At 46.5% G+C, this 57671-nt stretch carries 51 protein-coding genes; 32 read left to right on the top strand and 19 right to left on the bottom strand.

Going from position 1 to position 57671, the window contains the following annotated elements:
- The first annotated feature begins 22 nt into the window (after positions 1-22).
- Positions 23-832, top strand: coding sequence for a GAF domain-containing protein (locus QUA47_RS11505; protein ID WP_190655570.1), 810 nt, complete (start codon positions 23-25; stop codon positions 830-832).
- Between the two features lie 307 nt (positions 833-1139).
- Here QUA47_RS11505 and QUA47_RS11500 read toward each other — a convergent pair whose 3' ends face one another.
- A complete protein-coding gene (locus QUA47_RS11500; protein ID WP_333430832.1) occupies positions 1140-2678 on the bottom strand; it encodes a PAS domain S-box protein in 1539 nt (512 codons plus the stop codon).
- Between the two features lie 320 nt (positions 2679-2998).
- On the opposite strand from QUA47_RS11500, the gene QUA47_RS11495 reads away from it, so the two are divergent.
- From QUA47_RS11495 to QUA47_RS11460, 8 genes are all read left to right on the top strand, one after another.
- Positions 2999-3649 (top strand): DUF3386 domain-containing protein, encoded by a 651-nt coding sequence (locus QUA47_RS11495; protein ID WP_190655567.1) that lies wholly within the window; start codon positions 2999-3001, stop codon positions 3647-3649.
- A 279-nt stretch (positions 3650-3928) separates the two neighbouring features.
- Positions 3929-4165 carry a NifU family protein gene (locus QUA47_RS11490; protein WP_006632519.1) on the top strand — a complete coding sequence of 79 codons (237 nt, stop codon included), beginning with the start codon at positions 3929-3931 and terminating at the stop codon, positions 4163-4165.
- A 221-nt stretch (positions 4166-4386) separates the two neighbouring features.
- Positions 4387-6633 (top strand): glycoside hydrolase, encoded by a 2247-nt coding sequence (locus QUA47_RS11485; protein ID WP_333430831.1) that lies wholly within the window; start codon positions 4387-4389, stop codon positions 6631-6633.
- Between the two features lie 365 nt (positions 6634-6998).
- Positions 6999-9566: a PAS domain S-box protein gene (locus QUA47_RS11480; protein WP_333430830.1), complete on the top strand. Its 2568-nt coding sequence runs from the start codon at positions 6999-7001 to the stop codon at positions 9564-9566.
- A 12-nt stretch (positions 9567-9578) separates the two neighbouring features.
- Positions 9579-9755, top strand: coding sequence for a hypothetical protein (locus QUA47_RS11475; protein ID WP_333430829.1), 177 nt, complete (start codon positions 9579-9581; stop codon positions 9753-9755).
- Positions 9756-9926: 171 nt separating this feature from the next.
- Positions 9927-10319 carry a response regulator gene (locus QUA47_RS11470; RefSeq protein ID WP_190655560.1) on the top strand — a complete coding sequence of 131 codons (393 nt, stop codon included), beginning with the start codon at positions 9927-9929 and terminating at the stop codon, positions 10317-10319.
- Between the two features lie 463 nt (positions 10320-10782).
- Positions 10783-11001 carry a hypothetical protein gene (locus QUA47_RS11465; protein WP_333430828.1) on the top strand — a complete coding sequence of 73 codons (219 nt, stop codon included), beginning with the start codon at positions 10783-10785 and terminating at the stop codon, positions 10999-11001.
- Positions 11002-11110: 109 nt separating this feature from the next.
- A complete protein-coding gene (locus QUA47_RS11460; protein WP_333430827.1) occupies positions 11111-11323 on the top strand; it encodes a hypothetical protein in 213 nt (70 codons plus the stop codon).
- A gap of 197 nt (positions 11324-11520) precedes the next feature.
- Here QUA47_RS11460 and QUA47_RS11455 read toward each other — a convergent pair whose 3' ends face one another.
- Entirely contained in the window at positions 11521-11664 is a 144-nt protein-coding gene (locus tag QUA47_RS11455) for a chlorophyll a/b-binding protein (RefSeq protein ID WP_006632525.1), read from the bottom strand.
- Positions 11665-11725: 61 nt separating this feature from the next.
- Here QUA47_RS11455 and QUA47_RS11450 point away from each other — a divergent pair, with 61 nt between their 5' ends.
- The 4 genes from QUA47_RS11450 to QUA47_RS11435 all read left to right on the top strand — a co-directional run bounded on the left by QUA47_RS11450 (position 11726) and on the right by QUA47_RS11435 (position 14816).
- Positions 11726-11899 (top strand): hypothetical protein, encoded by a 174-nt coding sequence (locus tag QUA47_RS11450; RefSeq protein ID WP_333430826.1) that lies wholly within the window; start codon positions 11726-11728, stop codon positions 11897-11899.
- 436 nt (positions 11900-12335) lie between these two features.
- Positions 12336-13115, top strand: coding sequence for an NYN domain-containing protein (locus QUA47_RS11445; protein WP_199292414.1), 780 nt, complete (start codon positions 12336-12338; stop codon positions 13113-13115).
- Positions 13116-13454: 339 nt separating this feature from the next.
- Positions 13455-14168 (top strand): ribonuclease III, encoded by a 714-nt coding sequence (gene rnc, locus QUA47_RS11440; RefSeq protein WP_333430825.1) that lies wholly within the window; start codon positions 13455-13457, stop codon positions 14166-14168.
- Positions 14169-14387: 219 nt separating this feature from the next.
- A complete protein-coding gene (locus tag QUA47_RS11435; protein ID WP_333430824.1) occupies positions 14388-14816 on the top strand; it encodes a DUF1824 family protein in 429 nt (142 codons plus the stop codon).
- Between the two features lie 133 nt (positions 14817-14949).
- Here QUA47_RS11435 and glgA read toward each other — a convergent pair whose 3' ends face one another.
- From glgA to hemC, 4 genes are all read right to left on the bottom strand, one after another.
- A complete protein-coding gene (gene glgA / locus QUA47_RS11430) occupies positions 14950-16377 on the bottom strand; it encodes a glycogen synthase GlgA (RefSeq protein WP_333285754.1) in 1428 nt (475 codons plus the stop codon).
- Between the two features lie 41 nt (positions 16378-16418).
- Positions 16419-16589, bottom strand: coding sequence for a hypothetical protein (locus QUA47_RS11425; protein ID WP_158307965.1), 171 nt, complete (start codon positions 16587-16589; stop codon positions 16419-16421).
- A gap of 350 nt (positions 16590-16939) precedes the next feature.
- Positions 16940-17767 (bottom strand): trypsin-like peptidase domain-containing protein, encoded by an 828-nt coding sequence (locus QUA47_RS11420; protein ID WP_333430823.1) that lies wholly within the window; start codon positions 17765-17767, stop codon positions 16940-16942.
- Between the two features lie 359 nt (positions 17768-18126).
- A complete protein-coding gene (gene hemC / locus QUA47_RS11415) occupies positions 18127-19098 on the bottom strand; it encodes a hydroxymethylbilane synthase (RefSeq protein WP_006632532.1) in 972 nt (323 codons plus the stop codon).
- 426 nt (positions 19099-19524) lie between these two features.
- Between hemC and QUA47_RS11410 the strand changes: the two genes are divergently transcribed.
- Together QUA47_RS11410 and QUA47_RS11405 are read left to right on the top strand one after the other, a co-directional pair.
- A complete protein-coding gene (locus QUA47_RS11410) occupies positions 19525-19980 on the top strand; it encodes a type II toxin-antitoxin system antitoxin SocA domain-containing protein (RefSeq protein ID WP_333430822.1) in 456 nt (151 codons plus the stop codon).
- Positions 19981-20421, top strand: coding sequence for an MAG6450 family protein (locus tag QUA47_RS11405; RefSeq protein WP_333074115.1), 441 nt, complete (start codon positions 19981-19983; stop codon positions 20419-20421).
- A 98-nt stretch (positions 20422-20519) separates the two neighbouring features.
- On the opposite strand, the gene QUA47_RS11400 is transcribed toward QUA47_RS11405, so the two are convergent.
- Together QUA47_RS11400 and QUA47_RS11395 are read right to left on the bottom strand one after the other, a co-directional pair.
- A complete protein-coding gene (locus QUA47_RS11400; RefSeq protein ID WP_333430821.1) occupies positions 20520-21521 on the bottom strand; it encodes a hypothetical protein in 1002 nt (333 codons plus the stop codon).
- Positions 21522-21668: 147 nt separating this feature from the next.
- Positions 21669-22229 carry a hypothetical protein gene (locus QUA47_RS11395; RefSeq protein WP_333430820.1) on the bottom strand — a complete coding sequence of 187 codons (561 nt, stop codon included), beginning with the start codon at positions 22227-22229 and terminating at the stop codon, positions 21669-21671.
- 190 nt (positions 22230-22419) lie between these two features.
- Here QUA47_RS11395 and QUA47_RS11390 point away from each other — a divergent pair, with 190 nt between their 5' ends.
- Both QUA47_RS11390 and QUA47_RS11385 read left to right on the top strand, forming a co-directional pair.
- A complete protein-coding gene (locus tag QUA47_RS11390) occupies positions 22420-23508 on the top strand; it encodes a T4 RnlA family RNA ligase (protein ID WP_333430819.1) in 1089 nt (362 codons plus the stop codon).
- A gap of 138 nt (positions 23509-23646) precedes the next feature.
- Positions 23647-24600, top strand: a complete 954-nt coding sequence (locus QUA47_RS11385; RefSeq protein ID WP_333430818.1) for a phosphatase domain-containing protein — start codon at positions 23647-23649, stop codon at positions 24598-24600.
- A gap of 116 nt (positions 24601-24716) precedes the next feature.
- On the opposite strand, the gene QUA47_RS11380 is transcribed toward QUA47_RS11385, so the two are convergent.
- Together QUA47_RS11380 and QUA47_RS11375 are read right to left on the bottom strand one after the other, a co-directional pair.
- Positions 24717-26252: a mercuric reductase gene (locus tag QUA47_RS11380; RefSeq protein ID WP_333430817.1), complete on the bottom strand. Its 1536-nt coding sequence runs from the start codon at positions 26250-26252 to the stop codon at positions 24717-24719.
- Positions 26253-26268: 16 nt separating this feature from the next.
- Positions 26269-27000: a TVP38/TMEM64 family protein gene (locus QUA47_RS11375; protein ID WP_333430816.1), complete on the bottom strand. Its 732-nt coding sequence runs from the start codon at positions 26998-27000 to the stop codon at positions 26269-26271.
- A gap of 78 nt (positions 27001-27078) precedes the next feature.
- Here QUA47_RS11375 and QUA47_RS11370 point away from each other — a divergent pair, with 78 nt between their 5' ends.
- Both QUA47_RS11370 and QUA47_RS11365 read left to right on the top strand, forming a co-directional pair.
- The gene (locus QUA47_RS11370; protein ID WP_333430815.1) at positions 27079-28107 is read left to right on the top strand and encodes an isochorismatase; all 1029 of its coding nucleotides are present in this window, start codon (positions 27079-27081) and stop codon (positions 28105-28107) included.
- A gap of 169 nt (positions 28108-28276) precedes the next feature.
- Positions 28277-28765, top strand: a complete 489-nt coding sequence (locus QUA47_RS11365) for a hypothetical protein (protein ID WP_333430814.1) — start codon at positions 28277-28279, stop codon at positions 28763-28765.
- Between the two features lie 383 nt (positions 28766-29148).
- On the opposite strand, the gene QUA47_RS11360 is transcribed toward QUA47_RS11365, so the two are convergent.
- Complete coding sequence (locus tag QUA47_RS11360) at positions 29149-30171, bottom strand: cysteine peptidase family C39 domain-containing protein (protein ID WP_333430813.1); 1023 nt, start codon at positions 30169-30171, stop codon at positions 29149-29151.
- A 420-nt stretch (positions 30172-30591) separates the two neighbouring features.
- Here QUA47_RS11360 and QUA47_RS11355 point away from each other — a divergent pair, with 420 nt between their 5' ends.
- Positions 30592-32046, top strand: a complete 1455-nt coding sequence (locus tag QUA47_RS11355; protein WP_333430812.1) for a methyl-accepting chemotaxis protein — start codon at positions 30592-30594, stop codon at positions 32044-32046.
- Between the two features lie 81 nt (positions 32047-32127).
- Here the strand turns inward: QUA47_RS11355 and QUA47_RS11350 are convergent, their stop codons facing one another.
- The gene (locus tag QUA47_RS11350; RefSeq protein ID WP_333430811.1) at positions 32128-32298 is read right to left on the bottom strand and encodes a hypothetical protein; all 171 of its coding nucleotides are present in this window, start codon (positions 32296-32298) and stop codon (positions 32128-32130) included.
- A gap of 429 nt (positions 32299-32727) precedes the next feature.
- On the opposite strand from QUA47_RS11350, the gene QUA47_RS11345 reads away from it, so the two are divergent.
- Positions 32728-35496 carry an HAD-IC family P-type ATPase gene (locus QUA47_RS11345; protein WP_333430810.1) on the top strand — a complete coding sequence of 923 codons (2769 nt, stop codon included), beginning with the start codon at positions 32728-32730 and terminating at the stop codon, positions 35494-35496.
- Positions 35497-35593: 97 nt separating this feature from the next.
- Here the strand turns inward: QUA47_RS11345 and QUA47_RS11340 are convergent, their stop codons facing one another.
- Positions 35594-36871 carry a leucine-rich repeat domain-containing protein gene (locus QUA47_RS11340; RefSeq protein WP_333430809.1) on the bottom strand — a complete coding sequence of 426 codons (1278 nt, stop codon included), beginning with the start codon at positions 36869-36871 and terminating at the stop codon, positions 35594-35596.
- 694 nt (positions 36872-37565) lie between these two features.
- Here QUA47_RS11340 and QUA47_RS11335 point away from each other — a divergent pair.
- The 4 genes from QUA47_RS11335 to QUA47_RS11320 all read left to right on the top strand — a co-directional run bounded on the left by QUA47_RS11335 (position 37566) and on the right by QUA47_RS11320 (position 43168).
- Positions 37566-38960: a CmpA/NrtA family ABC transporter substrate-binding protein gene (locus QUA47_RS11335; RefSeq protein ID WP_333430847.1), complete on the top strand. Its 1395-nt coding sequence runs from the start codon at positions 37566-37568 to the stop codon at positions 38958-38960.
- A 79-nt stretch (positions 38961-39039) separates the two neighbouring features.
- Positions 39040-39882: a nitrate ABC transporter permease gene (gene ntrB / locus QUA47_RS11330; RefSeq protein ID WP_333285718.1), complete on the top strand. Its 843-nt coding sequence runs from the start codon at positions 39040-39042 to the stop codon at positions 39880-39882.
- A 255-nt stretch (positions 39883-40137) separates the two neighbouring features.
- Positions 40138-42138 carry a nitrate ABC transporter ATP-binding protein gene (locus tag QUA47_RS11325; protein WP_333407439.1) on the top strand — a complete coding sequence of 667 codons (2001 nt, stop codon included), beginning with the start codon at positions 40138-40140 and terminating at the stop codon, positions 42136-42138.
- Positions 42139-42322: 184 nt separating this feature from the next.
- Complete coding sequence (locus tag QUA47_RS11320) at positions 42323-43168, top strand: nitrate ABC transporter ATP-binding protein (protein WP_333430808.1); 846 nt, start codon at positions 42323-42325, stop codon at positions 43166-43168.
- A 460-nt stretch (positions 43169-43628) separates the two neighbouring features.
- Here the strand turns inward: QUA47_RS11320 and QUA47_RS11315 are convergent, their stop codons facing one another.
- The 3 genes from QUA47_RS11315 to QUA47_RS11305 form a co-directional block, all read right to left on the bottom strand.
- A complete protein-coding gene (locus QUA47_RS11315; protein ID WP_333430807.1) occupies positions 43629-44993 on the bottom strand; it encodes a DUF6745 domain-containing protein in 1365 nt (454 codons plus the stop codon).
- A 232-nt stretch (positions 44994-45225) separates the two neighbouring features.
- Complete coding sequence (locus QUA47_RS11310; protein ID WP_333430806.1) at positions 45226-46389, bottom strand: DUF6745 domain-containing protein; 1164 nt, start codon at positions 46387-46389, stop codon at positions 45226-45228.
- The gene (locus QUA47_RS11305) at positions 46376-46669 is read right to left on the bottom strand and encodes a hypothetical protein (RefSeq protein ID WP_190733711.1); all 294 of its coding nucleotides are present in this window, start codon (positions 46667-46669) and stop codon (positions 46376-46378) included. The genes QUA47_RS11310 and QUA47_RS11305 overlap by 14 nt, the downstream gene beginning before the upstream one ends.
- A 212-nt stretch (positions 46670-46881) precedes the next feature.
- On the opposite strand from QUA47_RS11305, the gene QUA47_RS30980 reads away from it, so the two are divergent.
- Both QUA47_RS30980 and QUA47_RS11300 read left to right on the top strand, forming a co-directional pair.
- Positions 46882-47058 (top strand): DUF6888 family protein, encoded by a 177-nt coding sequence (locus tag QUA47_RS30980; protein WP_445302505.1) that lies wholly within the window; start codon positions 46882-46884, stop codon positions 47056-47058.
- Positions 47058-47264, top strand: coding sequence for a DUF6887 family protein (locus tag QUA47_RS11300; protein WP_333430805.1), 207 nt, complete (start codon positions 47058-47060; stop codon positions 47262-47264). Before QUA47_RS30980 ends, QUA47_RS11300 begins: the two co-directional genes overlap by 1 nt.
- Positions 47265-47323: 59 nt before the next feature.
- On the opposite strand, the gene QUA47_RS11295 is transcribed toward QUA47_RS11300, so the two are convergent.
- Together QUA47_RS11295 and QUA47_RS11290 are read right to left on the bottom strand one after the other, a co-directional pair.
- The gene (locus tag QUA47_RS11295; protein WP_333430804.1) at positions 47324-47905 is read right to left on the bottom strand and encodes a Uma2 family endonuclease; all 582 of its coding nucleotides are present in this window, start codon (positions 47903-47905) and stop codon (positions 47324-47326) included.
- A 150-nt stretch (positions 47906-48055) separates the two neighbouring features.
- On the bottom strand, positions 48056-50926 hold the full coding sequence (locus tag QUA47_RS11290; protein ID WP_333430803.1) for a diguanylate cyclase: 2871 nt from the start codon (positions 50924-50926) through the stop codon (positions 48056-48058).
- Positions 50927-51434: 508 nt separating this feature from the next.
- On the opposite strand from QUA47_RS11290, the gene QUA47_RS11285 reads away from it, so the two are divergent.
- The 5 genes from QUA47_RS11285 to QUA47_RS11265 all read left to right on the top strand — a co-directional run bounded on the left by QUA47_RS11285 (position 51435) and on the right by QUA47_RS11265 (position 57377).
- Entirely contained in the window at positions 51435-52118 is a 684-nt protein-coding gene (locus QUA47_RS11285) for a class I SAM-dependent methyltransferase (protein ID WP_333285699.1), read from the top strand.
- A gap of 321 nt (positions 52119-52439) precedes the next feature.
- Positions 52440-52985, top strand: coding sequence for an RNA 2'-phosphotransferase (locus QUA47_RS11280; protein ID WP_333285698.1), 546 nt, complete (start codon positions 52440-52442; stop codon positions 52983-52985).
- Between the two features lie 71 nt (positions 52986-53056).
- The gene (locus tag QUA47_RS11275) at positions 53057-54265 is read left to right on the top strand and encodes an AAA family ATPase (RefSeq protein WP_333285696.1); all 1209 of its coding nucleotides are present in this window, start codon (positions 53057-53059) and stop codon (positions 54263-54265) included.
- A 581-nt stretch (positions 54266-54846) separates the two neighbouring features.
- On the top strand, positions 54847-57057 hold the full coding sequence (locus tag QUA47_RS11270) for a PAS domain S-box protein (RefSeq protein WP_333430802.1): 2211 nt from the start codon (positions 54847-54849) through the stop codon (positions 57055-57057).
- A 26-nt stretch (positions 57058-57083) separates the two neighbouring features.
- Positions 57084-57377, top strand: coding sequence for a TIGR03792 family protein (locus QUA47_RS11265; RefSeq protein ID WP_333430801.1), 294 nt, complete (start codon positions 57084-57086; stop codon positions 57375-57377).
- Positions 57378-57388: 11 nt separating this feature from the next.
- Here the strand turns inward: QUA47_RS11265 and QUA47_RS11260 are convergent, their stop codons facing one another.
- Positions 57389-57565: a hypothetical protein gene (locus QUA47_RS11260; protein WP_333430800.1), complete on the bottom strand. Its 177-nt coding sequence runs from the start codon at positions 57563-57565 to the stop codon at positions 57389-57391.
- Positions 57566-57671 lie beyond the last annotated feature (106 nt).

Below are 57671 nucleotides of genomic sequence, written 5' to 3'. Positions count from 1 at the left end.
GTCTATTAGAAAAAGGGTTGCTATGAATCAGCAAATATCAGCTCAATCGCAAAAACTTTTACTCCAAATTGGCAGAAAGATTCGTCGAACCTTGGATCTCGATAGCATCTGGCAGCAAACAGTTAACAGTCTGGGAGAAACACTAGGCGTCAGCCGCTGCATCATTTGTCCCTATGAAAGTTCTAGCCTGCAAGTCAAAGTAGCTGCTGAATACTGCCAAGAACCATTTTTACCCATGCTGGGAATGGAAATCTCCCTCACAGCAGCACCTCATTTCATTCAAGCTCTAGCCACCCTCGAACCGGTGGTAGTAGAGTCCTTTGCAGCCAATGACCCTTTTGGGCCGCAGTCGCTGCTAGTGGTGGCTACCGCTTATCAACAGCAAGCTAACGGCATAATTAGCTTGCATCAGTCCAAGGGCCGATCGTCGCGCAAGGGTAAGACCGATCGACCTTGGACTCAATCCCAGATCGAATTCGCACAAGAACTTGCCGAGCAAGTAGGAAGTGCGATCGCCCTCGCCACCCTCTACCAGGAGCGCAGCAAGCGAGTACAAGGACTATCCCAGCTCAAAAAGCAATTTTTGTTGAAGGCGTCTCACGAGCTCCGCACTCCCCTAAATCACATCATCGGCTATCTACAACTAACCATAGACGATCAAGCTGACGATCCGATAGAGGAGAGAGATTTTATCCAAGAAGCTCACCGTTCGGCTATCCACCTTTCTAAGGTAATTTCCAATATCTTAGATTACATTGAGTTAAGTGAAGCTTGCCAAACTCACGCAGAGTTAGCCACTTTCAGGAGTCAGGAAAAACCTGGGCATCAGTAAACCTTTTAGTGGCGTATTTAACAAGTCTAATATTTACCGCGCCAACAAGTTTTACACTGGAAAAAGCTGACACTTTATCGAGAGATTCCCTCACTAAATTCGGTAGCTGGTTCATCAATTATTTTTAGGGAATTATAGTTTTACACAGTACAGAATAGCAACTACTACACGTACTAGCCCGGTGTATTTATCATGTTATGTCTGCTGGAACGACTTCCCTCAAATACGTTATTTGACCGGAAAGGATATTGCAAGCATAAGATTGCACTTTCGCACTTTTAATGATTTTAACTTGTGCTTGATAGAATTACCCACTGCCCTTTTTTTTCGGAGTTTTTGGAGGGCTGACATAGCGCGCCCAAAAAGGTTCCTCCATATCTTTCATCGCTGCTAGTTTTTGGCGCTCTTCCTCTATGCGCTTGCGTTCTGAAAGATCGGAAAAGATGTTGATACTGCCGACAGTCTGGCCGCCCGGATCTCGCACGCGTGCGGCCCAAAGCCAAACATCGATCGAACTACCGTCTTTTTTCAACAAAGATATTTCCAAACCGTTTTGCGGTTTGCCATTAGACGCAGACTTTAGCAGCGCGTAAAAATCTTGCTTTTGGCCTTCAGGAATATTCGGTAAAGGTTTCCCTAAAACCTCAGCCGCAGTCCAGCCAAAAAGTTGTTCGGCGGCGCGGTTCCAAACAACGGTATTGCCGTCATTGCTGGTACAGTTAATCGCCAGCGGCGCCGATGCTATCTGGGCTTGCAAAACTTGGTTAACGAGTTGCAGTTTCAATTCTACTTGCTTGCGATCGGTAATTTCCTGACAAGCGCCCCACAAACGGACAACCCGTTCAGCAGTTTTGTCCCACACCACTTGCCAGTAGTCCCGCACCCAGCGCACCTCGCCTTTTTGATTAATAATGCGATACTCATTGGCTCCAGTGCGGCTGAAATTACAGCCTTCTAACTGTTTAATTAACATTTCCCTGTCGTCGGGATGAACGAGTTCCGAGTTCCACCAACCAAACGATTCTAATTCTTCAGGAACGATCCCGGTGCAGCGCTCAAAAGCTTCTGTCGCCCACTCGCAGGCGAACTTGCCGTCGGGCAGTCCCTTAAAAGAATAGGCAAAATCCGAAGTAATTTGCGACATAACTCTGTAGTGGAGTTCCGACTCTCGGACTGCAATTTCCGCTTGCTTTCGTTCCCCTATTTCCCGCGAATTAATTATAATTCCCTGCACGCTAGAATCGTAAAGCAAACTGTTACCTATCGACTCCATGTAGATCCAAGAACCGTCAGCGTGGCGTTTCCGATATTCGATTGCCCCCCCAATTCCTGGAGATTCTAACAACTTACCAAAATACGTCTGCCAAGCCAGCAAATCGTCGGGATGGATTAACTCGCCGTGAAATTTGCCAATTCTTTCTTCTGGGTTGTAACCCAAAAGCCGCTGTAGGGCTCCGCTGTGGTATCGAACTCGCCCGTCCGAGCCAACAATGCTAATTAGATCGGGAGAATTACGCAGCATAGTTTGCAGTTTGGCTTCACTTTTAGTTAATGCTTGAGTGTCCCTGCGATGCTGGCTGATTTGTTTTTCCAACTGCTCCCGTAGCTGTCTGATTTGCCCTACTTGCTGGGCTACAGTGCGTTCCAAGAGGCGATTATTTTTTTCAATTTCAACCAGCTTTGCCGCGTTATTTGTGGCGCTTTCAAACAAGCGGCTGCCTGCCATTTCCTGTAGATAATTTGATAAATCTTCCAAAACTTTTGTGAAAATTGCCTGTTGCGGCTGTGGCAATTCCCTAGCTTGTTCCTGCAATGTTTCTAAGTGTTTGTAGACAGTTTCTAGCATTTTATTAAGGGGGGAATCTAATAGTTGCCTGCGGGTGCAACCCCTAAAAAGCGGACACAAGTTTTTTCAACATAACCCATAACTAAGACTGGTGTCTGGCTTGCGACCCATCGCGCTCTCAATAACCAGGCATTTTGTGACTTTATTTTCAAATCATAGCAACCGATAGAGAAAGTAAATTCTTGTTGCGTCCTAATTGCCAGCCCAGCAGCACCCCCAACAAGTGCTCGCCAGGAGTGCGGGTAACTCCCCTACCCAGTGAATGTGGGGCTTCTCGCGGTTAAGCTAAACTAGATGGGTGTCAAGAGAAAGAGGGATTTATGACAGAGCAAGCCAACGCTCGCGATTTGTTTCGCGCTGCTTACGAACACCGCTATACCTGGGATGCCAATTTTCCCGGTTACAGTGCCGATATTGAACTCAAACAGGGCGACGAAGTATATACGGGTCATGTTTCCATCAAACCCGACATGAGCGTGGAAGTCAGCGGCATTGAAGATGAGGAAGTGCAGCAAAGCGTCTACACCCAAATGCGCGATATTGTCACCCACCGCAAACGCTCGACCTTTGAAAAATCTCACGGCAAAAATAGCTTTACCCTGGGCGAGAAGGACAGCACCGACGCTGTGGACATCTTGGTGCAAGGCGACTCAATGGGCTCGAATTATAAAATCCGAGGTCTCTCAATTTGTCAAGTCAGCCGGGTGATGGGCCGCATGGCTTTCGTAATTGACACGCACAAAAGCTTAGAGACACCCGAAGGTTCTTTGGCCACCCACTACGATGCCGTTTTCCGCAACCCCCAAACAGACGAAATCATCAAAGAGCTCGAATTTGAAGATACCTTTGACAAGATAGGCGACTATTATGTCATGACCAAGCAAGTTGTTCGAGCCAAAGAAAAAGGTCAACAGACAACAACCGAGTTCAACTACTCCAACGTCAAACTGCTAGAACCAGCAGTAGTGTAGCGCGATCGAAAACCCAATTTCTTAAATAAAACGGGTTTTTTTGGATAACGTATCAGAATCAACTTGATTTGGCAGCAAGTAACGCTACGATCGAACGAGAGAGCGAACTCAGATCGAGCATCAGCGTGACAGAAACCGGGTTTCCTGCCGCGGGATCACCTGAGTGCCTAAGTATTTTATCAAAAAACCCGGTTTCTTAAATCCGCGCGGGTTGAGAATGCTGTACTTGAGTCAAATCGAACTTTCATCAACTGCAAGAAATCATCACAGAGGCGAAATATGACACTAGCACTAACCAGAGATAACGTCGAAACAGTTCTCGATGAAATGCGCCCCTACCTGATATCCGACGGTGGCAACGTCGAACTCGTAGAAATTGACGGGCCAGTGGTACACCTGAGACTGCAAGGAGCTTGTGGCTCTTGCCCGAGTTCCACAATGACTCTGAGAATGGGCATTGAACGTCGCCTGCGCGAGGCTATCCCAGAAATTGCCGAAGTCGAACAGGTAATGTAATTAGTCAGTGGGCAATTGGCAGTTGGCAGTTGACGGTTGACGTTTGACAGTTGACTGTTGACTGTTGACTGTTACCAATTACCAGTTGACGGTTGACAGTTGACTGTTGACTGTTACCAATTACCAACATTTAATTGCCAATTACCAATTACCAAATTTAATTACCAATTACCAATTACCAATTACCAAATTCAATTACCAATTACCAATTACCAAATTCAATGTCTCACCCCCTTTATGTAGCCTTCATTTGGCACCAACACCAACCGCTCTACAAATCCCGAGTATCAGGTAGCGCCGGAGCAGCCCAGTACCGACTGCCTTGGGTGCGCTTGCACGGAGTCAAAGACTACTTGGATTTAGTGCTAATGCTGGCAAAATATCCTAAACTGCATCAAACCGTAAACTTGGTTCCCTCCTTGATTTTGCAGATAGAAGACTGCATCGCAGACAGAGCATTAGACCCTTACTTGGCGGTGACATTAAAGCCAGCAGAAACTTTAAATATCGAAGAACAAGAGTTTATTTTAGAACACTTCTTTGACGCCAATTACCACACCCTGATTCAGCCACACCCCCGCTACGCTCAACTCTACACTCAGCGGCAGGAAAAAGGCATTCAGTGGTGTTTGGAAAACTGGAAATTGCAGGATTTTAGCGACTTGCTGGCCTGGCACAATTTAGCTTGGATTGACCCGCTGTTTTGGGACGACCCCGAGATTGCAGGGTGGCTGAAACAAGGACAAAATTTTAGTTTGGCAGACAGAAAAAACATCTACTCAAAACAAAAAGAAATCCTCGCTCGCATCCTTCCCCAGCACCGTAAAATGCAAGCTGAGGGACAGTTGGAAGTCTCCACAACCCCCTACACACACCCGATTTTACCGCTGCTTGCCGACACTAATGGCGGCCGCATAGCCATTCCAAACATGACGCTGCCACAACACAGGTTTCAGTGGGAAGAAGATATTCCCCGACACCTGAGAAAAGCCTGGGAAATGTATGAAGACCGGTTTGATTGCCAACCGCGCGGTTTGTGGCCGTCGGAACAAGCAGTCAGCCCGGAAATTTTGCCCTACATTGCCAAACAAGGCTTTAAATGGATAGTCTCGGACGAAGCAGTATTGGGGTGGACAATTAAACACTTTTTCAACCGCGACGCGACAGGGAATGTCTACGAACCAGAATTCTTATATCGCCCTTACCGTTTAGAAACTCCTGACGGCGATTTAGCCATAGTATTTAGAGACCACAGATTGTCCGATTTGATCGGGTTTACCTACGGTTCGATGGAACCGGAAAAAGCAGCATCAGATTTAGTGGGACACTTAGAAGCGATCGGCAGAACTCTCAAACACCGACAACCCGACGGCCAAACAGCTTTAGAAAATCCCTGGTTAGTGACGATCGCCCTAGACGGCGAAAATTGCTGGGAATTCTATCCCGAAGACGGCAAACCGTTCTTAGAATCCCTCTATCAAACTCTCAGCGATAATCCAGATATCAAATTAGTCACAGTCTCGGAATTTCTCGACCAATTCCCAGCAACCGAAACAATTCCCGCAGCCCAACTGCACACCGGTTCTTGGGTAGACGGTTCCCTCACAACTTGGATCGGCGATCCCGCGAAAAACCGTGCTTGGGACATATTAGGGCCCGCCAGACAAATGCTGGCCAACCATCCAGAGGCCACAGAAGAAACCAACCCAGAAGCTTGGGAAGCGCTTTACGCTGCAGAAGGTTCCGACTGGTTCTGGTGGTTTGGCGAAGGTCACACGTCGAACCAAGATGCCATGTTCGACCAGCTATTTCGCGAACACGTAGCGGGAATTTACGAAGCTCTCGGCGAACCCGTACCCCCGGAAGTGCGACGGCAAGTAGAGGTGCACGAGGTTCAAGGCGACCACCTGCCGCTGAGCTTTATTCACCCGGTGATTGACGGTATCGGCAACGAACAGGATTGGGACAAAGCCGGCCGGATTGAAGTTGGGGGAGCAAGGGGTACGATGCACCGGAGTTCGGCAATTCAGCGCCTTTGGTACGGGGTTGACCACTTGAATTTTTACATTCGTGCCGACTTCAAGGTAGGGGTGCGGCCGGGAATTGATTGCCCGCAGCAGTTAAATTTGTTCTGGTTTTATCCCGATCGCACGATGAACAACAGTCTGATTCCGCTGTCGGGTTTGCCTGACCAAGCACCGCTAAACTATCGATTCCACCATCAGTTAGAGATTAATTTGCTGACGAAATCAATTTGGTTTCAGGAAGCAGGAGAGGGCGATGAGTGGCAGCCTCGCATCAGCAGGGCCCAAGTGGGAGTGGATAAATGTTTGGAGGTAGCAGTGCCCTGGGCTGATTTGCAGATTATGCCAGACTGGCAGGTGAGGCTGATTGCGGTTTTATCGGAAGGGGATTGTTACTCTAGCTGTATGCCGGAAGATGCTTTAATTGAGATCGGAATGCCGTAAAAAGTCATTAGTCATCAGTCTTTAGTCATTAGTCTGTAGGGGCGGGTTTAACAAACAAAATAGAACAGCAAACCCAAATACATATAAACCCGCCCCCCTCACTGAATTAGTCAACAGTCATCAGTCATTTTTTGAAGTAACAAACAATTAAATAATTATCAAATTTTATTGCATAGAGGCTTCTACTCTGGCTGCCTAATGCCTTGATACTTTCGATATCGTCCGGTCGATATAGGGCTATAAAATTTGTTTGTAGTGAGGACTGAAGTCCTCATAAACAAGAGGACTTCAGTCCTCACTACAAACCGTATAATGGTTAATTTACCGTACATCATATCATTAGTCATGGGGAAATTAACACACTAATGAGCCGCATTTTACTCTTGGTCGATCGCCACCAACAACTTAATTTGCCGATCGCCCACCTCAACACCGAGCATGAGGTGATCGCACTCGATCGCGGTTTAGATCCAAACTCCGAATTTCCCTTTCCCCAAATCGCTTTTGACTTGTGCATTCTCGACGAGGCAAATTTCGATCGCATTGGGCGGCTGGTAGAATCATTGAAAGCTGCCGCCGAGCCGATATTTTTACCGTTTTTGCTTGTTAGTAAATCCCCAACGCCTGCTCTTTTTGAGCAACCATTTTCGCAGCAGGCAAAACAACTCGATCGCAGAATAGACGATTTGATAGTAAGTCCCGTAGAACCCACCCAACTGCACTTGCGGGTAGAGAATTTGTTGGCCCGCAGGCGGCTGTCGCTAGAACTCCACAGACTTCAGGAAGTAATTAAAGAACAGACTTTTACACAAAGTTTGTTAAAGGACTCGCTGCAAGCGACAAACGAAAACCTGCAACGGGAAATCGCCAAGCGGGCGGAGCTAGAAACTGCACTGCGAGAAAACTCCTATCTTGACTCGCTGATCAATGCCATGCCAGATATTGTCTGCTTCAAAGATGGCGAGGGCAGGTGGCAGGAGGCAAATCAAGCCCTATTGGAAGTGTTCGAGCTAGAAAAGATAGACTACCGCGGCCTCAAAGATTCTCAGCTAGGAGAACTCAGCATTTTTTACCGCGAGGCGCTACAGGCGTGCGAGGTCAGCGATCGAGAAGCGTGGGAAAAAGGTACCCTTTCTAGGGGGGAAGAAGTGATTCCCCGCTCAAACGGTACTGTGAAAATCTACGATGTGATTAAAGTACCTGTATTTCACCCCGACGGCAGACGCAAAAGTATAGTGATTTTGGGTCGGGACATTACCGAACACAAGCAAACTAGAGACGAACTCGTGCGCTTGGCGTCGATTGTAGAGTCTTCCGACGACGGCATCGTAGGCAAAACCCTCGCCGGGACAATTCAGAGCTGGAACGCAGGAGCAGAGAAGATTTACGGCTACTGTGCCTCGGAAATCAAGGGGCAGTCGATCGAGATTTTAGCCATACCCGAACGCCCCAAGGAAATGCCTCAAATATTGGAAAATATTAGGGCGGGAGCCAGCATCGACCATTACGAAACCGTGCACTTGCGGAAAGACGGTCAACAGATAGATGTGTCCCTGACGATTTCTCCGATTAAAGACGCCACTGGAGCGGTAACGGGGGTTTCGACAATCTCTCGCGACATCAGCGACAGCAAGCGAGTCGAAAAAGCCTTTGAACAACTCCGCCACCAAACAGAAATGATTTTGTTCTCCGCAGGAGAAGGAATTTGCGGGTTGAACAAAGAGGGAAAAGTAACTTTTGTCAATCCTGCGGCGGTGAGAATGGCTGGGTGCGAATCGAAGCAATTGATCGATCGACCACTTTATGAAAGCTTACACCGTGCACAGGAAGAATGCTCAAAGGCGATCGAGCAACTCTCACCTGCAACAGACATCAATTCAGGGTCTGAACTTGTCCCACACTGCGCCGCACAGCAGGCGGGCAAACGGCTGTCTCAGCGGGTAAGTTCTCAAATTTTAGCCACCTTGGAAGACGGAGAGGCGCGGCGCGTCACCGATGAGATTTTTTGGCGGCGAGACGGCAGCAGTTTTCCGGTTGAGTACGTTGTGGCTCCGATGCGAGAACAAGGCGAAATTATTGGAGCTGTGGTGACTTTTAAGGATATCACCGATCGGCTTGCAGTCGAGCGCATGAAAGATGAATTCATCTCTGTTGTCAGCCACGAACTGCGGACGCCCATGACCTCGATTCACGGTGCCCTGGGCCTCCTCAACAGCGGCCTGCTGGACGCTTACCCCCAGAAAGCCAAGCGGATGCTGGAGATTGCTGTCACTAACACTGACCGTTTGGTGCGCTTGGTCAACGACATCCTAGATTTAGAGCGGATGGAGTCAAGTTACAGCACTGCCGTCAAACAAACTTGCAATGTGGCTGAGCTGATGTTGCAGGCGGCTGACGAGATGCAGGGAATGGCTCAGCAGGCGGGAGTTACTCTGTCGGTGAAGCCTGTGGGGGCGCAATTGCAAGCTGTTCCCGATCGGCTAATTCAAGCCTTGACAAATTTACTCAGTAATGCAATAAAATTTTCTCCTTCCGGCGCTACGGTTTGGCTGAGCGGGGAGTTGACCCACAATCTGGATTTGGCAGAAAAAGCAGCGCACAAGTCGGTGTCGTCTCCGTCTTTGTTGTCTCCTGAGCCTGCCACCGCGCCTCCGCACTTGCTAGTTCCGAGCTCGTGGTACATCGTGATTGCTGTGAAAGACCAAGGGCGGGGTATTCCGCCAGACAAACTGGAGATGGTCTTTGAACGCTTTCAACAGGTTGATGCTTCTGATTCTCGCCAGAAGGGAGGTACTGGTTTGGGGCTGGCTATTTGTCGCAGTATCGTGCAGCAGCACGGGGGGCGGATGTGGGTGGAGAGCGTTTTGGGGGAGGGCAGCACTTTTTTCTTAAGTCTGCCACTTCTCAGGGAGGGGCTTGCAACTGAAAGTTAATTTCTAACCCAGGTGTACCCAAAGTTACTGATTTTGTGCAGATTGTTCGATCGAGTCATCGACAAACAATCTCAGCCTTTTCTGCCGTTTGGGGACAGCAGCCAAAAAGCGCGAGTTGAGGTCGAAAAGCGGCTTTTTTTGGGTGGGATGTTTTACAGCAACCGCGCCAGACGGTTAGGATGTTCTTAGTTGAAATCCTGCCGCTCGATTGCAACTTCGGTCTTCCTTCTTCCTTCTTTCTTCAACATCTGCTATACAGTTTTGAAAATTTACTGTAAAGTCCGATCGGCTAAAATAATTTGCTTTACAAAATATTCACATTTCGCCTCTAATCTGTGATCAGTTCTCATTTCTAAAAAAATGTTAATTTTGACTGCCAAGCGCATCTTGGTTATTGACGATGCGGAAGATATTCGGGAAGTAGCTCAAGTCAGTCTTGAACTGGTGGGGGGCTGGGAAGTCCTGACAGCGAGTTCGGGCCGCGAGGGGGTTGCTAAGGCTCTTGCCGAACAGCCTGATGCTATTCTATTGGACGTGATGATGCCCGACCAAGACGGGCCTACTACTTTTCTACAGTTACAAGCTAATAAGGCTACGCAGCACATTCCGGTAATTTTATTGACAGCTAAGGCTCTGGCTGGGGACAGGCGGATGTTCGCGGATTTGGGGGTGGTGAGCGTGATTGCTAAGCCTTTTGAACCGATGTTTTTGGCGGCTCAGGTCGCTGAGGCTTTGGGCTGGGAGCAAGAATAGATCGATCGCGCGCATTGAATTGTGCAGCTTTTCAACCAGTAGTTTTGCAGGCAAAGAGAGTTAAAAAAACTTGGTTTCTTTGGTATGGCGCCGAGCGATCGAATCGGGTCGATCGGACAGGATATATGTAGCGACTTAGGCGCCGTACCTTTCGTCCTGTCAGCTTAAGACTAAAAACATCAGTCCGGTATCAGTTTCAACCTTGTCGGTCTTGGGGTGAAATTGACACCAATTAGGAATGTCTAAGTCCCTATGGGTAGTGCCTTCATTTAACCGAATTCGACCTCAGCCATGAACTGAATATTCCTGTAGATTTCTCGGACAAATATAAGCTGGCAGGAGTATTTTACTTTTTGTGACAACCCACTCGTCTTCATAAGTTCTTCAGGTTTTAGTTTTAAGTTAAAACAGAACGTCAGGGATCGCTCCTGACTGTTGGCAGACACCTTGGGAGAAGACGACTATGCCCTCAGCTTACATTTTGCTACTAATAGTTTCTCTGGCAGCAGTCTGGATTTACTGGCAAACCTCTCAAGATATTTTTGTTCTTGTGGCTTGGGCCGGACTGGGTTGTTTTATTTGGGGTTTCTCTTGGGCTCCTTGGAGCGTTCAGCTTCTGATTGTGGTGTTGCTGTTGGGTCTCCAAAAGTTCTACTTGCGAAACGCTCAAAGTTGTGAGTGAAAGAGATTTTTTATTTTGGTGTCTGAAGTTGAGATGCGCCGGCATTGGTCAATCTTTGTAATGATTCGGTTATCGCTGCATTATCTGAAAGAAGGTTTAAAAAAATATCATGAATAGTTGCCCTTGTTGCTCCTCTAAATTACTCCGCCACGCTCGCCACAATCGCGTTTATTGGTTCTGCTCGCACTGCTGGCAAGAAATGCCGGATCTGTCGGAGATGATTTTAGGTAACAGTGCGGGGACTCACAAAGGAGAGGGTTTGGTAAAGCTTGCTGGTTTGACTCCTAAATTGAGAATGTTGGATTCAGTAGGAATTGCTTAATTTGCTGGAGTTAGTCTCGCGATAAATATTGAGACGGAAAAGATTTTTGATTGTGGCATCTGGTGGATTTTTTGAGAGAAAATGCAAAAGCCCCCTTCCGTGTGAAGTGAAGGGGACTTATTAGCGGGGGGGCTTTTGCACTTGTGAAGGGGTCGATCGCCCGACTGAATTTCAGCTATTGTATGCAGTTAAGCTGATTACATCAAACCGATTTGAGAGAGAATGCCTTGACCGGTGAGGAATTCGGTAGCTAGACCGATAACGAAGCCCAACATTGCCAAACGGCCGTTCCAGGTTTCAGCGAACTCAGTGAAGCCCAACTTTGCGTCTTTGTTTTCCATGACCAGAAACCTCGTTTAATTTCAACCTTCTGTAACTAAACTTAACACAGCAGTACCAAGTTTGCAACATATTTTTACATTTACTGTTCAAATGCCGGAGATCAGCGGGAGAGGCCTGCAGCCAGAGGTACTCGCGGGGGAGGAGGAGAAGGTGTTTGATGTGGGAACGATCGATCGGTGTCAGATTAGCGAAAACGTTGGTGAGATGTCTAAGGATGTAAGAAAATTATTTTGAGTGAATACTTGACATCCAATAATTAGAACGCTAGCCTAAAAGCACAGCTAAAACTAAAAATCGCCTTCAAAATGAAGGAATGTTGATTGAGTCGTCTTAGCTACACGGTTTATAAAACTGGGGCAAGTTTCTAGCACCCCGTTGAGCGGAAAGTACGTCTAATGTCGTTTTAACAAGTTGATACAAGCTTGAAAAAATCGAAACATTATTGAGTTCCATTTCCCTTCAGCGGGCTGCTACTAAACTCGTTCCAGTTCTGTAAACCCTGTAGCTAAGACGCTAATCAAATCCCTACAAAATTATAGTGTTTTGTGGTAACAGATTGTCCTGTGCCGAAATGTTCATTTTTGAGCAAATTCACAGACAACGTTCCCTTAATGCTAGATGCGCGATATGTCGAGGCTGTCCAGCCCACCTAATTTTAGGAAATAATACAATGGCGGACAATCATTCAGCAATTGGCAAACAAACCGAGCAGTTGCAGCCTCTAGTTTCTATTTACGTCGATCTTCAGAACACACACTTAACTCAAATTCTAGGTAGTCAATTGCTAGAATTTGCCAAATTGCAGGGGATCTTGATTGAAGCAAAAGTCTACTACAATTCACTCTGTCCCGATCAAGTTTCTGCAAAAAACAAGCTGCAAAGCCTTGGTTTTAAATGTATCGATGTTCCCTGTCCTCTAAAAAATAGTGCCGATAATCAATTGATGGTTGACTGTCTTGATGATAGTTACAGCAATCGGCCTCCCGATACAGTTATCCTTGTATCAGGAGATGGCGACTTTGTAAACTTGGTTCGCAATTTAAAAGAGCGTGGCAAAAAAGTTATAGTCTTTGCTCAGCGAGGTAATGTCAAACAAAAGCTAAAAGAACTTGTAGGTAGTGACTTCCACTTTCTTGATGAATTGCCTAGCTTGGTAGCGCCCAAGACTCAGCAGCAAATAGAAAAGGTTCAGTGTCATCTCACTTACAATGAGGCTGTTGAGTATTTGATACAAGCTATCAAAACAGCATTAAGTAAAGGGAAGGGTACAGGATTAGGTTTTATTAACAACCTAATGTTGCAGCTTTTTCCCAAGTATCAGGGAGTAACTTCTGTCTGCCCACATCAGGGAAAAACATTTTCACGCTTTAGCGAGTTGGTTAAGGCTGCCGTGAAAGATGGAAAAATCCGATTGCAGGATCAGCAATTATATGTAAATAGAAGCAGATAATTTATCTGCTTGAAGCCACACAGCCCGCCAGGGAATGAATTCCCTGGCTAATAGCTAAAGTCGGTTAAAACCGACTGACATACAGTAAAAAAAACACAATCTTCAGTCCTCTTTAGAGGACTTTAGCTATGAGGCAGGGGTTTTAACCCCTGGCGGAGAGACGGACTAATGGGCTAATAGTAGAACCGCCAAATATCAGTTAAAATTTACATCGCCGCAGATAGCAAAAATCCAGTTTATTTGATAAACTAGATTCTCCCAACCTACCGCTATCGGCGGCTCTTTCATGTCCCCATAACAACACAAAACTCTACAAACAATAACCATTACCAAACTCCTATGCCATTAACTAATCCAACACAAGAACTCAAAATTACCCTTCCCGACTTCAAAAATGAAAAACTGCTGCGCCAAGCGCTCACTCACCGTTCCTACGTCAACGAAAACCCCACATTCCGCGAAGAAGACAACGAACGCTTAGAATTTCTCGGCGATGCTTTGCTGACTTTTCTCAGCGGCGAATATCTCTATCAGCGTCACCCAGAAATGGGAGAAGACCAACTGACTCGCCGACGTTCTGCATTAGTAGATGAAAAACAATTAGCCAGATTTGCTACTGAAATCGGTTTAGACTTAAAAATGCGGCTCGGAAAAGGAGCTTATCGAGAAGGTGGGATTACAAATCCCAATTTGCTCAGCAGCACTTTTGAAGCATTTATTGGCGCTTACTATCTCGACACGCAAGACATGGACAAAGTTCGCAACTTTGTGCAACAAATGTTTGATTCTGTTCCCGAAAATGTGGTGGAAACTCGATCGACTGTAGACTCGAAAAATCGCTTTCAGGAATGGGTACAGGCCAACGGTGACACGACTCCCCCCAAATATGTGACAGTCCAAGCAGGAGGCACACCCCACAAGCCGGAATTTCTCGCTAAAGTTTATGTCGCAGAGAAACTTTATGGAGAAGGTAAAGGCAAAAGCAAAAAAGATGCTGAGAAAAATGCGGCCGAAGATGCGCTAGCAAAGCTGAAAAAACGCGGACTGATCTAAACTTGAAAACGGGGGTAAAAACTACTAGCTTTTTTCTGCGATACGGGCGGGGGCTAAGCCATTGAAGACGATCGCCCGAATTGATTGCCAGAGCACACAATGGGCTATAATCAGGACTTGTGCAAGTGTTACCGCCGTCGATTGAGGGTTGCAATGACAGAAATTCGTTGACGAGTGCCCGATGGTCGATCGTAATTTTGGGAAATATCAGAGCAATTCATGTCTACTCACAACCCGACTACTCTAACTGTTGAAGAAGCACAGCAAATCCTCAAAGATTTCACTTGTCTGGATATGCAATCTGTAGCATCGCCCCTCGAAAAAAAGGCACTCCGTCAAGCGATTTTGCTGGTAGCAAGTTTGTCGGATTATCAAATGTTGGGAGTGTGCGCTTCTTCCATGGATGAGGGGTTTTTAGCTTTAGAAGCTTATTTAAAAGCTTTGGGATATCAAGCTGTTTTAGATCCCAATGCTGTCTCGACCTTTGCTGGTTCGGTTTATATTAAGTTCAATACTTTGAAGGGTTCGTATTATGTTGACGCCTATCCCGGAACTTACCGGGGCGTTTTGGTGTCGTGCCAATCTTCCTCAGAAGGTGGAGTTAGCGGAACTTACGGTCATTTACCTCTCGATTTATTTGTTGATTAATTTGTCAGTAGTCAGTCGATCGATTAAATTGAATCAAACACCGACTGATGCACCTTACTAAGCTGTAAGCTGTGTCAGCCGATCGCCCTTCGATTCATTTGAATCAAACACCGACTGACGCACCTTACTAAAATTAACCCTTGCCAACGCTCAATTCCGGCTCTTGTTGCGGTGCGGTTTCTTCGGGTGGCAGTCCCAAAATATCGCTGTACAAGTTGATGTATTTCCGGGCCGAAATATCCCAGCTAAAATCTTCTCTCATGCCGCGCTGTTGCAGTTCTCTCCACTTATCTTTGTAGCGGAAACCTTCCCAAGTTCTGATCATGCAGGTGAACAAATCGAGGGGCTCGTAGCGATCGAAACAGTAACCTGTACCAGTATTGTCGATCGGGTTGTTATGAGAAACGGTATCGACTAAACCGCCGGTGCGGCGAACCATTGGCACGCACCCGTAGCGGAGGGCGAGCATTTGGCTGATGCCGCAGGGCTCGAAACGGCTGGGCATCAGGAAGCTGTCGCAGCCTGCGTAAACGCGCCGGGAGAGAGCTTCGTTGTAAAGTAGTTGGGTGGACATCCGGCCGGGATAGCGGGCTGTCATTTGCCAGAGTTGGGTTTCGTAGTAGCGATCGCCCGTTCCGAGTACAATAAATTGAGCGTCGGTATAGGCCATGAACAGATCGAGCATTTGAATTATCAAATCCAATCCCTTCTGTTCTACCAGCCGCGTCACCATGCCGATCAAAAAAGCATTTTTATTCACTTCCAAACCGACTTCTTCTTGCAGCGCAATTTTATTAGCGGGGCGCTTTTCAATAGTATCAACACTAAATTGTTGATGGAGGTACTTGTCAGTTGCTGGGTTGTAAGATTCTGTATCAATTCCGTTCAAAATGCCCGATACTTTACCGCCGATGTAAGACAGCAAACCTTCCAAAGTTTCCCCATAAGCTGGGGTTTTGATTTGCTCGGCGTAAGTCGGGGAAACTGTATTTACTCGATCGGCAAACTGTACTGCGGCAGCCATGGTATTGTGACCTTGCATATACCAAGGACACCAAGTCATCTGCTCCAAACGCCAGCGCCACGGCCCTTGATAAGCTAAATTGTGAATAGTAAAAACTGTGCTGATATCAGGATCGTGGCTCATCCAAACAGGTATCATCCCCGTATGCCAGTCGTGACAGTGGATAATTTGGGGCTTCCAGTGATTCCAGGCAAATTCAGCCGCAGCATTGGCAAAGAAAGTGAACCTCCAATCTTCATCTAAACCGCCGTAAACGCGGCGCGGCAAGAAAGATGGATGTTGCATTAAGTATAAAGGTACATCGGTTCCCGGCAAAACAGTTTCAAACACCGAGAAGCTTTGGAACATGGCAGCCCCATCCCAAACAGGTTTTTTGGGAACGTCCATTTTGTCGGGGATAAAACCGTAGTAGGGCATGAAGATGCGGACATCGTGTCCCATGCGCCGCAGAAATTTAGGCAAAGCGCCGACGACATCGCCCATACCGCCGACTTTGGCGAGAGGTGCTGCTTCGGCGGATACAAATAAAATACGCATTATTTTTTTGTGTTCCTTGAAATTGTTAGTCTAGATTAAGTTTAAATGGCGAGCGACACAATATTAACGCGCCGTCCAAAAACAAGTATAAATCTGAGTTGCTGTAGCGATCGCAGTTTATTCAAGAATGCGATCGCCCTTTTTCCATCCACGTCGCTGTGCGGTGACAAAAAGAGCGATCGCCCGTACTCCCCTCCCGCGAGAATTTTCACGATCTAATCAAATTTATCTTTCACTTTCTGAGGGCCGGTAAACATCAAAAATTGTATGCAGTCTGCTCACCTTTACGCATTAGTAAAACTGCACGCAAAGCCATCAGTATGTAATTAAGGAAATAGCGATCGCCTTTTTCATCCCCTCTGAGAAAAAGAGGGATCATCTTCGAGGGCTTCGCCAACGCTCGAATCACATAGTACGGAGAACGGGAGCATCTCAATGAAAGCAGCCAAGCTAGAAATTGGAGTTTTGAGGCAGGAGACAGGAGACAGGAGGAAAGAAGAAGAAGGAAGGAGCCAGAAGAAGTGTTTTTACAAATGTGAGATGCTCCCCGGACAACTCCCGACTAATTCTGAGAATTTTCCTCAAAAGTCTCCTCAAATCCCGCTAGAAAATCATCCAAAGCTTCAGAGGCGATCGCCAAATTAATATTATCAGCATCTTCCCATCCCCACGTATTCACCCCAACCACTTGACCTGCCATATTAATCAGTGGCCCGCCGGAATTGCCCGGATTAATCGCCGCATCAGTTTGCAACACCTTCACCTCAGCAACACCATCTTCTTCGTCCTCGCCTTCTTCATATTCCTCGGGTTCGCGAATTGCACTCACAATACCTTGAGTTACAGTTGAAGCAAACTGCCCCAAAGGATTGCCCACAGCAATTACTCTATCTCCCACTTTCACATCAAAAGACAACTCTAGGGGAGGATATTCTTGGGGAGAATCCACTTGTTCCCCTGTGTTCGGGTCGAAGGTAAAATCGCTAATTAAGAGTAATGCTAAATCTTCTTCAGCATTACCAGTAAACACCACCTCGGCCAATCTCAATTTTCCGTCGTGAGTTTCGACTAAAACCTGTTCGATTTCATCTTCTTCATAGAAGTAATCTTGATCGGCAATATCTTCTACAACGTGATAGTTCGTGACAATTATGTCCGGCGATACAAAGAACCCGCTTCCAGAAGAAATCTCTTCTTCTGTATCCCAATCCATGACGTAAATTGACACTACGGACGGCAAGACTTGCTCGACTACATCCGACAAATTTCCTGCTTGAGTTTTGAACTCTTTCAATTGCTTCTGCAAAGCTTGTTGGTCTGCCTGCATTTTGCTATACAGTTGCTGAACCTTTTTCAATTCCAGCTTTAATTGAATTTCTCTAGCGCTCATATTTTGCCTTTACCTGAAATAAATTGCTGATTAATTTTGGATGTTTGATTGTAGATTATGGGTGGGTAGGTTAAGAACTATAGGACTTACGAAAAAAAACCGGTTTTTACCATAAATCTTGGGCTATACAGCGAGACTTACATCAGAAACCGGGTTGCTTAACACCCGTGCGGAGCGTCCTAAAGTAGTCAGATATTTTTGAAATCTATCGCGCAAGTCCTATCTAAAATCCCCACCAAAAATCTACAATCAGACTGCTACTCTACCTATGAAAGCCAAAGCGAACCGCCTGTTATTTTTATTTTACTAAAGGCGATAGGTCGCGTCTCAACGCCTTAACAAATAGATGCCGATCGGTTTTAGGAACCACGTTGAACTTGGACAAATATTTCCTCCAAAATTGCACTAGCACCCTGTTGCCGCAGTCGGTGAGCGAGGTCAATTCCCAGCATTTCAGCAGTCTCGGCGGCGCCGGAAACAGTATCTTTGACGAACCGCTTGCCGTCGAGACTCGATACCATTCCGGTTAAGGTTAATTGACCGTTTTCTATTTTGGTATTGACGCCGATCGGCACTTGACAGCCACCTTCTAACTCCCGCAGAAATGCGCGTTCGGCATAACATCTTTGGGCAGTTTCCGAGTGTTCGAGAGCTTTAATCACGGCCATGATTTCCGTATCTCCAGCGCGGCATTCGATGCCCAAAGCACCTTGTCCGACGGCGTGAAGGGAGATTTCAGCAGGGATAATTTGGTGGATGCGATCGCCCATTCCCAATCTTTCGAGGCCAGCAACTGCTAAAATAATGGCGTCGTAACCGCCCTCATCTAATTTAGCGAGTCGAGTATTGAGATTGCCGCGAATATCTTTAAATTCAAAATGAGGGAAATGGTGTCGCAGTTGAGCTAGCCGCCGCAGGGAAGAAGTGCCGATTACAGAACCTTCTGGGAGAGTGTCGAGTTGCTTGTCTTTGTGCTTGGAGTGAACTACCAAGGCGTCAGCGGGATTTTCCCGTTCGGTGACGCATCCTAAAATTAAACCTTCCGGCAAATTGGTAGGCAAATCTTTGAGGGAATGAACGGCAAAGTCCGTTTCATTGTTAATCATCCCCGTTTCTAATTCTTTGGTGAAAAGTCCTTTATCGCCAATTTTAGCGAGGGCGACATCAAGAATTATGTCCCCTTGGGTTGACATGGTGTGGACTTCAAAAGTGTGTTCCGGGAAGTGTTTCTGTAGCTGTTCTTGCACCCAGTGGGTTTGCACGAGAGCGAGTTGGCTTTTGCGAGAACCGATGCGAACGGTTCGGGAAGGGGCAGATGTGGTTGGGGACATAAGATCGATCGGAGGATAGCTTGAAATCAGCCAATATATTCACCTGATCTAGCGTACCGCAGGTGGGGACTTTAATTGCTGGTTGGGACAATTCGGGCGATAAAAGAGAAATACCAGATTTTGACCGCCAGTAGCAGTGAGCCTTGATGATGTTTCCCATCCAGCATTGCCCGTCGCTGGCGCGGGGGCGATCGACATTCCGAAGCAAAGGTGGCCGGCGATGTAAGATTTACCTAGGGTCGAACCCGATGAACCTGGTTGGGATGAGGAGTTAGCTCAGCAGCAGCGAGAAAGAATTAGCTCAAAGGTTGCGGGATTTGGGGAGATCAATTTAGTTGCGAGGGGAAAAGGGCGATCGTACTTCTAAAGCCACCAAATAGCTTAGCATCAAAAGTGAATTTGTCAAATTACTCAAATCCTAAAACTATGAAAAGTGCTCTTGACGTAGCTCGTTACTTTTTATGTCGTGTCGATCGAGAAGCAGGCGATACCATTTCTGGGCTGAAACTGCAAAAGCTCGTGTATTATGCACAAGCTTGGAGTTTAGTCTTTAGAAGCCAGCCGCTATTTGATCAAGATATTGAAGCTTGGGTTTCCGGCCCAGTTGTCCGCGATGTTTGGCATGAGTACAAAGCTTACAAATATAGCGATATTCCGGCTCCCGATAATTTTGAAGAAGAATTTGAGGAAGATGAAATCGAGGTTCTCGAAGAAGTTTGGAATGCTTATGGAGAATTAAGTGCTAAACATCTTGCAGAACTGACGCAATCCGAGACACCTTGGCTCAACGCCCGCAAGGGATTAGAACCTGCGGAAACATCAACTAAAATCATCTCCCGCGAGGATATGAAATCCTGCTATGCACCTTTGGTGGAGGCGTAAGTGGGGAAAAAAAGTCACATACCAAAGCCATCTCAAAAAAAGCAACAAAGTAGAATTCCAGAGCAGGCAACTCAGTTAAATCGACCAAGCAGTACAGATGATGAGCATCCTAGCTTCAGATTTACCTATGCAGATAAAAATCGTTGGCTTTTGTCTGACTGGACCTCATCAGAAATCAATGACCTAATTGAAGGACTAAAGAAAATTGAGAAATATACTTGGGGTCAAATCAAAGGTCACGGATCAAAAAAACGAGGTGAATCAGTGGGAACTGGTTATAAGTTGATTAACATTCATCCGACTTTGCCGGACAATATTCCTGAAGATGAGAGGTTATCCGAAATGCGAATTGATGAGAAAAAACGGATATTTGGGTTTCGCGTTCAATCTGTTTACTACATCATTTGGTTTGACCGCGACCATTCAGTTTGTCCAGAATAAAGTTTATGAGGAGTGAAAAGGTCGATTCCCTACCCGTCGGGAACGCCTCCGGGAAGATAGCTTCGCTCGCGCGTACCTTTTCCATTTCTAACCAAAATTTAACGTTGCCCTGCTTGAAGTGCAGAATTTGCTATCTGGACAACTTCTTGCTGCCGTCCGTTTTTCCTTGTGACTCGGTACAGCACCCCCAGCCTTTGCCACTCAACAAAAGCAGTGCAGTAAGCACCGCAATTATTGAAATAAATCCCCCTGATGCCGCCGGCCAATTCAATGCTTCTGTAAGTATCCTGCGGTAATTGCGAAGGAGGCGAAAACGGTTCATTTCTTTTAGCTTCGATGGTGCCGAAATAACAGGCTCCGGCGCGGCATCCTTTGCCTAAATACATTTCCACAATGTAACCGTGGGAACCTGCTTGCACGTCAAAATCAACTTGCTGAGTGTTAGATAAAGGAAGTATGCTCGGAAGAAAAACAGGCACTCGCGTTTTGCCTTTGATTTGCCTAGAAATGTTACTCGCAGGAAAAATACTGTTAGCTTGGTTTGCTGACTTATCGGGGATTGGGGGAAACTTTTGCACAAAATCCCTCCACTGCACAACTCTATTTTTAGCAATGTTAAAAGTGGGAATCGAATATTTCTCTACCGCAATAGAAGGGCGGCCGTTGTTCAGGTTGAAGTGGCGGCGAATCACTGTAATTTCTGGTTTCCCTAAGCCGTAAGCTGGAGCTATGGAACGGGCGAGATTGCAGCTAATTTTGAAGCGTCCCATCTCAATACTGCCATTTTCCGCTTGATAAGACCAATTGTAACCTTCAGAAGCACGATCGCGATCGCACAGAAAATGAGAAATCTCAAACATCTTGGCAATATGAACATCGTACAACCGCAACTTGCGGCTGCCGGCAGATTTTGCAGTGTTGCGATCGGGCACAATAAACTGTATCGGTTGCCAGCTATCTTCAGGGGAATAATTAAACCAGCGGATTTCTGTAATGGGGAGTTCAGTCCTTGCTAACGCTGAGTTTGGTGTCAAAGGTGCGAGCGTAAAAGCAGTCACCACACAAGTAAAAATCGCCGCAAATAGCCATCTTCCCCTCATCCTGATTTCCCCCTAAGTAGGTCAGCGCAAAAAAAACAATAGCATCTTGTAAGGGGCGAGTGCGAGTTAAGATATATCATACAATAACGGTAAGGTGCGCCCTTACGCACCCTACATATAGAAGTTGTGCCTCCCCGACTGCTAAACTTAACGCTTCCCAGCTTGAATAGCAGAATTTCCTATTAAAATTAAATCAGATTCTCGTCCGTTCTTAATGGCTACGGTATACATAAAACCCTGAGTTTTCCACTGAAGAGTTGCTGTGCAGTAAGCCCCGCAACCGTTATGAAAAACTCCTTTCACTCCGCCCGCAAGCTTGAGATTTTTTAACGTCTTAGTTACCCCTTCTAGTTTTGTAGTAAACTCCCCGCCTTTTTGACCTTGAATTGACCCAAAAGTGCAAACAGTCGTACCGCCGCAATCGGGTTTATACTCGATTGAAATACTATAGCTGTTGGCTTCTGCTGTAGTTGGATAGTACATTTTTTGCGGAACCGGAATCCTGCTGGGAATAAAAATAGGCACTTGCGTTTTGCCTTTTAACTTTCGCAAAATTTCATTTACCGGAAACGCAGTGCCTCCTTGAGCAATTTGTGTTGTTCCCGATTGTCGCTGCGACAATTGCGAAGATCCAAAAACAACCGAGGGAGGTACTAAAGCCGTCAATACACAAGCAGAAGTAGCCAAAAGTAATAATTTCTTCTTCACGGTCTTTTCCCTTAATATTCCAATAGTTTAGTTGGGCGGCGAACCGCATTCACGTATGTACAACCATAATTCAAAATACCAAATTAAGACTCGCTTTTCCGGGAAAAATGTTTTTTGACTATCTTGACAAGGTTGGCAGAATATGAAGTCATATATAATATAGAGAAGGCGAGCAATTTAGGAGTCGATCGTGGAACTGCAAGAGTATTTGCGCCAGCACGGATTGGAAACTTGGTCCGAAACTTATCATATCAAAGTTACCCGCCACCGCCAATATCCCGATTTAGTCTGTCTGAAATACTCGCAGATAGAATCTCCCCTGGGCGAAAAAATAGTCCAGCAGTGCCGAGGCATTATTTTAGATTCATCTCAAAATTGGCAGATAGTTTCTTATCCCTACGACAAATTTTTTAATTACGGAGAAATTCACGCGGCTGCAATTGATTGGAGTCATGCCAAAGTTTACGAAAAACTAGACGGTTCTCTGACTGTACTGTATTTTTACAAAGGAGAATGGAGAGTGCAATCTAGCGGCACTCCCGACGCCGCCGGCGAAGTTAATGGTTTTGGGTTCAGCTTTGCCGAACTTTTTTGGAAAGTCTGGCAAGAAGAATTGGGATATCAATTGCCGGAAGAAACCGACCAGTGTTTTATCTTTGAATTGATCACGCCTTACAATAGAATAGTTGTCCAGCCAAAAAACAATCAAATCGTGCTGCACGGGGTTCGCAACACTCAAACGCTGCTAGAAACAGACCCGAGTCTTTGGGCAAATAAATACGGATGGGAATTGGTCGCATCCTATCCTTTAACTAGCTGGAAAGAAGTTATCGAAGCGGCTCAACATTTAGATCCGATGGATTCGGAAGGGTATATTATCTGCGACGCTAACTTCAACAGAGTTAAAGTTAAGTCTCCGCAATATGTCGCGATTTCCCATCTGCGCGAAGGGTTTTCGACCCGCCGCCTGATAGAAATTGTTTTAACTAATGAAGGAGAAGAGTTTTTAGCTTATTTTCCTGAGTGGAGTGAGTTGTATCAAAAAGTTAAAGACAAATATCAATCTTTGGTTGAAGAAATCGAGGAAGCTTACCGACAGCACGAACATATCGAAGTTCAGAAAGATTTTGCATTAGCTGTGAAAGATTTGCCGTATTCCGGCATTTTGTTTTCTTTGCGGGCCCGAAGAGTTGCGGGAGTGAAAGAAGCTCTCCGTGATGTTACGATCCATAAAATAGAGGAGCTATTGGGTTTAGATTACCTCCATCTAGGTTTGTAGTAACGACTACAGTCGTTTCTTGAAGGAGGACTAACATCCTCACTACGAACGAAGATTAACATTATATTTAGGTGACAGAATCAAGAAGTCAATGCACCTAATTAAACCTAAGATACAGGTGGCTAAAAAGCTTGCTGTATGAGCATTATTCCTTCTTCCTTCTTCCTGACATCCGTTACATCCGTTACATCCGTTACAGAATCCGTTGCCGAACTTCCTTCTTCCTTCTTCCTTCTTCTTACCATGAAAAGAGTTATTGTACTTGTTGGTTTACCTGCTTCTGGAAAATCTCAATTTGCTAGGGAATTGCTGCTGTCTGAACCTGCCAAGTGGGTGCGTAGCAATAAAGATTTGCTCAGAGAAATGGCTCACGCTTCTCATTGGTCGCCGGCAAATGAAAAGTTTATTGTGAAATTGAGAGATACGATTATTTTGATGGCTTTGGAAAGTGGCAAACACGTCATTGTTGATGATACTAATTTTGGCCCTCACATCGAGCATATTAAGGAGTTGGTTAAAGGTAAAGCTGTTGTGGAAGTTAATGATTCTTTTCTCCAAGTTCCGGTAGAGGAATGTATTAAACGGGATTTGAAAAGGCTTAATTCGGTGGGCAAAGATGTGATTATGAAGATGTACAATAAGTACGTGCGGGTTCCCGTTGCGCCGCCGGAATATAACCCGGATTTACCGGATGCAATTATTGTCGATATGGACGGTACGCTGGCACTTCTCAATGGCAGAAATCCTTTTGATGCTTCTACGTGCGATCGCGATTTGCCCAATCAGCCCGTCTTAGATACCGTTCGCAAGTGGCAGTCCAGCGTTAATATCATTGTAGTGTCGGGCAGGACGGATGACTGTCAGCCTCAAACTGAAAAATGGTTGCAGCAGTACGAGGTCAATTATGCCAGTCTTTATATGCGGAAAACCGGAGATATGAGGAAGGATTCGATTATTAAAGAGGAGTTCTATCGGCGACATATTGAAGGAAAATATAATGTTAAGTTTGTGTTGGACGATCGCCAGCAAGTTGTTGATATGTGGCGGTCGTTGGGAATGACTGTATTTCAAGTAGATGAAGGGGATTTTTGAAATACCAAAAGTGTCTCAAATTATCCCCAATGCGGTTAATGAACGGGTTACGGGTAAGGACACGGCAATGCCGTGTCCTACAGATATCGCGTCCGATCGACCGGATTGGATATTATTTATCGCGTCCAAGCCAGCCATTTATTAAACAAATTCTTCACAAAGGGAGTCAAACGAGTGCGATTGTAAGCATCTCCTGCTTTCCGAATTGCATCAGCTTGTGTCGGATACGGGTGAATTGTGCTAGCAATCTTTCCCAAACCAATATTGTTAACCATTGCCAAAGTAATCTCGCCGATCATATCTCCAGCGTGTCGCGCTACAATAGTTGCACCTAATATTTTATCGCTGCCTTTCTTGACGTAAATTTTCACAAATCCTTCCTCTTCGCCGTCAATAATTGCCCGATCGACTTGACTGAACGGAATCAAAAACGTATCGAGATCAATGCCTTTTTCCTTAGCCTCGCGATCGCCCAATCCGACGCGCGCAATTTCCGGGTTTGTGTAAGTACACCAAGGTATCGTCAAAGCGCTGAGCTTTTTGCGTCCGAAAAATAGAGTGTTTTGAATCACCATCCTTGCGGCAAAATCAGCAGCGTGAGTAAATTTATGTTTCATGCAAATATCGCCGGCGGCATAAATGCGGGGATTAGTAGTTTGCAAATAATCGTTGACGAAGACGCCAGTTTGTGTGTCGTATTCGACGCCGATCGCCTCCAGATTCAACCCTTCCACGTTGGGCCATCGCCCTGTACTCACAATAATTTCATCTACTGTTACCGATGCTTCCTTACCTTGATATTTATAATAAATTACTTTGCCTGCATTTGTTTTCTCAACGCGCTCTACTGTGGATTCTAGTATTAGTTGAATTTCTTCGCGTACAAAAGCCTGCTGCACGATTTTAGCAGCATCCGCATCTTCTTTGTCTAAAATCTGAGCATTTTTGTGCAGCAATACGACTTCCGAACCCAGCCGCCGGAATGCTTGAGCCAATTCGCAGCCGATCGGCCCTGCGCCAATTACTGCCAAACGCTGAGGTCTTTCTGTGAGGTTAAAGACAGTTTCATTTGTCAGATATCCAGCTTCCTGCAAGCCGGGAATTTGCGGTTGTAGTGCCCTTGCACCTGTGGCAATTACTGCTTTTTTAAAGCGGAGAGTTTGCCCTGCAACTTCTACAGTATTATTGCTAGTAAAACGACCCGAACCTAAAAAAACATCAACTCCTAATTTGTACTGGTAGCGTTCAACAGAATCAACATCGCTGATTCCGGCCCTAATCCGGCGCAGCCGTTCCATCACAGCGGCAAAATCCACTTCTACACTGTCAGAAACATTAACACCAAATTTATTTGCTTCCCAGATATCGCCGACAGTGCGAGACGATCGAATTAAAGATTTTGAAGGCACGCAACCGACATTCAAACAGTCGCCGCCCATTAAATGTTTTTCAATCAAAGCTACTTTCGCGCCCAAACCTGCGGCACCGGCAGCAACAATTAATCCAGCGGGTCCCGCGCCAATTACTACTAAATTATAAGAATTAGCCGGTTGCGGATTTACCCAATCGGGCGGATGCAAATAGGAGACTAATTTCTGGTTGTGTTCGTCCATCGGGGGGACAGTTACGCGATCGACTTTTGACTGCGACATTGGCAAATCCTGCTAATTAAATACTTTCTTCCAAAGCTTTGCTAGCTATCCTAGTCAGAGAGACAGTTACAGCAACAGTAGCCAGAAAACCGAGGATATTGAGCGACCATTTTGCTGCTTCTGTTTGCGGATTTGTTGAGTGACAAAACGCGCCGATAGTCGCAATATTCCCCACCAAAGAACCGGAGTAAACGTACATGATTGTACCCGGTATCATGCCCAAGGAACCCAGCACGTAATCTTTCAAAGAAACCTGAGTAATTCCCAGAGCGTAATTCAATAAATTGAAAGGAAATAAAGGACAAAGACGAGTTAAAAAAACTATTTTTAATCCTTGTTGGGAAACTGCGCGATCGAGAGCTTTAAACTTGGGGTGAGATTCCATATATTTTACCACGCGATCGCGGCACAAATAGCGCCCGATCGCAAAAGCAAATACAGCACCTAAAGTGGACGCCGCAAAAACGTAAACAGAGCCCCACCACAAACCAAAAATCGCCCCCCCTCCCAGCGTCAGTACCGAACCCGGTACAAACAGCACAGTAGCCAAGTTGTAAATAGCTACAAAAGCCACTGGCCCCCACCAGCCTAAATCTTCGATCCGCATTAACAGAGTTCTCAAAACATCTTGAACGTAGGCAGATCTAGTTGCTACAATTAAGAGAGCGAGTAAAAGTGCGAGCGAAAAAAACAACACTATGCGTTTAAATTTTACCCTAGCATAATCTTGGATTCGTTCTTTTGGCATGATTCACCCGCAAATATTTATCAGCATTATACTGCCAACTTAAATTATTACTGTAAACTACCCTAAAAGCGATAGGTCATGACACCAAAAGCCCAACTCCCAATCCCCGAACATTTCGACCATAAAAAAGTAGGCGAAGTCTGGCGAGTCCCCTACGGAGAACGCGCCGCCCAAGCGAAAGATTGGGCAAAGCAGTACAGCATCCAGCCAGCCTCCAGCGACGAAAACCGCATTTGTTTGCTGATAATTGATGCCCAAAATACCTTTTGTTTGCCCGAATTTGAATTATTTGTGGGCGGCCGTTCCGGTAGCGGTGCAGTTGATGACAACCTGCGGCTGTGCGAATTTATTTACCGCAATTTAAATGCAATTACAACCATTGCGCCGACAATGGATACCCACACCGCCATGCAAATTTTTCATCCAATCTTTTGGATCGACGAAGCAGGCGAACACCCCCTACCAGCCGCAACTTCTATTACACTCGAAGATGTCCAAAAAGGCATTTGGAAAGTCAATCCAGCCGTCGCCCACAGCATCAGTGGCGCCAATTTTTCAGCACTGGAAAAACAGGCTTGCTACTACGTCAAAAAACTCAGCGACGATGGGAAATATCCCCTGACAATTTGGCCCTATCACTCGATGCTGGGCGGCATCGGACACGCGCTGGTTTCTGCGGTGGAAGAAGCAGTATTTTTTCATACTATAGCCCGCAACAGCCAAGCATTTTTTGAAATCAAAGGGGGGAATCCACTGACAGAAAATTATTCGGTTTTGCGGCCGGAAGTTTTAGATGGATTCGACGGCAATCCGATTGCGGAAAAGAATGCTAAGTTTATGGATAAATTGCTCGATTTTGATGCAGTAATTATTGCCGGACAAGCCAAAAGTCACTGCGTTGCTTGGACAATTGATGATTTGTTAACGGAAATTTTGGCGCGAGATCCGAATTGGGCAAAGAAGGTTTATTTGCTGGAAGATTGCACTTCGCCTGTGGTTGTTCCGGGGGTTGTGGATTTTACGGAACAAGCAGATGCAGCTTATCAAAAATTTGCGGCGGCGGGAATGAATGTTGTTAAATCTAGTGAGTTAATTCTGGGCAATTAAAGGCGAAAGTTTGCTCTTGGGGTTTTCAGTGAAAAAAAGTATACCTGATTAACCAAAGGCGGTAATTTTTGTTCGCTTGGCACTCTGCTCAGATCGCATTTAACTGATTACTTATGATATCATATCCGGTAAATCACTTACGATAAAAGCGTAGTTAAGGAGTTTCCCGATGACTGGAAGCGAAATTTATAGTGTTGTTCTTTTTCGGGAGGCGAGCGTGCAAGCAATTTCAAAACTCTCGGTGGCGATCGCCACGACTCTTCTGAGCACAGTTGTCACTGCAACCCAAGCCTACGCAGTTCCCGTAACCTACGATTTCACCATCACTGTTACCAAAGGCGGGTTAGCGGGGAATTCATTCAATGGTTCTTTCAGCTACGATGATGCCAAATTGAAGGGAAAGGGAGTGGAAGAATTGGGAATTAGTGATGGATTAAGGGCTTGCATGAATTACCTTGGACGCACTTATCGCGAAACCGATGATACCAGTTATCCTACCTTTCCCACACTCAGATTTGAGGATGGCAAGATCACGCAACTAAACTTTTGGATTCAGCCGAATCAGCGAGTTAATTGGTGGAATTTACCTGGATGGGAAGTCAAGGTGTCTGAGCCTAAAAAAAGCGATTCAACTGTTCCCAATTGTCAAAAACGGTGAGGGGTGGCAAAGGTGCGATCGACCTTAACAATAGGGTGTTGCATAATTGCGGGATGATTTTGATGGTTTTGTGGCATGGACTCTCGTACCCCGAAGGCGTGTATTTTCACAGCGGGGGGGACGCCTAACCCTACTCCCCACAAGAATCCTCCTCAAATTCTGCAACGCTCAAAATAGAGGAGGAATTAGATGCAACTGCCTACGGTTATATGGGTAATTTCATGCAGCCATGCTACGAAGGTGCGATCGTCGATCGTCTGCTGGGGCGATCGAATATTTGCGATCGCTATGAACGAATAACTCAAAGATTGTTTGAAAAAAAAACCGCATGATTCCTATTTTCTGTCGGTCAAGAGTGCTCTGCGCTTGATGATTTGTAATAACTATTTCCCATCCAATCGGGGGACTCCTTCCAAAAAACTGCCGCTCAACATTAACTCAGTCATCCGGTCTAAGTGACCGCTGATTTTTAATTTTTTTTCTTTTTGAAAGCGCTCAATATCTGCTTGGAAATTACCAGAATTATATCCTAATTTACTCAAATAGTCAATAGCTTGCTGATTGCTTAACAAGATATCGGCAGACCGGAAAATCGGCACGTATTCCTCTCGCCAAATCTGGGCAAAAGTTGCCCTATCTAAATAGAAAATCCTGCCCCGCGCCGGGTCTCCAATGGCAGCTACACTGTCATTCATTCCCAGCAAAGCGACCGCGTGGGGTAGCTTCCGAGGGCCGTCAAACAGCCAAACTGCTAGCACTCCGGGGCGATTAATTTGCTGAATTTGCTCCCAAGTTGGCGTTAGTTCGATCGCATTTACGCCCAAAGCTCTTGCTGCTATAATTAACTGCGGCATGGAAGTTCCCAAGCGACTCGTCCCGGCAAAACGCGCTACACTCGATTCCGTCGCATCGATTCCCCAACGCCTTAACACTGTTGCTAGCGCCGCCGGCGCGCAACTGCTGTTAGATGTTTGTCGAAACACACCGTTTGGCTGCAAATTATTTATTAAATCAGCGTAAATTGGCGCCATAAAATAGTTTTCAGCGCCTGTAAATCCTCCCACACCCAACAAGCAAATTAAAATTACTGCGATTACTTGCGATCGCGCTGTCAACCAACTTATACTAAAGCCAATACCGCAGACTCCCATCAGCATCACTCGTAGCAAAGTCCAAGTAACTCGCATCCCGTGAAAGCGCCACTCGATCGGCAAAGCTGGCATTTGAGGCATATTTAGAGCCAGTAGCAGCAAAGCAATATAAAAACCCAAAAACAGCAGGGCGATCGAATTTTTGCCCTTAAACAAATCGTTAGCCGTCACTCCCGAGCGAACTAACACTCGCCCGAAGCGCATTCCCCAGACAAACAGCACCGAACCCAGCACCAGCGTCACTACTATTTCCATGAACTCAAAATTTTGTTGCTTAACTACGTTGTAACACGCTCCAAGTCGATCGCGGAGCCCAATCAATAGTTGGAGAGAGGAAGAGTGGGAGAGAGAATTTGACTATGTTTGGGTTTCGTTCCTCAATTTATCGTTACAATCGAATAAACCGGATTTATCCAAAATTGAAGCAGGTAGAACAACCCTTAATGCTAAAGGCTTGACCTGCATCGCTTGCTCGACATTAAGTTTTGCCAGGTTTTTATTGATGAGTGTGAATCAATGGTTGACAATCAGATAATTCAGCTACCTAACCCAAAAGGAGATATTGCTATGTTTGCCAACTTAAATCTGAGAAACCGGATGTTACTTGGATATGGCGTTCCCATTGATTTGAAGGGGATTAAGTAATTTTTTTTGTAATTATAGGAAAACTTTAAGATGCTTAACTTCAAAGCCACAAAATTAAGAGAGCGTATCCTGTGGGGATATTCCATACCGATTTTGCTCTCATTTGGAGCAGCTACTTGGGTTTTTTTTAATGCTAAAGGAGTAGAAGAAAAAGCGAAAATTCTAAACAATTCTAATGCTATTGTTATAGGCATAAAAGATCTTGAACTGGGATTCTCAGGTATGCAGAAAGCTGCTCGCGGCTATTTTCTGAGACAAGAGAGAGCTTTCTTGACTGAATACAATGAAGGGGTAAACAGCTTTGACTCTTTCTATCAGGATTTACTTAAGCGGGTTCAAAACCCGAAGCAGCTCCAGCGGCTAGATGAAATGAATGTATTACAAGATCAGATAGACCAAGGCTATAGACAAGCCTTTTCTTTGGTTGATCGAGGTAAGCGAGACGATGGAATTAACTTGTGGAAGACACAAATTGTACCAAAGCTTCGTCAGGTTGATGCTATAGCTAAGGAGTTTGAAAGCACCCAGGAACAGATTTTAGCTAACAGAGAAAAAGAGCAAATTCAAGCTTTGCAGTTCCTGACTACAGTCGTGATTTTAAGCACTGCTTTAGCTGCACTTACGGCAATTGCGATCGCTCTGTGGATTGCTTCAGGCATTGCCAAGAGAATGAATCAGTCAGTCAATATGATTGTTAGTTCTTCCACAGAGATTGCTGCCACAGTTGAACAACAGGAACGCACAGCCGCACAGCAATCTAGATCTGTAAATCAAACTACAATCACAATGGATGAGTTGGGCGCTACTTCCCAACAATCAGCCCAGCAAGCCCACGCTGGTGCGGAATCTGCACGGCAAGCTTTACAGATCACTGAAAAGGGAACCCTAGCAGTGGAGCAAACCCTGGAATCTATGACAATATTGAAAGAAAATGTCGGGGCGATCGCGGCACAAATTCTGCAATTGAGCGAACAAACCCATCAGATTGGCAATATCTCTACTGATGTCACAGATTTAGCCAATCAAACAAATATGCTGGCACTGAATGCCTCAGTAGAAGCAGTCCGGGCGGGCGAAAACGCCAAAGGTTTTACTGTCATAGCCACAGAAATCCGCAAACTAGCAGATAAAAGTAAGAAATCTGCCGAGAAAATTAACCGCCTAGTCGGTGATATCAAGAATGCGATAAATTCTACTGTAACGGTGACACAGGAAGGTACTAAAACAGTAGAAGAAGGAACCAAAATCAGTCAAGAAACGGCAGCAGCTTTCTCGGAAGTAGCAAATGCTGTTAATAATGTGGTATTGAACAATCAACAAATTTCTCTAACTGCCCAACAACAAGCCGTGGCTATTCAACAAGTAGTGGAGGCGATGAACAGCCTCAACCTATCGGCAAAAGAAACCGCTAGTGGTATTACTCAAACCAAATTAGGCACTCAACAATTGAACGATGCAGCCCAAAATCTCAATTCAATTGTCTAAAGGGCGCTGAGTGTTTTGGGCGAGCAGACTAGCAATTGATAGCATTGAGTCATGAATTGATCTGGGAGCCCTCCCAGCTTGTCAAACAGCCGACATCCAAGTCAAAACGAGCGCAGGCGATCGCATCGCTACAGCCAGGACGATCGAATTTCTGCCCTTAAACAAATCGTTAGCAGTAACGGACGATCGAACTAACATCTTTCCGAACCCCATTCCCCAGACCAACAGCACCGAACCCAGCAGCAGCGTCACAAGTATTTCCGTGAACTCAAAATTTTGTTGCTTAAACTAGGGTTTTAACATTTATGCGATCGTCCGTGGAGCAGCCCAGGAGGAGGAGAGTGGGGGAGTGGCAGCATTTTTCTTTTGCCTCCTGCCTTATTCCCTATTTCTTTAACCACACCTAAAATTTGCCAAATGTCAAGGGACTCGATCGACTTTTCCCCATCTTAGCCACCAAGTCCCAAACAAGATCTAGCGCCGGAAAAAATTCCCCAAATCTCTTGCCACAAACGGCCACATCCGTTGTAATATAGATGTAAGTCACAGCCCGTTAAAGTAATCCACAAACAATTAGGCCGCTCAATATATTCACGCTCCAACGAGCGGTGAGTTGTATTGAGCGTGCCTATTAATGAGCGATCGAAGTTCGTCAGACACCCCAAATATCCAGGAAGAATCATGCCATCAAGATCCGCCAACGATGTAGACGTAGCAGAGCAATATTGGCACTACCTAGAAATATCCAAGGTTGCAACTATCTTAGGAACCAACCTGGAAAGCGGTTTAGAACCGACAGAAGCCAACCATCGCCAACAGAAATTCGGGCCCAACGAACTAACGGTTAAAGCAGGGAAACCCGCCTGGTTAAAATTCATCCTGCAATTTAACCAACCCCTCCTGATCATCTTGCTGAGTGCAGGTTTAATCAAAGCAGTGATCGGAGAATGGCTAAACGCTAGCGTAATTTGGGGGGTAACAACCACCAACGCTACTATTAGTTTCATCCAAGAAGCTGGAGCCGAGAAAAAAATTGAAGCCCTAGCCCAAGCTGTCACCACCGAAGCCACAGTCATTCGGGGCGGCAAAAAATTAAGAATTCCCTCCAAAGAACTCGTAGTTGGTGACTTAGTAACCCTGAGTTCCGGCGACAAAGTACCCGCAGACTTGCGCTTAGTGAAAGTGCGCGACTTGCAAATCGACGAATCGGGACTCACCGGGGAATCAGTTGCTGTCGAAAAAGAATTAGGACAATCTGGAGACTTGGTTCTGCCACAAGAAACGCCGCTAGCAGAACGGGATAACATGGCCTATGCCGGCAGTTTTGTCACTTTTGGCCAAGCTAGCGGCATCGTAATTGCGATCGCCAATAAAACCGAAACCGGCAAAATCTCCCAACTATTAGATCGGCACATCGACCTCACCACCCCCTTAACCCGCAAATTCAACCAATTCAGTCAAAACTGGCTGTTATTCGTGTTGGGAATGGCAACCTTGACCTTCGCTGTCAGATTGGGGCGGCCAGTCCCTGCGGGGGTTTCAGCCTTTAAAGAAGCAGTCGAACCCGCAGTCGCCCTGATTGTCGGCGCAATTCCCGAAGGCTTACCCGCCGTCATTACCGTCACCCTAGCCGTAGGCGTTTCCCGGATGGCAAATCGCCACGCGATCGTCCGCAAATTGCCCGCAGTCGAAACCCTCGGCGGCGCTACAGTCATCTGTTCCGACAAAACCGGAACTTTGACGGAAAACCAAATGACGGTGCAAGAAATCTATTCTGGTGGCGCATCCTACTCGGTTACGGGTAACGGATACAGCCCGGAAGGTGAAATTCAACTCAACCAACTGCCAATTACTGTCAGTCAAGCTCCAACTTTGCAAGAATGTTTGCAAGCCGGAATGATTTGCAATGACTCTCACTTGGAATTTAAAGATGATGATTGGATAGTCGTTGGAGATCCGACAGAAGGAGCGTTAATTGCTGTTGGTAAAAAAGCAGAATTGAGCCAGCAAACTTTAGAAAAGTCAATGCCGCGACTGGATTCAATTCCCTTTGAATCTCAGTTTCAATACATGGCAACTTTGCACCGAACTCCCACTGGTGGCAAAATTTTGTACGTCAAAGGTTCAGTAGAATCCATTCTCGGCCGCTGCGGTTCCAGTCTCGACACTCAAGGAAATCCGGTAAAAGTCGATCGCGAACAAATTCACCATCAAGTCGATGAAATGGCAAAGCAAGGCTTGCGCGTCTTAGCTTTAGCGAAAAAGCCAGTACCCCAAAGCCAAAATTCCGTCGATCACTCGGATTTGGAGTCAGGCCTGGTTTTCTTGGGACTGCAAGGCATGATTGACCCGCCGCGGGCAGAAGCGATCGCAGCCGTCCAAGCTTGTCAAACCGCCGGCATCCAAGTCAAAATGATTACCGGCGACCACATCGCTACAGCCAAGGCGATCGCCCGCCGCATGGGATTCCGCAAAACGAAACACCACAGAGAACTTGTAGCCTACACCGGCGCTCAACTCGCCGAAATGAGCAAGCAGGAACTCGGCGAAGCCGTAGAAGCCGGCTCAGTTTTTGCCCGCGTCGCCCCAGAACAAAAACTCCGCCTCGTAGAAGCCTTGCAGCAAAAAGGCGAAATCGTGGCGATGACGGGAGACGGCGTTAACGACGCGCCAGCCCTCAAACAAGCGGATATCGGCATTGCGATGGGCAGCGGTACGGAGGTTTCTAAGGAAGCCGCGGACATGATCCTGACTGACGATAACTTTGCGTCGATCGAATCTGCTGTTGAAGAAGGGCGATCTGTTTACAAAAATCTGCTCAAAGCAATTAGCTTCATTCTCCCAGTCAACGGCGGGGAGTCAATGACAATTTTGCTCAGCACGCTCCTAGGTCGAGAATTGCCGATTTTGTCGCTGCAAATTCTCTGGCTGAATATGCTCAACTCGATCACCATGACTGTGCCTCTGGCTTTCGAGCCCAAGTCAGTGGGAGTCATGAAACAGCAGCCCCGACCGGTCAACGAACCTTTTCTCACCGGAAATCGGATCAAGCGGATCATCGCTATTTCTCTTTACAACTGGACTCTGATTTTCGGGATGTTTGAATGGGTGCGCCAAGCGGAGTGGGGAACTTTGGAACTGGCCCGCACGATGGCGATTCAAGCTTTGGTAATGGGGAGAATTTTTTACCTGTTGAGTCTCAGCCAGTTGTTGCCTTCTTTGGTTGCTAAGTTTAGCGGTTCTAAGGAAGAAGTTAGCGGTGCTCCCGCCCTCGGTGTGGGAATTGTCCTGGCGGTGATTTTGCAGATCATCTTTGCTAATTCTCCGTTTGTCAATCGCATATTTGAGACGGCTCCGATGAACTTGGATCAGTGGCTGATTTGCTTCGGAGTCGCGCTACCGATGATCGGTGTTGCTCTCTCCGTCAACCGCTTTGATCCGCCCAACTAATTCACCATTAACCTGTATGGTGCGTCAGGCTTGTGGTGAGCACGATAAACTCGGATTTTCCCACTGACGCACCCTACCGCCTGTAAAGTTTTAGCATTTAATTTAAGGGTTCCCAATGACAGATAGACTCTGGTTTGAGGGGACAAGTTTTGGGAGCGATCGGATTTCCGTTGAGCCCGAGTTCAGTCAGGTTAGTCAAAGATGCTAGCGGTTTGATGTCACCGATCTGATTGTTGACGAGCCGGAGATAAGTCAGGTTAGTCAAAGATGCTAGCGGTTTGATGTCGTTGATTTCATTGCTGTCGAGCCTGAGATCGGTCAGGTTAGTCAAAGATGCTAGCGGTTTGATGTCGTTGATTTCATTGCTGTCGAGCCAGAGATCGGTCAGGTTAGTCAAAGATGCTAGCGGTTTGAGGTCATCGATCTGATTGTGGCTGAGGTTGAGCTGTGTCAGGTTAGTCAAGGACGCTAGCGGTTTGATGTCATCGATCTGATTGTTGTTGATCCAGAGTTCAGTCAAGCTAGTCAAGGATGCTAGCTGCTTGATGTCACCGATATGATTGTTGTAGAGGAAGAGCTGTCTCAGGTTAGTCAAGGATGCTAGCGGTTTGATGTCGCCGATTTGAGTTTTGTCGAGCCAGAGCGAAGTCAGTTTAGTCAAAGATACTAGCGGTTTGATGTCGCCGATCTGATTGTAGCTGAGGTTGAGTGAAGTCAGGTTAGTCAAAGATACTAGCGGTTTGATGTCACCGATCTGATTTTCGCTGAGCCAGAGCAAAGTTAGGTTAGTCAAAGATACTAGCGGCTTGATGTCACCGATCTGATTTTTCCAGAGCTCTAGACGCTTTAGGTTAGTCAAAGATGCTAGCGGTTGGATGTCACCGATTTGATTTTCGCCGAGGGAGAGTACAGTCAGGTTAGTTAAGGATTCTAGCGGTTTGAGGTCGCTGATTTTATTGCTCCTGATGTCGAGATCGATCAGATTAGTTAAGGATTCTAGCGGTTTGAGGTCGCTGATTTGATTGAATGTGAGGTCTAGATCAGTCAGGTTGGTCAAGGATTCTAGCGGTTTGATGTCGCTGATAGAATTGTTGATGAGGTCGAGTTCAGTGAGACTCGAAAGTTTCCGATCGGCCTCATCACAGTTTGTAGTCTCAGCTTTTTTCAACAGCACCTCAACAGTATGTTTAGCTTCAGGACTCAAATCAGCTTTTTGGCGACACCAATCAGCAAATGTTCGTCTACTGTTGGACGATCGCGTTTCGGCGGCATCAGCAGATAGTCCACTTCCACATAATGCTAGGACGATCGCGCTACAAGTAACTGCGATCGATCTTTGTAAATTTCTGTGTTTGTCTGCAACTATAAGTGACATGATCTTGTACCTCTAATATTCTGAACTCTCAAGTTTTAGCCTTTAATATTTAGTTTGGTAAATTACTTACGATTAAGCGCCAAATTTCGTCCACCAATGAAAACCAGTTAACCCTTTTAAAACAGCAAAATCTTATAATGTTAATTATTTCTGTATAATACACTACAATTAACTCTGAAAAAAGTAGAGAGATATTAACAAAGTAAATGTGCGCTGGTAGCGATATTTGTCGCTTATTGACAATAGATTTGAATGACCCCCGATCGCCATTCGCTACAACCTTTAGCCCGCAAGTCTTGGTTTGAACCAGTTTTGATAAGCAAACCGGCTCGCCCTTCCCAACGGTTCCTTATCGATATCGTTATCCTAAAAGATTTACTTATCAGTCAAATTTAATAATTGTTTTAGAATTTCTGCAATAGTACGGTAGAGTTAATTATCAAGCCAAGAAAATGTGCTGCTCGCTTTTTGGGAGATCGCACAAGTCGGCCGATCGAAATATTGAGTTAATCAAAAAAGTCAAATCCGCAGGGATAGTTTAAAGACTTATGCTAGCGATAAATCTTTTGCTCCCTCCTGCCAACCTGCGCTCAAAACAGTTCGCTAAATTCCATTAGCTAACAGAAAAAAAGCGCATTGATAAACTTCAGTGAATGTTGTTACAGAAGATTATGAATTGCAGCGAGGCTATGCTATGACAAGATTTTCAGATGAATTTTCTGCGCTTTCTCGGCGTAAATTTATCCTCAAAGCAGGTGCATCTGCCCTGGGTTCAATACTGCTCAAAGGTTGTTTGGGAAATCCCCCAGAACCCGGTGCAACTGCCGGTGCTGACGGCGCGATACCCGCAGCTACCTCAGTAGTGGCTGTTGCCAACGAGAAAAGAGTCGAAGGAATTGAAAGCACTAAAATCACATTGGGGTATATCCCGATCGTCGAAGCAGCACCTTTAATCATTGCCCAAGAAAAAGGCTTTTTTGCCAAATACGGCATGACTGAAGTCACGATTGCTAAGCAAGCCAACTGGGGCTCGGCAAGAGATAACGTAGAAATCGGATCGGCAGGCGGCGGCATTGACGGCGGCCAGTGGCAAATGCCCATGCCTTATCAAATTAGTAAAGGTCTGATCACCAAAAACGGCGTCCAAATCCCGATGTATGTTCTGGCCCAGTTGAACACTCAGGGAAATGGAATTGCGATCGCGGCCAAACACCAAGGCAAAGGCCTCGGACTTAAACTAGATCAAGCGGCCCAAGACTACATCAAAGGCCTCAAACAAGCAGGCACGCCCTTCAAAGCAGCTTACACCTTCCCCAAAGTTAACCAAGACTTGTGGATTCGCTACTGGTTAGCAGCTAACGGCATCAATCCCGATACAGATGTCGAACTGCTAACAGTACCGGCCGCCCAAACTGTCGCCAACATGAAAACCGGAAGCATGGACGGTTTCAGCACCGGCGACCCCTGGCCGCTGCGGATTGTCAAAGAAAACATCGGCTTCATGTCCGCCCTCACCTCCGAAATCTGGAAAGCACATCCAGAGGAATATCTAGCAATTCGCGGCGACTGGGTAGACAAACACCCCAAAGCCACCGAAGCCATACTCGCAGGACTAATTGAGGCCCAGCAGTGGTGCGACAAGCCCGAACATCGAGCCGAATTGGTCGCCATTGTTTCTGGAAGAAACTTCTTTGACGTATCTCCCACCGTTTTGACGCCTCCTTATGAAGGCAAGTATGTCATGGGCGACGGCAAACCAGACATCAACGACTTCAAGAGCAGTCCGCTGTACTGGAAAGACGACATTGGCAACGTTTCCTATCCCTACAAGAGTCACGATTTGTGGTTCTTAACCGAAAGCGTTCGCTGGGGTTTCTTGCCAACAAAAACCTTGGCAGATTCTAAGACAATCATCGATAAAGTCAACCGAGAAGATTTGTGGAAAGCCGCAGCAAAATTAGCCGGAGTTGCTGATGCTGACATTCCGAAAAGTACGTCTCGCGGCGTTGAGAAATTCTTTGACGGTACAGAATTTAATCCGGCTCAGCCAGAAGCTTACCTCAAGAGTTTGGCAATTAAAAAAGTGTGATGGGGTCTTAGCTTCGCATAATTTAGTCTCGAAATTTAGTCTCGAAAATATACACCACCAGACATAGGAGATTACCAGCATGGCTGTAAGTACAAGTCGGAGAGGCGGCAATGCACAAGGAGCTTTTGGCGAGTTTTGGAAGAATAATTCCCCGAATATCTTGCCACCACTTTTGGGAGTAATTGGATTTCTGTTAGTTTGGCAGTTCCTGTCGAGTTTGGGAATTATCAAATTGCCGGGGCCGATCAGCGTTTGGACGGACGAACGGACGCGGATTTTGTTGCTGTATCCTTTTATGAACTCCAAAACCTACGGAGTCGGCTTATTTTGGCAGACTTTGGCGAGTTTGGAACGGGTAGCAAAAGGCTACACTCTCGCGGCCGCTGTGGGAATCAGCATGGGAGTTGTGGTAGGTACGAATCCCTTTTTGAACAAGGCTTTAGATCCGATTTTCCAGTTTTTGCGGATGGTAGCGCCTTTGGCTTGGGTGCCGATCGCCCTGGCTGCACTGCAACAAAACGAACCTGCTGCTTTGTTCGTTATTTTTATCACTTCAGTTTGGCCGATTTTAATCAACACGGCTGAAGGTGTTCGCCAAATTCCCGACGATTACAACAACGTGGCGAAAGTGCTGCAACTTACTCGAAAGGAATATTACATCAACATCTTGTTTCCGTCGGCGCTTCCTTATATCTTCACAGGATTGAGAATTGCGATCGGTTTGGCTTGGCTGGCGATTATTGCTGCGGAAATCGTGATGTCTGGGATTACGGGTATCGGCTTCTTTATTTGGAATGCTTACCAGCAAAACTACATCAGCGAAATTCTGTTAGCGGTGTTCTACATTGGGGCTGTTGGTTTGTTGCTCGATCGCATGATGGCTTGGTTGCAGCAAAAGATTGCTCCTAGTCAAGGAAAGTAGTTTTGAGTTACTTCTTTGATGCCGGAAGAATTAGGATTATTTAACCGCGAAGACGCGTTAGCGAAGCGGCGCGCAAGCGCTAGGACACGAAGGAAGAAGAGGGAAGAAGAGCGAAGCAGTAGATAATCTTCTACGGGTAACGGAGTCACAGTATTTATGCTTCCCGTCTCTCCCTCCACTCTACTTCTAGGCTCTGCCTGGGAAGTTAATTAGCAGCTATCGAAATAACAAACCTACAAAAAAGGCAAGAAAATCATGTCTGTTTTGATTGCAGTAGAACAAGTGGAAAAAGTTTTTAATTTATCCGACGGTGGCACATACATAGCCCTCAAAGGCATCGATCTGGAAATAAAAAAAGGCGAATTTATCTCATTAATTGGACACTCCGGCTGTGGCAAATCTACGCTGCTCAATATGGTGGCAGGTTTGGATTTGCCGACATCCGGATTGGTGACAATTGAAGGGCAAAGAATCACCCAGCCAGGCCCCGATCGCATGGTAGTATTCCAAAACTATTCGCTGCTACCGTGGCGGACGGTCAGAGAAAATATTACTCTAGCTGTAGATTCGGTGATGAGTGGCTTACCCAAGGCGGAACGCCTCGACATCATTCAAAAACACATCGATATGGTGGGCTTGGCGCCCCACGCCGAGAAGCAACCCGCACTGCTATCAGGCGGACAAAAACAGCGCGTGGCGATCGCCCGTGCTCTGGCCCTGCGCCCCAAACTGTTACTCTTAGACGAACCCTTCGGCGCTTTGGATGCTTTGACTCGCGGCAACTTGCAAGAAAAGTTGATGGAAATTTGCCAAGAGTACGAAATCAGCGCCCTGATGGTAACGCACGATGTAGATGAGGCCGTGTTGCTGAGCGATCGCATCGTCATGCTCACCAACGGCCCAGAATCGAAGATTGGCGGCATTCTCGAAGTAGACATCCCCCGCCCCCGCAAACGGATGGAAGTAGTCTCACACCCCAGCTACTACGCTCTACGCAGCGAAATGATTTACTTCCTCAACCAGCAGAAGCGGGTGAAAAAACTGCGGGCGCGGAAAGTACCCGCGATCGCCCGCCACGGTCTAGAAAAAGTCAACCTCGAACTCGGCTTTATTCCGCTGGCAGCCTGTGCTCCCCTCGCTGTCGCCAAAGAAAAAGGCTTTTTTGCCAAGCACGGTCTCGATGAAGTCCACCTCGTGCGGGAAACAAGCTGGCGCGGCATCGTAGACGGCATCGCCGCAGGTTACTTAGACGCAGCTCAAATGCCCTCTGGGATGGCGGTGTGGTTGAGCTTGGGGGGCCACCAAGAGAAGCCGATTCCGACGGTTACAGCCCTCACCATGAGCCGCAATGGCAACGGAATTACCCTCGCGAGGCGCTTTTACGACCAAGGGATCTACACTCTGGCCGACTTTAAAAAAATGCTCCAGAGAACGCCCGCGCAAACGCACCGTATGGGCATCGTTCACCCTTCTTCGATGCACAACTTGTTGCTGCGTTACTGGCTGGCTTCCGGCGGCATTGACCCGGATCGCGATGTGTTGCTGAAAAATATCCCTCCAGCCCAGATGATTGTTGACTTGCAGGGCGGCACTATTGACGGTTTCTGCGTCGGCGAACCTTGGAACTTGCGGGCATCGATGGAAGGAGTCGGCTTTACGGTGGCGACAGATTTGGAACTGTGGCCCGGACACCCCGGGAAAATTCTCGGAGTTCGGGAAGACTGGGCAAATGCTTATCCCAACACTCACATTGCTCTAGTCAAAGCTTTGCTGGAAGCTTGCCACTATTGCGCCGATCCAAATCACGCCGCCGAGGTTTCGGAAATTGTCGCGGGAAGGGAATACGTCGCTACTGATAAGAGTTACATCCAACTAGGCGACCCGAAATCTGTTGCTTGCAACCTCGATACTCCGATGCGGGAATACGCCCACCACTTGTTTTCTGGAGAGGGGGTGAATCGCCCAAGCCGCACCGAACAACTCTGGCACATGGTGCAGATGGCGCGCTGGGGCGATACTGTGTTCCCGCGCAACTGGGTGGAAATTCTGGAGCGGGTGGTGCGAGTCGGTGCGTTCAGCACGGCGGCGCGAGAGCTGGGGATGGCTGATATTACTTACACTCGCGGTTCTCTCAGCTTGTTTGACGGCTCGGTGTTTAATGCTGACGATCCGATCGGCTATCTCAACAATCTGGCGATTAAACGCGATTTCACGATGGCGGAAGTTGTACTCGATTCCGGCCGCAGAGCTGCTTAGAGCGGTTTTTTGTTCGATAAAAACAGGGTAATTGCTAATAGTTAGTTGTTGGTTTTTAGCTGTTAATTGCTAGTGAGCAATTCCCTCTTCATGACCTCCGTTACATCCATTAAATTCCGTACATTGCTCGTTGCCGAACTTCCTTCTTTCTTTGCGAATCACCCACTCACAATTTCCTAAACCCATGCTCAACACCACTAAAAACCAGACGAACACCAAAACTCAAATCCAGCGGGGAAAAGACCGCCGCCAACCTTTTTTGGTGATGGACAATGTTTACAAAGAATATCCAAACGGTTACAGGGCTTTAGAAAACGTCAATCTGAATGTAGCTGAGGGAGAGTTTATTACTCTGATCGGACACTCGGGCTGCGGCAAATCAACACTGTTAAATATGGTGTCGGGTTTTAGCCATCCGAGCCAGGGCACCGTGTCGATTAACGGGCAGCGGATTACGAAGCCGGGCCCCGATCGCATGGTGGTGTTTCAGGGTTACGCTTTGCTGCCTTGGCGGACGGTGTTTGAAAATGTTTATCTGGCGGTTAATGCTGTATTTCCGAATAAGTCGAAGGTGGAAAAAAATGCGATCGTCAAAGAACATTTGGCGATGGTGGGATTGACAGAAGCTGCTGAGAAAAGACCGCCGCAAATTTCGGGGGGGATGAAGCAGCGGGTTTCTATTGCCCGCGCCTTGGCAATTCGCCCGAAAGTGCTGATTTTAGACGAACCGTTTGGTGCTCTGGACGCAATTACTAAGGAGGAATTGCAAGAAGAGTTGCTGAAAATCTGGAACGATCACCGCTGTACGGTGTTGATGATTACTCACGACATTGATGAAGCGCTGTTTTTAGCCGATCGACTGGTGATGATGACTAATGGCCCATCGGCGACAATTGGCGAAGTTTTGGAGATTCCTTTTCCGCGTCCGCGCGATCGGGTTCAAATGATGGAAGATCCGGAATACTACAATTTGCGGAACTACGCCCTAGATTTCCTGTTCCGTCGCTTTGCACACGATCACGATGCCTAATCGGTTGGGAAATCAAAGTTAAAGAGGAGAATTATGAGACTTCTGGAAAAATTTTAATTCTTGTGCGGAGTAGGGGTTGGGCATCCTGCCGGCCCAAGACGAGCTTTTTTGCAGAAGTCTATTGAAAAGTTGAAGCCCCAGTGTTCCCCGGTTTCAGGGGAACATCGCTAGGGGCGCAATTTTCCCGATCCGGTTGGGTAAACTGAAGCTGAATGGTGGGCGATAAGTTTTTTCGGACGTTCGGATCTTTTTCCGATATTTTACGTCTACCAGCCAAGAGACCCGATTGCCTAGCTGTCGGTAAGCTGGCATGAACTGAGCCCACCTTCGACCGAGGGTGGGCTTCTTCTTCATGTTATTAACCGTTTTTGGGCGATCGGTGGTTTGTGCATTCCACCCTGTGAACTGGCACACTGCGGGGCATTGATTTGTGTTGGATGGATTAGGCGAGCGAAAATCTTTAAGTTTGCACGCTAAATTCCTCTGGATCGATATCCCAATTTACCCAACGAATTGCTTCTTTAGCAGATGTCACATCAGGCGGCACTCGCAAAGCGTGAATAAATCCCGTACTCGGACAGGTCATTTTTAACAAATAAATAGGTTCTTTTTTAGGAGGATTACCATCGCCACCGAAATAAACAGGATCGAAAAAAGTAGGGTCTAAATCATCAGGATCGAAGCCATCAATATCAGCATCAATTCTTAGCAGCGTGTATTCTTTCCAGCAATCTAATTCTGTTGCCTGTAATTCAGAGCAAATTCTCGCGTAGCCAATTCCCTGAATTAACGCTCGCCGAACTTCCGCATTGTCTTCCTCTAAAAGCCAAGTCGCTTGCCAGCGATCGGGGTGAATTTGTCCGTATGCTTCGGGCAGTGTTACTCCGTGATATGAGTATAGTTTGTAGCCGTCGGAAAATTCAATTGCCGATTCTCCTTCTGCGTGAAGGCGATGTTCGCTGTCGAGGCAGAGTTTGGTTGGGCGATCGCACACGTAGCAAACATCATAAAACGCAAAAATCCAGCCGCATTCTGTTAAAAGCTGCTGAAAGCATTCTAAGGCTTTCTGTGCCCCAGGTTTGAAAATAGTTCCGAATGTAGAAACACAAAGTTCTGCCACGCAGATTGTACCCAACAAGTATGGCGGAATAATGGGTCTTGAGCGGTTCCTGTAGTCCGGAAAACCTCCTCTCAATTCTTGTTCTAGCTGCCCCTCCCATCTCACTAATTCATAATCACCATTCCTATATGTGATTAAGCACTCATGTTTTAGCTTTTTCTGAAGTAGATTGATAAAATCAGTTCCCTGAGTGAGATGTTGCTGTTTTTTTAACTGTGCTATGGCTGCATGAGGGCTAGCGCAAATAATAACGTTAATACTTGTCTCACCGACGGCTGCACAGGCAAATTCGATCGCTGCTGCCGCACGGGTGCGATCTATTCGCTCTGTAGAACTGGCGATAAATTCCCACTGGGATTGCAGGGAAGTCATCTTTGATATTGGATTGTTTTCCAGCCACAAATCGATCAAATTAGTCAGAGATTTCAGGGGTGTTATGTCTGATATTTGATTGTTTTCCAGATGCAGCCATTCCAATTTAGTCATAAATTGCAGGGGTGTTATATCGGATATTTGATGGTTTACCAGATGCAGCGTAGTCCTCTTTGATAGTATCCGATCGGCTTCATTGCAATCACAAGTGCCAGCCTGTTTTAACAGGACTTCAACTGTATGTCTTGCCGATTCTGAAAGACTATCTTTGTGCTTGCACCATTCGGCAAAGCTGCTGAAATTAATTGGTTGGTTTGCTTGTGGTTCTGGCATAATAAATTCTGACTCAAGTTTGGTAAAATTTCAGTCCGGCAGGGGTTTAAACCCCTGCCTCACAGCTTAAGTCGGTTGAAACCGACTGAAATTAAATGGTTAGATCGCGATCGCGTACAATATTTGTTGTCTATTTATGCAGCGTTACGATCTGAACAGTCAGTTAAAACTGACTTGAGCTTTGAGCCTGGGGTTTAAACCCCAGGCTGGCTATCATGGCGATCGAAAATCTTTAAGTTTGTACGCTAAACTCCTCTGGCTCGATTCCCCAATTTACCCAACGAATTGCCTCAAGAGCCGTTAGCGAAGCCCTCGAAGAGGATCGCACATTTGGCGGCACTCGCAAAGCGTGAATGTGTCCCGTACTTGGACAAGTCATTTTTAACAAATAAACTGGCTTTGCATTACCCACCCAATCAAAATCATCGTCAAACTCGATGCTTAATAAAGTGTATTCCTGCCAACTATCTAATTCTGTAACCGCTAATTCTTGACAAATGCGATCGTAAGTAATTCCCTGAATTAACGCGCGCCGAACTTCCGCATTCTGTTCCTTCAACACCCACTTAGACTGCCACTGGTGCGGGTGCAGCCTACCGTACCATTCCGGCAAAATCACGCCGTGATAGGCGTAAATCGAAACACCGTCGGCAAATTGTACCGCTGGTTTTCCTTCGGCGTGCAAGCGGTGGTTGCTGTCTGCGGAAAGTGCGATCGGCTTTTCACAGACAATGCAAACTTTGTCATAGGGATAAATCAAGCCGCAATCCCGGACAATCGATTGAAAAACTATCCAATTTCTGCCGCAGGAATGAGGTAAATTTAGAACGGAAATGCAAAAATCCAAGAAACTGCCATAAGCAGCCCACAATACTGGTTGAATGCAATTACTGAATAGTTTTGTTCCTAATCTTTGCCAGTAAAAGTCTCGACTCGGCTCATTGAACACCTCTTCCGGTGGCAATTCGCTTGCTATTTTGCCAGATAAATAATTGCGGTGCGCCTCCCACATTTGCGTTTGCAGTTGAGTATAAAGTCGAGCTGACCGTTCTGTTTGCAGTTGGTTTTGCAGTTCGGTTTCTAGTTGGCTTCCCAAATAACCCCGCAGTTGTTTTTCTAGCGGGCTGCGAAGTTTTGTCTCGAATTGGCTCCGCAGTTCGCTGCTGGGATTGTCAAATCGACTGACGATTAGATCCGCAGCTTCGTAGGGGCGATCGACAAAAATGATTTCCGGTGCTTTTTTGCCGATCGCACTGTAAGCCGATTTTATTGTTTCCGCAGCTTGCGAGCGATTTATCGGGCCAGTGGAAAGCGAGATCGCTCTCCACTTTTCCCGATAAACTGGAATCAAAGCTGCTTGTTCAGGCGTTAGTTTTTTAACCTTAGTCTGCGACATACCTCCAACCTTGCGGCTCATATTCGCGCTGAATTCGCACCATCCAATTACCTTGGGGAATTGCGATCGCATGGTGTTCTTCGTGACTCAATAAAGCTGTGGGTGAAAGCACCCGCAAGTACAGAGTGCCGTCTTTTTCGTACAGTTCAGCTTGTCCCTCAATAATCTGGTGAGAATGTCCGGTGACTTCACCTTCGGCGAGAGTTAGGTGAGGTTTTTTTTCTCCTTCGATTTTCGGTACGGGCGTGAGAATTACGTCGCCTTGTCGGATGGGCTGCATAGGTTTTTTCTAAATTTTGTTTGCTGGTGTCGATCGATCGAGCTTTTCTACCGTAACTCAATACTACATTTGTAATACATGGCTGTCAAGAGCCACAAACCAAATTCCATAACTCTTTGCTGCACTGACAGACGTTATCTTGGAAGGTGAAAGTGCGATCGCAGACAGAAATGCTACAGTAGATGTTAGTTTCGAGAAAGTTTTAGGTTTGAATGCCTATTTACCCGTCGCTAGAGGGTTTGTATCGAATCACTTATTGCTTGACATATTTGGCATCGCAACCTATTCACCTCATCTGTGTTGACGATAGAAGCAAAAACTTGTTCGTAGTGGCTAGAGATGACGAGGAAATTGAGATTGAAATTGCTCCAAATGGGCAGGTATTTTAATGAGCCAAGTAGATTATACTGCAATATCCGAGGGAGAATTGAAGCGTTATTTTCTTAAAAATCGCGAGGAGAAAGCTGCACTGCAAGCCTACTTATACAGGCGAAAAAAGCGATCGAATTCCATCATAATAAAAGTGGGAGATTCGGATTTCGATACTAAGATTGGGGCAGCCATTCGCCAGCAAATGAAAGAAGACAAAGATTAGTCTTGTATCCTAACAATATATTTATAAATGGGGGAGCGATCGCCCAAACCAGTTTTTCTCTAAACCGCAGAAATCCCGCGCCGAAACTCCTTAACTGCTTCAACCCTAGAAGCCATCAGCAAGCAGCGAGACAGCAGGTTGATGTCTAAACCGGGCAGAAATTCACTTTTTTCAATTTTTTCATATCCGTGCGATCGCAAATGATACAGACCAAATACTCCGTCTTCCCAAAACCAAACTTCGGGGACTCCTAATGCTTGGTAGCGATTCAATTTGCTTTCTCCCCCACTGGTAAACACTACTTCGATGGCAAGATCGGGGGTAATACCTGTTGACTTGCCAATTAAAAAAGATTCATCAGCTTGTACTGAGACTTCCTGTCCCTTCTCTTGGGTAAAGCTACCCAACGGGTTAAATTCAATGTCTTTTTCCACAAAGTAGTCCATCAGCAAACTTGCGATCGTCCTGCTGAAAGATTCATGTTCTTGCGAAACTGCCCAGATTTCTACGTCACCTTTGAAATAAAAAAGTCGGATGCCGGGGGAGTCAGAAAATCCCTGCTCGATTAGCTTGAATTGTTGCCAATCAATCCCGGAGTGAATTAGGTGCTGGTCTTTTGGTTTGTCTAATGTTGCTGTCATGGCACGACCTCCTTTAAACATTTTATAGCAATTTGAATTGGCACAAGTTTGCCAGCACATTGGTAGGGTGCGTCAGATCCAAAAAATCTGTTTAAGTGGTCGAAACGAATCGATCTCTGATACACCATACAAGTTGATTTAACTATTATATTATCCTTCAACTGTGGCCACCGAAACTCGATCGCGCCCTGATTCTTTCGCCCGATAAAGCGACTCGTCGGCGATCGCAATTAGCGCCCCCGGGTGCGAGATCGGCGCCGGAATGCAGCAAGCTACACCCAAACTCAGCGTCACGTATTCGCTGACAGCAGACTTAGCGTGAGGTATGTGCAAACCCCGCACCTGTTGTGCGATCGTTTCAGCTACGCAAGTCGCACCTTCAATATCCGTATTCGGCAAAACTACTACAAATTCTTCTCCACCGTAACGCGCTACTAAATCTGCCGGTCGCTTTACCGAATGTTGGATAACCGCCGCCACTTGCCGCAAACATTCATCCCCCGCTTGGTGACCGTAAGTGTCGTTGTAAAGTTTGAAATAATCAATGTCGCACATAATCAAAGACAGCGGTGCTTCTTCCCTTGCCAAACGCCGCCATTCCGTCTCGAGGTATTCATTAAAAGAGTGGCGGTTTCTTACCTCAGTCAAACTGTCGTAAGTTGCCAAATAGTGCAAGGCTCTATTCACCGTTTCTAACTGCTTTTTCTGCTGCTGCAACTGACGGTTGAGTTCCGCCAACTGCTGTTCGGCTGCGTGCGATCGCAACAAATTTCTCACCCTCGCCAGCAATTCCCTCTCGTCAAAAGGCTTTGAAATATAATCGTCAGCACCCGCATCCAAACTTTCGATCCGAGCTTCCATCCCCGATCGCGCTGTCAAAAAGATTACCGGAGTCGATTTCAATTCTGGCGTGTTCCGAATCTCCTTAAGCAAATCCAGCCCGTTTTGTCTGGGCATGATTTGATCGCTCACAATCAAATTTGGCTGCAAACTTTTGGCTTTTTCTAAACCTTCAACTCCGTCACTCGCCACGGCGACTCGATAGTACGGACTCAATAAAGTTTGGAGGTAAGCCACCAAAAAATTGTTGTCTTCTACTACCAGCAACAGCGGTAATTCTTGGCTGTCAGGTGTTAATTGTTCCCCATTATTTTTGTCCTCAGAACTGTTAGGTTCCGGCAGCGGGGTCTGGGGTCCGCTCGCGCCGACATTTCCCGCTCCCCACTCTCCGGCGCTGAATCCAGTCAGTCCCGCCAATTGGGCGATCGCGCTCACCAACTGATTCGCTTCCACCGGCTTCGACAAATGCCTCTGAAACCCCGCCTCCAGCGCCGATGCCGAATCTTCTTCCTCGATGCCTCCCGTCAGCGCCACCGCCGGCAGCAGTTCCCTGTGTTCGGACATTTCCATTGCTCTGATGCGGCGGATCAAATCGCAGCCGTCTGCTCCCGACACCTCCATATCGCTCACCAACACGTCGGGCCGCGACTGTTGCAACTCGGCCATCGCTTCGGCGGCGCTACCCACCGCTGTTACCTTGGCTCCAAATGCTTCGAGGCCAGTTTTGAGAAATTTTCGGATCTCGGCGCTGCTTTCCACCACCAGGACTTGCTTTCCCGCTAGGGGTTTGGAAACCGATCCCGGTCTGCTTTCACTTTGGGCGATCGCAGCAGTGCGATCGTCGGGTGCATTTTTGTTGGGGCTCGGTAGCAGCACCCCAAAGGTCGCCCCCTGACCGAGGCCGGGACTCGAAGCCCAAACACTTCCCCCGTGCAGTTCCACTAACTGCCGCACAATTGAGAGCCCCAGCCCAAGCCGGTGCTGTTCCTTGCTCTGGAAGCTGTCTGCGGGGCGGAAGTAGTCAAAGATGTGCGGCAGAAATTTGGGGTCGATGCCGCAACCGCTGTCGCTGACCCGAATCAAGACGCCGGACGGACTAGGCTCGATCCGGACTTGAACTGGGTTTGGTGTCGATTCTGGAGTGAATTTGATGGCGTTGGTAACGAGGTTCGCGACTACTTGCTGCAAGCGTTCTGCATCTGCCAAAATGTAGCCTACGGCGGGGTCGCAATGTTTTTCTAGGCGGATGTTTTTAGCCTCGGCGTCGGGACGGAGGGTATCGATCACAGATTCTACGATCGACGGGAGGTGAACTCGGCTCATGTTCAGGCACACTTTCCCCCGCAGCAGCCGCGAGAGGTCGAGGAGATTGTCTATTTGCCGGTTTTGTAATTTGGCGTTGCGCTCGATGATTTCCAAAGCGCGGTTGGTGGTGGCTTCGTTGAAATTGCGCGATCGAGCTAGCTGCGCCCATCCCAAAATCGCGCTCAGGGGCGATCGCAGTTCGTGGGAGGCGATCGCCAGAAATTCGTCTTTTGCCCGGTTGGCTTCGGCTTGGGCTGCTTCAACGGCTTTGCGATCGGTGATGTCAAATCCGATCGCCAAATACTGACAGGGTTTTCCCTTACAGTCCAACAGTGGAACTACTGCTGCGTACACCCAATAATCAGTTCCATTCTTGGCTTTATTCTTAATGTCTCCTTGCCAAACTTCACCTTTGGCAACAGTTGATAGGAGATTTTTGATTATTTCCGAAGATTTATATTCCGAATGGAGGATGCCGAAGTGCCTGCCGATTAGTTCAGCCTGGGAATAGTTGGAGATGGAGCAAACTCGTTCGCTGACATAGTTGATAATTCCTCGCGCGTCAGTTCTCACCGCAAGTGCCGATCGGTTGATCACTCTTTTAAAATCTAAACATTCTTGCAGCAAGGAATCTACCTCTTTTGTGGTAGAAAATTGATCGAGCCTATCGGACGCATTTTGTTGCTGGCGATCGGGCTTATCCTTACTCCGTTGTTGGATTTCCATGGCTTTTATTTTCCCCTGACGGCTGACACCTAATCTAATCGCATCCTGATTCATTATCACAATTTTCTTTCCCGCACCGACGGGTGTAATATTTTGTATCTCTTCATCTTCCTGAAAAATTGGCAGGTACCACATCCACTCGGGAGTCAATTCAATTTTTGTTTATAGTTGGCTAAAGTTTGTCAATCTGAGGACTGATTTTTTCAGATCTAGCCGATCGTCGGCTGCTCGCTCATTCGTTTGTATCTTTTATATTTTACTAGGGGGAATCACTGAGAAATTTATGGTGTGGAGCACACACCGACAGTTGCATTCTTGTTTGAAACGGGTATCATAGCCGTCAACTTTTTTCTCACAATTACTCCTAGTATCTGGCACAAAGTCTCGTCTTCGGCAGGCTTTCGAGTCTGTGGCATTCTGCCTCATCTGCACTGAAGGAGATATATGTGCAGGGCTAGACCGTTCCCAGATCGGGGGCTGGTTTGGGCGCACAAAGTCCCTGTCTGGCGATCGTCCGTAACTTCTTTTAAATTATTTTATTCTATATCTTGACAGGTATGTAAATTTTTTGTATTATATCTGTAATATACCTTCAGAGAAGAGAACCGCCCAACTGCATTGACGCACTCAACTATTAACAATTTGAGGAAAATCGTCTGTGAATTTAGACGCTGTACGCGAGCAATTTGAACAAAGAGCTTTTGATTATGACGGCTTAATTCCGCGCCTCATTCCGCGATATCGCGAGCAACACGATGTAATATTGCAGTTAATCCCTTCTGAAACTAATGGTAACATAAAAGTTCTGGATTTAGGCGCGGGAACGGGCATACTGTCGGCTAGGATTCTGCAAGCATTTCCTCAAGCAAAAGTTCTAGCCTTTGACATCGCCCAAAATATGCTGAAAACTTGCCAAACTAACTTGTCCGCTTTCCGAGAACGGCTGACCTTGCAGCAAGGAAACTTTGCCGAAGATGATTTCGGCAGCGGTTACGATTTGGTAGTTTCAGGGTTGGCGATCCACCACCTCGACAGCGCAGGCAAACAACAGCTATTTCACAAACTTTTCCACTCGATGAATCCAGGGGGAATCTTGCTAATTCGAGATATTGTGACAGGTGCTACTCCCCGGCTGACTCAGCAATACGAACAGTTGTGGCGGCAGTACATGAAAGCTAACGGAGAAGACGATGCAGCCTGGTTTCAAAAATATCTCGAAGAAGATATTCCCTCCTCTGTGGAAGAGCAGACAAAGTGGCTTGCACAAGCAGGTTTTGCCGACGCAGGATGTCACTGGCGCTATCTAAATTTTGCTATTTTTGGCGGCGTTATTCCAAGGTAGAAGGCATTCGGCAAAAGGCAAACTTTTTGATAATTATCAAAAGATAAAGCTCGTGGAAAATGGCACACCGAATACTTTTTTACTCCCGGACGCAGAACCTAATTATGTAGGTGCTGAAGCGCGCACATTACCACCTGAATTAGCGCGTAAAACTATTTTTTAGATCCGGGAAGCCTTCTCCTAAACCTGTAGAGGCGCGTTCACTCAAGCGCCCTCTGGCAGTGCAAACAGATTCAACAAACCCGCCTCCCATCAACGATACAACCCGCTAGTGACATTTTGTAATAGGGGATTTAAAAGCTCAATAAATAAAGTAAAATTATGAACGATGCTCGATTAGTAAAAATTAGCCGATATCTCAGCAAACACCTGCGCCACGCCCCATCGCGCATCGGCATTGAACTCGCTCCCGGTGGCTGGGTTACTGTTAGCGAACTCCTCGATGCGTGCCAAAAAAATAACTTTCCAGTTCAGCTTGCAGAACTCAAAAAAGTAGTCGCGCAAAACGACAAGCAGCGCTTTTCATTTGACTCCACAGGCACTCTAATTCGTGCCAATCAAGGACACAGCGTAGAGGTTGACTTGCAGTTAGAACCCGCTGTTCCCCCAGATATTTTATATCACGGAACAGGTAGCACTGTTGTCGAGTCTATTCTCAGTCAAGGAATTAGGAAAATGTCGCGGCATCACGTTCATTTGTCCGTGAATATCCAGACGGCGCGCCAAGTAGGTGCAAGACATGGCATCCCGGCAGTCTTTAGTGTAGATGCCGCAGCCATGCAACGCGACGGTCATACATTTTACTGCTCGGCAAACAAAGTTTGGTTAGTAGATTTTGTGCCGCCCGCTTATCTCAAAATAAGTTGATAATTTTCACTTTTTTTGTAGAATGTGTACCACAAAAACTGTAAAATAAGAGTAAGTAGGAGTTTTGCAAAATGAGTGCGGAAGATATGGGCGATCGCGAAAACAATTTTCATCAAAACAATTCTCCAAATAGAGGTCTGCTAGGCTCGGGTTGGCGACCTTTTTACCGTCAATTAGATTGGGAACACCTGGTACATTTAGCGTCTAGCGACCCCTTAGAACTAGCTCAAAAAACTTTAGGGGCAGCTAGCGACATTGCCGATGCAATGGGACGACACCAATATACTTGGTGGGCAAATATGTTAAATGTATTTTCGGAAAATACTCGCTACGAAATTGATGAATTTTGGGATTACATTACTCCGCAGCCAGTTTACCCGGATTACCGCTACAAAGACGTTTTAGTTACCGAAACGCCTGTGGTGCAATTGGTCAGCCGCGCTAGCATTCCCATCGACTACGTTCTTAACAAACTCCAAGAGATTACTGTTTTCAAAGTTCTGGATTTGCTAGGGAAACCGGATGCAATTACCCAGTCTTTTATGGAGCGACATTTTTCTTATCCTCCGGAGCGATTTATTAGCTGGGAACGCTTGGAAGTTTTGGGTACTGTTTATGCTTCTTGGGCTCGATTCGGCTGCTGGCTGCAAATTGACAGCTACGACAGGGGAAGACGCTGCTACACTCTAATTTGCCAAGATATTGCGCCGCTCGTTAGCAAGGCAACTTATAATTTAGCGGTGATTCTGGGGGGGTACAAAAGCCGCGTCGGACAGGTTCACAGCCAGTTCCCAATTCGCACTTTTTCTGCGGAGGTTCAAAGTTTTACCGATACAATTCAGCAGGCAATTTTGGATCAAAATCAGTTGGCTGTTTTGGTCAGTGGCGAACCGGGTACGGGCAAAACTGCTTGGACGCAAGCGGTAGCAAAGGAAATTTTAGTGCCGCTAGGTTATGTGATTTTTATCTTAGACCACGATGCTGTGGAAAATTTTGTGCCTCCGAGTTATTTAGAGCGGATTTGTATTATTATCAACGAGGCTGATAATTTGGCTCAAGATAGATCGACAGCAGAAGCCCAACGCACTAACAAAACTGAACACATTTTGAGTTTGCTGGATGGAACTTTGTATCAAAGCGTCATCGACGAACACGGCATTCAATTTCAGCAAAAACTCGTAGTTTTGATGACTTGCAACACCACTGAAAGATTAGATCCTGCAATGTTACGCAAAGGGAGAGTGGATTTTACCAGTGAATTTACGCACAAATTTGTTTGAGCGCTCTCTTGCATTCTCAAGCTATCTGGCGATCGCACTGGCTACACGATCTCAACCATGTTCGATGTGGGGTTTTCAATTAAAGAATTGGGAATGACTGAGGAAGCTCATGGTTTGGAGCGCGGGCCTACAGTTGCATTCTTTTGGGAACTTGTATAAAATACCGAACAATCACCAGGAAATCTTCTGAATATCAAAGTTTGGGGCAAACTTTCTTGAGTACCTATAGACCATGGGTGTCAACAATCGCCTAAAACCCTTTGTCTCTCTCGTTTTTTGCCTAGTGTCGCTGCCCTCTTGCGCCCCCGCACAGTCGGGGCAGGCAAGAGATCACTCCAGTCTCCTCCGACTATTCGGGGGCGCGGGCGCGATCAATGCCTAATGGTCAAACAGCAAGCGGGCACTAGCTTTGGTCTTAAGTTGATAGCAATGCCTATAGACATATCCCCATCAAAAATGATATCAATGATGGGTGAGACCCTCTAAGGATATCGACCGAGAGAGCACATCAGGGGAAAACAGCATTTTTGGTCTCAAACAGAATTTTTCAGACTTGACAGCTATGGAGGAAATCCCAAACCGTGCACACTAAGCCAGTTCAGCAAAAAAGTCAGGGACTGGGAAGGTACGTTGACGGGACTGTCCCGATCGCCCAACAACCCGCAGAGGCAGCCGTGTCCGAGAGTAAAGACCGATTTCGGCGGTTTGTGGAGCGCTCCGCCGAGGCCGTGGCAATGGTAGATTGTGAAATGCGCTATCTGTCGGTTTCTCGTCGCTGGGAAACCGATTGGGGGTTGGGCGACGGCGAGGCCATCGGCCGATCTCATTGGGAACTGTTCCCGAATCTCCCGGAATATTGGGAGCAAAATGCCCAGGCTTGTTTGACGGGAGTTTTGGAATACAGCGAGTTTGTGGCAGGGCGATCGATCGCATCTGTATCAGGAAAAACCGCAAGCGGCTCTGTCAGCGAGTCGGTAAAATGGGTATTTCAGCCTTGGACAAATAGCGAAGGTGCGATCGGCGGTTTGATTTTGTTTGCATCTAAGATAGCTGAGGCTCCCGCTCAAACTAATTGCTTTAATAAATTTCAGTCCGAGCTCAAAAGCAAGCAGTTAGAAACTATACCGCAACTAACTCAAATTGCCCTCGAAAATGCTGCTGATACAATCTTTTTTACTACGTCCGACGGTCAAATTTGCTACGCGAACAAAGCCGCTTGCCATCTTTTCGGCTACTCGGAATCGGAACTGCTAAACATGAGGGTTAGCGACATCGATTCGCAGTTGCCAGCATCGGATTGGCGAGAACACTGGGCTCAACTGAAGCAGCAAACCAACCTCACTTTTGAAACCACTTACAAAACCAAAGACGGCCCCAGTTTTCCCGTTGAAGTTAAAGTCAATTATATAGAATACGGCGGCTGCGAATACCGCTGCGCGATCGCCCGCGACATTTCGGATCGCCAAGTAGCAGAATCAGCGCTTTTAGAGGCGAAAGAGCAACTTCAAGCGGTTTTGGACGCCGTGCCGGGATTAGTTTCTTGGGTAAGTTCCGATTTGCGCTACTTGGGAGTAAACCGACATTTAGCTACCGCTTACAAAATGCCTGCCGAACTATTTATCGGTCAAAAAGTAGGTTTTTTAGATACAAGTCCCAAATTTAACGATTTAGTATACGATTTCTTTGCCAACCATAAAAAGAAGACATCTCAAGAAGTAACAGCGAGCATCAGAGGAGAAAATAAAACTTATCTAATTGTCGCTCAAAAATACCATAACAGTACGGCGGCGGTATTTGTCGGATTGGATATTACAGAAAGCAAACAGTCTCTTTTGGCTTTGCAAGAATCCGAAGAACGCTTGCGACAACAAGCGGCTAAATTAGAGCAGACGCTGTTAATTTTGCAGCGAGCTCAAACTCAACTGATTCAAACAGAAAAGATGTCTTCCCTGGGGCAGTTGGTAGCAGGAATAGCGCACGAAATTAATAATCCAGTTAGTTTTATTTCCGGCAATGTCAGCCACGCCACCGGCTACATTCAAGAACTGCTGCGAGCGATCGACCTTTACCAAAAGTATTATCCCCGTCCCGTGCGGGAAATTCAAGATTTGATGGAAGAATTAGACTTAGACTTCATCAAAAAAGACTTGCCAAAACTGCTAAATTCAATGAAAGTCGGTTCGGAAAGGATTCGCGATGTCGTGCGATCGCTCCGCTTGTTCTCGCGTACCGACGAAGCCCAAATGAAGCCTGCTGATATCCACGAAGGTTTGGACAGCACTTTGCTGATATTGCAAAATCGCCTGCAAGCTAAAGGAGGACGGCCGGGGATTTCTCTAGTTAAAGAGTACGGAGATTTGCCGCAAGTTCACTGCTATGCGGGACACTTAAACCAAGTGTTCATGCACTTGTTGACAAATGCGATCGACGCTTTGGAAGAAGGGGGGAGACATCACGCAAAGTATGGTAAAAATCAAAATCAGTCTTACTTGTCTTCAGCCAGGTCGAGCTCTGAAATATTCACTCCCGAAATTCGGATTCGGACCTCCGTGGTAGGGGAAAACGAAGTTGCGATCGCCATTAGTGACAACGGCCCTGGCATGACTGAAGAAGTCCTCGACTGCATCTTTGACCCTTTGTTTACCACTAAATGTCCAGACACGAGCACTGGTTTGGGTCTAGCAATATCCCAGCATTTAGTAGTAGAAAAGCACGGCGGTAAGTTGCACTGTGTTTCGCGTCCGGGAGAGGGAACGGAGTTGATAATTAGAATTGCCATCGGCAACGATTAATGGGCTGTTTACGGATAGGAAATAATATGGTTATTGAGTGGCTTAAATTTAAAGTACCTCAAGAAAAGTGGGAGCAGTTTATTCAGCGAGATCAGGAAGTTTGGACGGCGGGACTAAAAAGTTGCGACGGTTTTTTAGGCAAAGAAGTTTGGGTAGATCCGGTGGAAAATGAGGTGGTGATGTTGATTCGCTGGGAAACTAGGGAGAAGTGGAAGTCTGTGCCACAAAGCACAATCGACGAGTTGGATGCCAAAATGGGCGATTGGCAAATTGCGATCGCGGAAAGTCGCGAATATCAAGTCCGCAAGTTTTTGCATTAGTTAGTCAGCAGTCAGTTGATCGTGTTAATTTTTAAAAGATTAATCATGAGTTTTACCTTGATTGTACCGCAGACATCTATTTGGTATTTGGTGTGAAGGGCGATCGCTCTTGGTAGAATCATCGCAGTGTTTGGTATTTGGTGCGAGGGGCGATCGATCTTGATGCGTGAAAGGCGATCGTCGGTCATCACAAAAAATAAAGGGCGATGTTATGCGATGCAATACGGTTCAGTTAAGGGCTAGGCAGTGCTTAAAACAATAAATACAGGAGGATTCATTATTATTCCAGTACCT

Source organism: Microcoleus sp. MON2_D5, from assembly GCF_036701905.1.
Lineage (GTDB): Bacteria > Cyanobacteriota > Cyanobacteriia > Cyanobacteriales > Microcoleaceae > Microcoleus.
The sequence above is the reverse complement of the archived record's forward strand: the minus strand, read 5'-3'. Positions and strand labels throughout refer to the sequence as shown.

Bases quoted from the DNA above. Each gene is read 5' to 3' on its own strand.
- QUA47_RS11300 (WP_333430805.1), top strand. From the start codon at position 47,058: ATGAGCCAAGTAGATTATACTGCAATATCCGAGGGAGAATTGAAGCGT.
- QUA47_RS11355 (WP_333430812.1), top strand. From the start codon at position 30,592: ATGCTTAACTTCAAAGCCACAAAATTAAGAGAGCGTATCCTGTGGGGA.
- QUA47_RS11400 (WP_333430821.1), bottom strand. From the start codon at position 21,521: ATGAGGGGAAGATGGCTATTTGCGGCGATTTTTACTTGTGTGGTGACT.
- QUA47_RS11295 (WP_333430804.1), bottom strand. From the start codon at position 47,905: ATGACAGCAACATTAGACAAACCAAAAGACCAGCACCTAATTCACTCC.
- QUA47_RS11380 (WP_333430817.1), bottom strand. From the start codon at position 26,252: ATGTCGCAGTCAAAAGTCGATCGCGTAACTGTCCCCCCGATGGACGAA.
- ntrB (WP_333285718.1), top strand. From the start codon at position 39,040: ATGGCTGTAAGTACAAGTCGGAGAGGCGGCAATGCACAAGGAGCTTTT.
- hemC (WP_006632532.1), bottom strand. From the start codon at position 19,098: ATGTCCCCAACCACATCTGCCCCTTCCCGAACCGTTCGCATCGGTTCT.
- QUA47_RS11375 (WP_333430816.1), bottom strand. From the start codon at position 27,000: ATGCCAAAAGAACGAATCCAAGATTATGCTAGGGTAAAATTTAAACGC.
- QUA47_RS11455 (WP_006632525.1), bottom strand. From the start codon at position 11,664: ATGGAAAACAAAGACGCAAAGTTGGGCTTCACTGAGTTCGCTGAAACC.
- QUA47_RS11340 (WP_333430809.1), bottom strand. From the start codon at position 36,871: ATGTCACTTATAGTTGCAGACAAACACAGAAATTTACAAAGATCGATC.
- QUA47_RS30980 (WP_445302505.1), top strand. From the start codon at position 46,882: ATGCCTATTTACCCGTCGCTAGAGGGTTTGTATCGAATCACTTATTGC.
- QUA47_RS11410 (WP_333430822.1), top strand. From the start codon at position 19,525: ATGAAAAGTGCTCTTGACGTAGCTCGTTACTTTTTATGTCGTGTCGAT.
- QUA47_RS11335 (WP_333430847.1), top strand. From the start codon at position 37,566: ATGACAAGATTTTCAGATGAATTTTCTGCGCTTTCTCGGCGTAAATTT.
- QUA47_RS11480 (WP_333430830.1), top strand. From the start codon at position 6,999: ATGAGCCGCATTTTACTCTTGGTCGATCGCCACCAACAACTTAATTTG.
- QUA47_RS11485 (WP_333430831.1), top strand. From the start codon at position 4,387: ATGTCTCACCCCCTTTATGTAGCCTTCATTTGGCACCAACACCAACCG.
- QUA47_RS11500 (WP_333430832.1), bottom strand. From the start codon at position 2,678: ATGCTAGAAACTGTCTACAAACACTTAGAAACATTGCAGGAACAAGCT.
- QUA47_RS11365 (WP_333430814.1), top strand. From the start codon at position 28,277: ATGACTGGAAGCGAAATTTATAGTGTTGTTCTTTTTCGGGAGGCGAGC.
- QUA47_RS11370 (WP_333430815.1), top strand. From the start codon at position 27,079: ATGACACCAAAAGCCCAACTCCCAATCCCCGAACATTTCGACCATAAA.
- QUA47_RS11280 (WP_333285698.1), top strand. From the start codon at position 52,440: ATGAACGATGCTCGATTAGTAAAAATTAGCCGATATCTCAGCAAACAC.
- QUA47_RS11470 (WP_190655560.1), top strand. From the start codon at position 9,927: ATGTTAATTTTGACTGCCAAGCGCATCTTGGTTATTGACGATGCGGAA.
- glgA (WP_333285754.1), bottom strand. From the start codon at position 16,377: ATGCGTATTTTATTTGTATCCGCCGAAGCAGCACCTCTCGCCAAAGTC.
- rnc (WP_333430825.1), top strand. From the start codon at position 13,455: ATGCCATTAACTAATCCAACACAAGAACTCAAAATTACCCTTCCCGAC.
- QUA47_RS11420 (WP_333430823.1), bottom strand. From the start codon at position 17,767: ATGAGCGCTAGAGAAATTCAATTAAAGCTGGAATTGAAAAAGGTTCAG.
- QUA47_RS11460 (WP_333430827.1), top strand. From the start codon at position 11,111: ATGAATAGTTGCCCTTGTTGCTCCTCTAAATTACTCCGCCACGCTCGC.
- QUA47_RS11260 (WP_333430800.1), bottom strand. From the start codon at position 57,565: ATGACCGACGATCGCCTTTCACGCATCAAGATCGATCGCCCCTCGCAC.
- QUA47_RS11465 (WP_333430828.1), top strand. From the start codon at position 10,783: ATGCCCTCAGCTTACATTTTGCTACTAATAGTTTCTCTGGCAGCAGTC.
- QUA47_RS11310 (WP_333430806.1), bottom strand. From the start codon at position 46,389: ATGTCGCAGACTAAGGTTAAAAAACTAACGCCTGAACAAGCAGCTTTG.
- QUA47_RS11345 (WP_333430810.1), top strand. From the start codon at position 32,728: ATGCCATCAAGATCCGCCAACGATGTAGACGTAGCAGAGCAATATTGG.
- QUA47_RS11490 (WP_006632519.1), top strand. From the start codon at position 3,929: ATGACACTAGCACTAACCAGAGATAACGTCGAAACAGTTCTCGATGAA.
- QUA47_RS11315 (WP_333430807.1), bottom strand. From the start codon at position 44,993: ATGCCAGAACCACAAGCAAACCAACCAATTAATTTCAGCAGCTTTGCC.
- QUA47_RS11445 (WP_199292414.1), top strand. From the start codon at position 12,336: ATGGCGGACAATCATTCAGCAATTGGCAAACAAACCGAGCAGTTGCAG.
- QUA47_RS11505 (WP_190655570.1), top strand. From the start codon at position 23: ATGAATCAGCAAATATCAGCTCAATCGCAAAAACTTTTACTCCAAATT.
- QUA47_RS11435 (WP_333430824.1), top strand. From the start codon at position 14,388: ATGTCTACTCACAACCCGACTACTCTAACTGTTGAAGAAGCACAGCAA.
- QUA47_RS11360 (WP_333430813.1), bottom strand. From the start codon at position 30,171: ATGGAAATAGTAGTGACGCTGGTGCTGGGTTCGGTGCTGTTTGTCTGG.
- QUA47_RS11265 (WP_333430801.1), top strand. From the start codon at position 57,084: ATGGTTATTGAGTGGCTTAAATTTAAAGTACCTCAAGAAAAGTGGGAG.
- QUA47_RS11495 (WP_190655567.1), top strand. From the start codon at position 2,999: ATGACAGAGCAAGCCAACGCTCGCGATTTGTTTCGCGCTGCTTACGAA.
- QUA47_RS11385 (WP_333430818.1), top strand. From the start codon at position 23,647: ATGAGCATTATTCCTTCTTCCTTCTTCCTGACATCCGTTACATCCGTT.
- QUA47_RS11325 (WP_333407439.1), top strand. From the start codon at position 40,138: ATGTCTGTTTTGATTGCAGTAGAACAAGTGGAAAAAGTTTTTAATTTA.
- QUA47_RS11275 (WP_333285696.1), top strand. From the start codon at position 53,057: ATGAGTGCGGAAGATATGGGCGATCGCGAAAACAATTTTCATCAAAAC.
- QUA47_RS11305 (WP_190733711.1), bottom strand. From the start codon at position 46,669: ATGCAGCCCATCCGACAAGGCGACGTAATTCTCACGCCCGTACCGAAA.
- QUA47_RS11320 (WP_333430808.1), top strand. From the start codon at position 42,323: ATGCTCAACACCACTAAAAACCAGACGAACACCAAAACTCAAATCCAG.